This is a genomic window from Paenibacillus sp. UNC496MF (genome assembly GCF_900113915.1).
In the GTDB taxonomy this organism is placed as follows: domain Bacteria; phylum Bacillota; class Bacilli; order Paenibacillales; family Paenibacillaceae; genus Paenibacillus_Z; species Paenibacillus_Z artemisiicola.
The window spans coordinates 372,603-430,273 of record NZ_FORE01000004.1; the positions used below are offsets into that span (position 1 = coordinate 372,603).

Below are 57,671 nucleotides of genomic sequence, written 5' to 3' on the forward strand. Positions count from 1 at the left end.
CAAACGCCGGGCGACGGCGGTCAGACGCCGGTTAACGGCGGTCAGACGCCGGATAACGGCGACCAGACGCCGTCCGACGGCACAACGACTCCGCCGGCAGGCGACGTCAAGACGAAAAACGTGAACCCCGGCGGCGCGAATTCCGGCACGGACGGCGGCTCGGGCGGCAACGGCACGGACGTTCCGCTCCTGACGACGCACTGAACCGGGCGGCGTTCCGGTTAATACGAACACAACGAATGCGATTGCGGAGGTTAAGACGAAGATGACGATGAAGAATCGGACGGCGCTTACGGTCGTCCTGTCCGCGATGCTGCTCGTAGCGGCCGCGTGCGGCAATAAACCCGACGATACGGCAACCAATAACCAAACCAATCCAGGCACGCAGACCGAAACGACGGCCGGCGGCGGATCGAACGGCGGCAACGGGAACGGCGGCGGCAATGCCGGCGCGCCGAACGCCGCGACCGGCCAACCGAAGCAGTGGTCCGAGAAGCCGAAGATGGCGATCGACGCGGCCAAATCGTACAGCGCCACCTTCAGCACGAACAAAGGCGATTTCACGATCGAGCTGTACGCCAAGGACGCGCCGGAGACGGTCAACAACTTCGTGTTCCTGTCCAAAGAGAAATTTTACGACGGCGTGAAGTTTCACCGGATCATCCAAAGCTTCATGATCCAAAGCGGCGACCCGACCGGTACCGGCGCCGGCGGCCCGGGCTACACGATTCCGGACGAGCTGAACAAGGGCTACAAGTACGAGGAAGGCGTCATCGCGATGGCGAACACCGGCCAGCCGGATTCCGGCGGAAGCCAGTTCTTCATCTGCACCGGCGCGGACGCGGCGAACTTGAACAGCATGCCGAACTATACCATCTTCGGCAAAGTGTCGTCGGGGATGGACGTCGTGAAGGCGATCGCGGCGACGCCGGTGACCGCGAATCCGGCGACGGGCGAGGAGAGCGCTCCGACCGAGGACGTCACGATCCAGTCGATTTCGATTTCGGAGAAATAAGCTTGGCCAGGGGGAGAACGGCAGCGCGCCGTTCTCCCTTTTCGTTGGGCGGACGAGCCGGGGCTTGGTTTATTTTCCGGGGTTGCTGGAGATGGACGTTAAGTTGTGGTAATCTTTTTTTAAAGATACCGAGGTTATGATGGCCTGCGTTCCGTTTATCTTTCTGGGGATGTGACTTGCATCTAGCTGCAGCCGTTTCATTTCGACGAGGGACATCGTCCTGCCGCTTGGTTTACGTTCCGCGCAGCGAATGAAGCGAGATCCTAACGGAAAGGTCGTTCCGTATGAAGCGAAAATTTTCTGACCGGGCCAATTGGCGCCGCATCCTGCGCAGAAGCTATACGTGCCTGAACATGGACGGGGATGAGTTCAAGGGCCTGGTAACCTTTTACCGGATCCATGAATTGCGCGAGCCGTTGTGGAAAGAATACAACGGACGTAAATTATGCCTTGCCGACCGCGGATATTTGTGGATGCAGCACTTCCCCCGCGGCGAACACTTTGTCGTCACGACGATGTTCGACGATAAGAACCGCGTCGTTCAATGGTATATCGATATTTGCAAGACGCAGGGGCTGACCGATCAGCAGGTGCCCTGGTTCGACGATCTGTACCTGGACGTCGTCGTGCTGCCGAGCGGGGAGGTCTTCCTGCTGGACGAAGACGAGCTCGAGGAAGCCGTGTCGCAAGGGGCGGTCACGAACAAGGACGCCGCGCTCGCCCGCAAGACGGCCGGACGGCTGCTGTCGACGATTCGGAACGGACGGTTCCGGTATTTCACGCTTAGCCTGAAGCACCGCAAGACGCTGGCGCAGAGCGGGGAGCTCAGCGAGTCGTGAAAGCGGCCGCCGTCAAGCGCCCGGCCAAGCGCGGCTCCCGCAGAAAATTCCGTCCGTTCGTCCTCTTTCTGCGGATCTGCGCTTGGGTCGCGGCGATCGGCGCCTTCTGGTGCGCCTATCTGCTCTGGGTCATCTCCGGGTACGAGCTGCCGAAGCCGGTCCCGAAAGCGGACGCCGCGATCGTCCTCGGCGCGTCGCTCTGGTCCGATCAGCCAAGCCCCGGCTTGCAGGAGCGGCTCGATTACGCCTTCGAGTTGTACAAGCAGGGGCTGTTCGGCCATTTCATTCTGTCCGGCGGCCTCGACCATAACGGCTCCACGCTGACCGAAGCGGAGGGCATGCGGAATTATTTGACGGCCAAGGGCGTCCCGGCCGCCGCCATGGTGCTCGAGAACGATGCCCGGAGCACGTACGAGAACCTGTTGTTCAGCAAGCCGCTCGCCGCGAAGCGGGGATGGAAGCGGCTGCTGGTCGTCACCCACGATTTCCATGCGCCGCGATCCAAGGAAATCGCGGAGTACTTGGACTATCCGTCGTCGAACACGACGGTGCTCGGCCGAAAATCGAAGGTGCTGAGCGTCGCGTACAATTACTCCCGCGAGGTGCTGGCGTTCACCAAATGGAAGGTCGACGAGCAGCTGATGCGGCTCGGCCTTCGGCTGCCGGATTCCTTCTGAAGCAGGCTCCCGGGCTCGGCTGAAATCTGTTAATATGCCTGCCATCGCTAGAATACAATGGATTAGATGCCAACGATCCAGTGAAGGATAGGTGATGGAGCAGACATGGACGATCGAGTCGTAACTTCCGGCGGCGGCGGCAACGGGCGGCCCGCCCGCCAAATCAATGTAGTCCTTCGCGGCAGCGAGCCGTTTGCAACTACGGGCAGCTCGCCTCCGCAGCTGGAGAGCGAACAGGCGCCGGCGGCAAGGCCGCTGACGCCCGGCGATCCGTTCCTCGACATTCAACGCGAGCTCGATCCCATGGTCGGTCTGGAGAACGTTAAGACGCTGATATATGAGATCTACGCGCTGCTGCAGATCAGCCGGATGCGTTCCGACGCCGGCCTGTCGGGCGGCTCGCATGTGTACCATATGATTTTCACGGGCAATCCCGGCACGGGCAAGACGACCATCGCGCGCATCGTCGCGAAGCTGTTTCAGAAGATGGGCGTGCTGACCAAGGGCCATATGATCGAGGTGGAGCGGGCGGACCTCGTCGGCGAATACATCGGCCATACCGCGCAGAAAACGCGCGATCTCGTGCGCAAGGCGCTCGGGGGCGTCCTCTTTGTGGACGAAGCGTACAGCCTGGCGCGCGGCGGCGAGAAGGACTTCGGCAAGGAAGCGATCGATACGCTCGTGAAGGCGATGGAGGATTACCGCAACCAATTCGTGCTGATTCTGGCCGGCTATCCGCTGGAAATCGAGCATTTCCTGATGACGAATCCCGGGCTGCCGTCGCGCTTCCCCATCCAGATCGAGTTCCCCGATTATTCGATCGACCAGCTGATCCAGATCGCCGAGCTGATGGCCAGGAACCGCGATTATGCGCTGATGCCGCAGTCGGTCTTCAAGCTGCGCCAGCATCTGATGCAGGAGAAGGCGATGTCCATGTTCGCCTTCAGCAACGCGCGTTACGTGCGAAATATTATCGAGAAGGCGTTTCGGCATCAAGCCGTCCGTTTAATGACGCAATATCCGTCCGGCTCGCCGGGCAAGCAGGAGCTCATGTCCGTGCGGCCCGAGGATCTGAAGTGGGAGAAATGACAGACAACGAACGAATAAGGAGCGATAGACGACACCGATGCGGCCAACGACATACGATACGGATACGGACGCGAGGGAGCGGGCGGTTCTCGTCAGCCTCGTCACGCCGGACATCAAGCGGGGCTCCGGCGATCCGGAGCTTTCGCTGCGCGAGCTGGTCAGCCTCGCCGAGACGGCGGGCGTCGAAGTGCTGACGTCCCTGACGCAGAACAAAGAGAAGGTCGACACGAAGTGGTTCATCGGCAAAGGCAAGGTCGAGGAGCTGCGCGCGGCCGCGGAAGAGCTCGGCGCCACGACGGCGATCTTCGATCAAGAGCTCTCCGGCGCCCAGGTGCGCAACCTGGAGGAAGCGCTGGATTTGAAGATCATCGATCGGACGCAGCTTATCCTCGACATCTTCGCCCAGCGCGCCAAGACGCGGGAGGGCATCATTCAGGTCGAGCTGGCGCAGCTGAGCTATCTGCTCCCGCGGCTGTCGGGCCACGGCAAGAACCTTTCCCGGCTCGGCGGGGGCATCGGGACGCGCGGTCCCGGGGAATCAAAGCTCGAGACCGACCGCCGGCACATTCGCGGCCGGATCACGGATCTGAAGCATACGCTCGAGGAGGTCGTCCGGCACCGCAATCTGCACCGCGAACGCAGGCGCAAATCCGGCGTCCAGCAGGTCGCGCTCGTCGGCTACACGAACGCCGGGAAGTCGACGCTGCTGCGGGAGCTGACGCAGGCGGACGTCTACGTGGAGAACCAACTGTTCGCGACGCTCGATCCGACGTCGCGCAGCTGGAAGCTGCCGAGCGGCAAGGAAGTCGTGCTGACGGACACCGTCGGGTTCATCCAGAACCTGCCCCACGACCTGATCGCGGCGTTCCGCGCGACGCTGGAAGAGGTGCTCGAAGCGGACCTTGTCCTGCATGTCGTCGATAGCGCCTCGGATATGCGCGAGGAGCAGATGGAGGTCGTGCAGCGCATCTTGGGCGAGCTCGGCGCCGCCGGCAAGCCGCAGGTGACGGTGTACAACAAGATCGACCTTGTCGGCGCGAACGGTCCGCAGCTCGTGCCGGCGAACGGACCGGATACGCTCGCGGTCAGCGCCTTCAATCCGGACGATCTGGAGCGGCTGCGCCAAACGGTGCAGGACAAGCTGACGGGAGATACCCGGACGTTCGCGCTGCCCGCGGACCGGGGCGATCTGATCGCTTTGGCCTATCGGTCGGGCGAGGTGCTCGAACAGACCGTCGACGGCGAGACGATGCTGATGAGGATACAATTGAACAAGTTGGATTACGAGCTGCACGGGCATAAGCTCGACGGTTACGTGCGGCAACCATAAGCATGCGTGCATGAGGAGAGACTGGAATCGTGAGACAGCAAGGAAACCATTGGCAGGCGTTGACGATGTGGGCGGAGGCTGCGGAGCAGCAGGCCGCCCCTGTTTTTCGTTCGCTCGACGGCATCGCCGAACGCAATCAGTGGAAGGTCATCGATGCGTTCCAGAAGCATCGGGTGAGCGACTTTCATTTTAACGGCTCGACCGGCTACGGGTACAACGACCGCGGCCGGGAAGTGCTCGACCTGGTCTACGCGGACGTGATGGGCGCCGAGGCGGCGCTCGTCCGGCCGCACTTCGTGTCCGGCACGCACACGATCAGCTGCGCGCTGTTCGGGCTGCTTCGTCCGGGGGACGAGCTGCTCTATATCACCGGCCGGCCGTACGATACGCTCCACAAAGTGATCGGCAAGCCCGGCGACGGCAAAGGCTCGCTGCAGGACTTCGGCATCGGATACGGGGAAGTCGCGCCGCTGCCCGACGGTTCGATCGATTGGGACGCCGTCGCGGCCCGCGTCACGGAGCGCACGCGCGTCATCGGCATCCAGCGCTCGCGAGGCTACGATTGGCGCGCGTCGTATACGGTCGCGCAGATCGGCGAGATGGTCGCGCGCGCGAAAGCGCTGAAACCCGACGTCTACGTGTTCGTAGACAACTGCTACGGGGAGTTCACGGAGGAGCTCGAACCGACGCAGGTCGGCGTCGACCTTATGGCCGGCTCGCTGATCAAGAATCCGGGCGGCGGTCTCGCACCGACCGGCGGATACGTGGCCGGCAGCAGGGAAGCGGTCGAGCTGACGGCCTACCGGCTGACGGCGCCGGGCATTGGCGGCGAAGTGGGCGCGACGCTCGGCACGCTGCGCGCGATGTTCCAGGGCTTGTTCCTCGCGCCGCATCTGGTGGGACAAGCGCTCAAGGGCAGCGTGTTCGGAGCGGCGATGTTCGAACTGCTCGGTTTCGAGAGCAATCCGCGCTACGACGCGCCGCGCACCGATCTGATCCAGGCGATCCGCTTCAAGGAGGCGGACCAGCTGATCGCGTTCGTCCAAGGCGTGCAGCGCGCGTCGGCGGTCGACGCCCATGTCGTGCCGGAGCCGTGGGACATGCCCGGCTACGAGCATCCCGTCATCATGGCGGCGGGCACGTTCATGCAGGGCGGCAGCTTGGAGCTGTCGGCGGACGCGCCGATCCGCGAACCGTACATCGCCTATATGCAAGGCGGGCTCACATACGCCCATGTCAAATACGGGGTTCTGAATGCGTTATCGCTGCTTGCCGAACGAGAGTTGATTGTAATTAAACCTCACACTAAACCTCACACAACTTGACACGTTTTTGGCATGGCGGTACAATGAGAGCATATATCAGATACTGGAAGGTTGATGCGACATGGGTGACGAAATTCGCAGGAATATGGCGCTCTTTCCGATCGGCATCGTGATGAAGCTGACCGACTTGACCGCCAGGCAGATCCGGTACTACGAGCAGCACGAGCTGATCGTGCCCGCCCGTACCTCCGGCAATCAGCGTTTGTTCTCGTTCAATGACGTTGAACGGCTGCTGGAAATCAAATCGCTGATCGAAAAAGGAGTCAATATCGCCGGCATCAAGCAAGTCATGAATCCGGTCTCCAAGGAGTCGGAGGACGCCACGGTCGTCAGCGAGCTGTCGGAAGTGAAACGGCGCGAGCTGTCCGACGCGCAGCTTCACCGTATGCTGAAGCAGCAGCTGCTGGAGAAGAGACCCGGGAAGGCGTCTTTGATCCAAGGCCAGCTGTCCCGTTTCTACAACAAAAAGTAACGCCGCGCGACGCCGCAAGATTCGCAACACCACTATGACAGAGGAGCTGATCCCGTGAGCTACACGAAAGATGACATCCGACGCATCGCCCAGGAACAAAACGTACGTTTTATCCGCCTTCAGTTCACCGACTTGCTCGGCACGATCAAGAACGTCGAAATTCCGGTGAGCCAGCTGGAAAAGGCTTTGGATAACAAAATGATGTTCGACGGCTCGTCCATCGAAGGCTATGTGCGCATCGAGGAATCCGACATGTACCTGTACCCGGACCTGGACACGTGGGTGGTCTTCCCGTGGGTCGCCGAGGACCGCATCGCCCGTCTGATCTGCGACGTGTACATGCCTGACGGCACGCCGTTCGCCGGCGATCCGCGCGGCATTTTGAAGCGCGTGCTGAAAGAAGCGGAAGAGCTCGGCTTCACGTCCATGAACGTCGGTCCGGAACCGGAATTCTTCCTGTTCAAGACGGACGCGAACGGCAATCCGACGACCGAACTGAACGACCAAGGCGGCTACTTCGACCTGGCGCCGATGGACCTCGGCGAGAACTGCCGCCGCGAGATCGTGCTGACGCTCGAAGAGATGGGCTTCGAGATCGAAGCGTCCCACCATGAAGTGGCGCCGGGCCAGCACGAGATCGACTTCAAATATGCGGACGCGATCAAGGCGGCCGACCAAATCCAAACGTTCAAGCTCGTCGTCAAGACGATCGCCCGCCAGCACGGCCTGCACGCCTCGTTCATGCCGAAACCGCTGTTCGGCGTCAACGGCTCCGGCATGCACTGTCACCAGTCGCTGTTCCGCGGCAACGAGAACGCGTTCTACGAAGAGAGCGACAAGCTCGGCCTGAGCCAGACGGCGCGCCATTACATGGCCGGCGTACTGCGCCACGCCCGCGCGTTCGCGGCGATCACGAATCCGACGGTCAACTCGTACAAGCGTCTCGTGCCGGGCTACGAAGCCCCATGCTACGTGGCCTGGTCCGCGAGCAACCGCAGCCCGATGATCCGCATCCCGGCTTCCCGCGGCATCAGCACGCGCATCGAAGTGCGCAACCCGGACCCGGCGGCCAATCCGTATCTCGCGCTCGCCGTCATGCTGAAAGCCGGCCTCGACGGCATCCGCAACAAGTTGCCGCTGCCCGCTCCGACGGACCGCAACATCTACGTCATGACCGACGAAGAACGGATCGACGAAGGCATTCCGAGCTTGCCGGACGACCTGAAGGAAGCGTTGACGGAGCTGCTCCGCAGCGAAGTCATCATCGACGCGCTGGGCGACCACGCGCTGGCGCACTTCTACGAGCTGAAAGAAATCGAGTGGGACATGTACCGCACGCAAGTCCACGAGTGGGAAAGAGACCAGTACCTGTCGCTGTATTAAGCTTCTCTCGAAGCAGCTGCGAACCCCTTGGCGCCTATGGCGCCGAGGGGTTTTTTGTCGTTCGGGGCATGACGGAGAAGGGGGAGGAAGCATTAGGCGATCGGTGCACGACGACTCGGCAGCAGGAAGGTCCGAACGCGGCCGATCCGCACTTGTACGTTCGCGGCCGCATAGTATGCCTTATCCGAGTACGACGAAAGGGTGTGGCACCGATGGCCGGGAATACGAAGACGAACGGCGGGGCGTTTAAGCTGAGCGGCTCGACGCTCTCCCGCGTGGCCGCCGTCATGGTTCCCTTCTATACGAAAATCGCGACGAGCCGCCTCTTCGCGCTGCGATGGTCGAAGGCGGTGAGGCAGGGCGATCTCGACACGCTGCTTCGGTTGTTTAAGTCGGTGACGACGTTCACGAAACGGGACGGGTTCTCGACGAACGCGATCGGGTATTTCGTCGATTTCGGGTTTCCGGATCCGATCGTCCAGTATACCAACGGCACGACGATCCCGCCGGGTTCGACGCAATTCACGTTCTCGACGCCGATCCACCAAGCGATCGCGCGTGCCGTGCTGCCGTTCTACCGGGCGCTTGCCCGCTCGAAGGCTTATGCGTCCGCCGTCGCGGCGGCGATCAACGGCAATCGGCCGGCGACGGTTCGCTGCCTCGTTCGACGGAAGGTGACGACCGCGGCGCTTAAGTCGGTCCGGATCCGCTTCTCCGGCGTTCAGTTGAACTTCAAATACCGCAGCAGCAAATTCACGTATCGCAACCTATTGTTCCGGGAAATCGGAGGTTAGATGACAGCCGCCGCGAATCCCGAAGCAGAAGCAACGCAAAAAAAAGGGGCAGCCACCGGCGCTTGTGAAAGCGGGGGCTGCCCCTTGCTCGTACGAATTAATGGATGTCGCGGAAGAGTCCGATGACCTTGCCGAGGATGCTGACGTTGCGGAGCCGAATCGGTTCCATCGTGGCGTTCTCGGGCTGCAGGCGAATGTGATCCTTTTCTTTGTAGAAGGTTTTGACCGTCGCTTCGTCTTCTTCCGTCATGGCGACGACGATATCGCCGTTGTTCGCGTTCTGCTGCTGGCGGACGATGACGTAGTCGCCGTCGTGAATGCCCGCCTCGATCATGCTCTCGCCGATAACGTTCAGAATGAATACGGTATCGTCGCCGACTTTGTCGGCCGGCAGCGGGAAGTAATCCTCGATGTTCTCCGTCGCGGTGATCGGCACGCCGGCGGTGACTTTACCGACGACCGGCACTTTGGCGATCGCGAGCGGAAACGGAATTTCGTTGCCCTCGCCGTCCAGAATCTCGATCGCGCGAGGCTTCGTAGGGTCGCGCCGGATCAGGCCTTTCTTCTCCAGCCGGTCCAAGTGGCCGTGAACGGTCGAGCTGGAAGCAAGTCCGACCGCTTCGCCGATCTCGCGCACGGAAGGGGGATAGCCTTTCTCCCGGACTTCCGTCTTGATGAATTCTAGGATCGCCTGCTGGCGGGTTGAAAGTTTCGACACCGGAATCACTCCATAAGGTTCATTTGTGTAAAATTATAGCACAGAACCGGAGTTCGTACAAACATAAGTTCGAGAAACACAAGTTCGCATCGGACTGCGAACAAATGTTCTAAAAACCATTGACGCCAAACGGATGTTCGTGTTAAGCTGAGTGCATAAGAACAGAACAAACGTTTGGGGTGCTGATGATCATGCAAACAATCTCGACATACTCGACTGCTTATACCGATAAGAAACCCGCCGTTCGCAAAGCGAACGCGTCCCGTAAGGATCGCGCTATCGAACGGCTGCTGCTTCGTCTTGCCGCCGCCTCGCTGTTTTTCGTCTTGCTGTTCGTCGGACTCACGATCGTGAAGGGTCATGCGGACAGCGACCTCCCCGCCGTACCTTCCGCGGGCGAACAAACCATCGTCGTCGGAGCCGGCGATACGCTGTGGGACATCGCGAGCAGCGTGCGCAAGGAAGGCGAAGATATTCGCCGGACGGTCTACGATTTGCAGAAGCGGAACAACTTAAGCTCCTCTTCCTTGCGGGCGGGCCAGACGCTCATTGTGCCTGCGGACGGCCGGGAGTAACGCCTAGCCTAACCAGACGAAGAAGACCGAACGCATGCGTTCGGTCTTTTCTCTTGTCCGAAGCTTGTCCGGCTCTGCGCGCAAGGCCGCCTTGCCTTGACAATGGCCGTTAGAAAATGTCAAAGTAAAGGATGGGATATTGGCCGAAGGACGAGAGGAGTAGACCTACATGGAGAAAATCATCGCTCGCATCAACGAGCTTTCCCGGAAAAATAAAACGGTGGGATTGACGGCGGAGGAGCTTGCGGAACGCGACGAGCTGCGCCGCATCTACCTCGACAACTTCAAACGCAATTTCCGCAACCAGCTGGACACGATCAAGTGGGCGGAAGACGAAGAAAACGGCGACGGTTCCATCAAGCATTAAACGATTCATTCGAGGAGGGGAAACCGAATGCGATATCGGCTTTTGGGCCGCAGCGGTCTTGCGGTGTCGGAACTCTGTCTGGGCACGATGACGTTCGGCAACACGACGAGCGAAGCGGATTCCGTCGCGATGGTCCATGATTTCCTGGACAGGGGCGGCAATTTTCTGGATACCGCCAACGTGTACGTGCAGGGCAAGTCGGAGGAGATCGTCGGCAAAGCGATCAAGGGCCGGCGCTCGGAAACGGTGCTGGCGACGAAGGTCAGGTTCATGACCGGCGCGCATCCGAACAGCGGAGGCGTCTCGCGCAAGCATATCATGGACGCGGCGGAAGCGAGCCTGAAGCGGCTGGATACCGATTACATCGACCTTTACCAGGTGCATGTCTGGGATCACGCGACGCCGATCGAAGAGACCCTCCGCGCGCTCGACGACCTGATCACGGCGGGGAAAGTCCGGTACATCGGCTGCTCGAATTTCTTCGCTTGGCAGCTGATGAAATCGCTGGCCGTCAGCGACCGCGAGCGTTACGCCCGTTTCGTGTCGATTCAGCCGCAGTACAGCCTCGTGAGCCGCGAGATGGACCGCGAGATGATGTCTCTCTGCCTGGAGGAGAACGTCGGCGTCATTCCGTGGGCGCCGCTCGGCGGCGGGTTCCTGACGGGGCGCTACACCCGCGAGGAACCGGCCAGCGGACGCCTGACGTCCAAGCAGGGCGAGAGTTCGTGGGCGCTGCGCGCGTCCGACAAAAACTTCGCCGTGCTCGAGGCGGTCCGGTCCGCCGCGAAGGAATTGGACAAGACGCCGGCTCAGGTCGCGCTGGCCTGGCTGCTTCGGCGCGAAGGCATCACGTCGCCGATCTTCGGGGCGAGCACGCTCGCGCAGTACGAAGAGAATATGGGCGCGGCCGGGTGGACGATGCCGGACGGGATTTGGAACGCCCTCGACGAAGCGAGCGCGCTTCCGAGCGAGTATCCGAACCGGTTCATCGCCAAATTCGCCCGTCCGTTCTGATCGCGCGCTTACATAAGAAGGGGCAAGCGAACGAGAGAAAGGTTTGCATCATTTTGAGGGGGTTCATTCGTGTCCAGATCGTGGCAGCGTAAAGTGCAAAAAAACCAGGAACTCATCAACAAACAGCGCAAAAAGCGCGGAGAAGCCCCGTTAATGTCCGCCAAGTCCGGCGGCGCGGCCGGGGTGGAGACCTTCAAGGGGCGCAGCTATTTAATGCCGGCGTTCCTGCTGCTCTTCATTCTGTTCTACGTGATCGTGACGGTCACGTCCGACGCGTTCAAGCAGGGCGATACGATGTTTTGGGTGACGATCGCGTGTTACGTGCTGCTCGCGGGCTTGTTCGTCCTGCGCCGGCCGTACTTGGCGATCGGCCGCGACTTCGTCCGTTCCCGCCGGTTCGCGGGGGACCGCAACATCTACGTCAGCAACATCAAGGGAATCAACGCGCAGAAGGGTTACGTCGTCATCGAGCAGCACAAGGGCGGCAATTGGGTGTTCTCCCGCGTCATGAACCGCTATCCGACGGAGCAAATGGCGGCGCGCCTGAAAGCCTTCGCGGAACAGAACGGAATTCCGTATACCGAAAAATAACGAGAGTGGAGTGCGACTGGAACCATGGCCAAACAAGCAGTTTTGTTCGATTTGGACGATACGCTCCTATGGGACGACCGCAGCGTGCAGGAAGCGTTCGACGCGACCTGCGAGGCGGCGGCCGCCCTTACGGGCGTCGACGCCAAAGCATTGGAGGAGGCCGTTCGCCGCGAGGCGCGCGCGCTCTATGAATCGTATGAGACGTTTCCGTTTACGAAAATGATCGGCATCAATCCGTTCGAAGGGTTGTGGGCGAATTTCCTGGAAGGCGAACAGGAAGAGTTCCGCAAGCTTCGGGCGCTTGCGCCCGGGTACCGCAAGGACGCGTGGACCCGCGGCCTGAAGGCGCTCGGCGTGAACGACGAAGCGCTCGGCGCGGAGCTGGCGGAACAGTTCCCGGCGGAGCGGCGCAAGCGGCCGTACGTGTACGACGAGACGTTCGCCGTGCTGGACGAGCTGAAGGGGAAGTACAAGCTGCTGCTGCTGACGAACGGTTCTCCGGACTTGCAGCGCGAGAAGCTCGCCGGCGTGCCCGACATCGTTTCGTACTTCGACCATATCGTCATTTCGGGCGAATTCGGCAGGGGCAAGCCGTCCGCGGACATTTTCCGGCATGCGCTGGAGCGCCTCGGCATCGAGCCGGAGCACGGCATCATGGTCGGCGACAAGCTGACGACCGACATTCTCGGCGCGAACACGATCGGCATGACCTCGGTGTGGGTCAACCGCCACGGCGCGACGCGCACGGACGACATCATCCCTACGCACGAAATCAAGCATCTCGCGGAACTGCTGCCGCTGCTGGTCTAGCGGTTCGGGGCTATCCGGCCGTACTTAGCCGGACGCTTGTTCCAACAAGAAGAGTCCGACAGAAAGCAACCAATGGAAAGCAACCAATGGAAAGCAACCAACGGAATGAAACCGACGGGATGATAGAGCGGCCAATAAAAAGAGACCTGTCCGCGGACAGGTCTCTTTTGCATTGCTGTTTTGTCCTAACGCTCGTGCCCGGGATCCTTGGCGCTTACGCGAACGCCGAGTCTTCGACGTTGTGCGCGATCCAGCCGTCTTTCTCGATGAACAGGCGGACGGCGATGATTTGGCGGTTGTCCATCAGCGTGAAGAAGTGGTTCTTGTTCTCCGGCACGGAGATGACGTCGCCGGCTTCGAGCTCGACGTCGAAGTAGCCCGTTTCCTCGTCGCCCTTAATGATGAAGATGCCGCGTCCGGACACGATGCCGCGGATTTCGTCTTCGGTGTGCGTATGAATCTGCTCGAACTTCTTCAGCAGCTCTTCGATGTTCGGAGTGGCGTCGGACAGGGAGATAACGTCCCAGATCTGATACCCGCGGCGGGCGGCAAGGTCGCGGATCTCGCCGTCGAACGTCGACAGAATCGTCGCTTTCTCTTCGTCGCTGAGGACGAATTTGTCCTGCAGCTCGGCCGGGAGCTTGGAAGCGTCCCAATGCTCGTACAACACTTCCTGTTTGTCCAAAAACGCCCGGACGTTCGCTTCGCCGGTAATGCGTTCGTTCGTGCTGCGAATACGGATTTCAGCCATGCGTATCCCTGCTTCCTTCAATAAGATCGTTATTCCGATACGAATAAGTATAGAGCATATTCCGGGACCTGTCGACCGGCGCGCGGAAGCTTTCGAACGCGGGTGAACATGCCTTTTCACCGGGGACGAATTCTGGTAGAGTATAGGGAAATGATTTTTGAGCTGGACCTTGACCAAGTTGAACCATGGTTCGGCGGCGAGCGGCAGCTTCGGAAGGGAAGTGCACCAATGACGAAACCGACAATCAAAGAAGAGCTAGGGAAGCGCATTCTCATCTTGGACGGCGCCATGGGGACCATGATTCAGCAGCGCGACCTCGGTCCCGCCGACTTCGGCGGCGACGAGCTGGAGGGCTGCAACGAGATGCTCGTGCTGACCCGTCCGGACGTCATCCGCGACATTCACGAGGAATATTTGGCCGCGGGCGCGGATATTCTCGAGACGAACACGTTCGGCGCGACGAGCGTCGTGCTCGCGGAATACGACATTCCGGAGAAGGCGAGGGAAATCAATCTGGCGGCGGCGAAGCTGGCGCGCGAAGCGGCGGATAAGCATTCCACGCCGGACAAGCCGCGGTTCGTGGCGGGCGCGCTCGGGCCGACGACGAAGACGCTCTCCGTCACCGGCGGCGTGACGTTCGACGAGCTCGTCGACAGCTACTACGAGCAGGCGATCGCGCTCATCGAAGGCGGCGTGGACGCGATGCTGCTGGAGACGTCGCAAGATACGCTCAACGTCAAAGCCGGCACGATCGGCATCCAGCGCGCCTACGAAGCGGCCGGCAAGACGCTGCCGCTCATGATCTCGGGCACCATCGAGCCGATGGGCACGACGCTCGCCGGGCAGAACATCGAGTCGTTCTACATCTCGCTCGAGCACATGAACCCGGTCTCGATCGGGCTCAACTGCGCCACCGGCCCGGAATTCATGCGCGACCATATCCGCTCGCTCGCGGGCATCGCGCGCACCGCGGTCAGCTGCTACCCGAACGCGGGCTTGCCGGACGAGAACGGCAACTATCACGAGTCGCCGGCTTCGCTCGCGAAGAAGATCGCCGATTTCGCCGAGAACGGCTGGCTGAACATCGCCGGCGGCTGCTGCGGCACGACCCCGGCGCATATCAAGGCGCTGGCCGAGACGCTCGCGAACTACGCGCCGCGCAGGGAGTACGGCGACCATCCGCCGGCCGTATCCGGAATCGAGACGGTGTTCATCGAGGAAGACAACCGCCCGATCATGATCGGGGAACGGACGAACATTTCCGGCTCGCGGAAATTCAAACGCCTCATTAAAGAAGAGAAATTCGACGAGGCGTCGGAAATCGCCCGCTCGCAGGTCAAGGGCGGCGCGCACGTCATCGATATCAACCTGCAGGACACGGACATCGACGAGTCTTACGCCGTCAAGCGGTTCCTGCCGGAAGTCGTCAAAAAAATCAAGGTCCCGCTCATGCTCGATTCGACGTACGATCACATCATCGAGCTCGGACTCAAATATTCGCAGGGCAAAGCGATCATCAACTCCATCAACCTGGAGGACGGCGAGTCGAAGTTCGAGAAGATCCTGCCGCTCATCCACCGTTACGGGGCGGCGGTCGTCTGCATTCTGATCGACGAGCGCGGCCAGGCGGTCTCGCGCGAAGCGAAGATGGAAGTGGCGACGCGCGCGTACGAGCTGTTGACGGAGAAGTACGGCATGCAGCCGGAGGACATCATTTTCGACCCGAACATGTTCCCGGTCGGCTCGGGCGATCCGCAGTACATCGGCTCCGCCGTGGAGACGATCGAGGGGATCAAGATGATCAAGGCGAAGTACCCGCGCGCGAAGACGATTCTCGGCCTCAGCAATATTTCGTTCGGCTTGCCGGACGCCGGCCGCGAAGTGCTGAACTCGGTCTATCTCTACCATACGACGAAAGCCGGCCTCGACTACGCGATCGTGAACACGGAGAAGCTGGAACGGTACGCATCCATTCCGGAAGAAGAGCGGCGCTTGGCGGAGGACCTGATCTACAACACGAACGACGAGACGCTCGCCGCGTTCGTCGCCGCGTTCCGCGAGAAGAAGGTCGAGAAGAAGGAGAAGGTGTCCACGCTGACGCTGGAGGAACGGCTCGGCGCGTACGTCGTGGAAGGCACGAAGGAAGGGCTTTATCCGGATCTAGACGAAGCGCTTGGCAAGTACCCGCCGCTCGACATCATCAACGGTCCGCTCATGAAGGGGATGGAAGAGGTCGGCCGGCTGTTCAACAACAACGAGCTGATCGTCGCGGAGGTGCTCCAGAGCGCCGAAGTCATGAAGGCATCCGTCACGTACCTCGAACCGCATATGGAGAAGTCGGAGTCCGCGGTCAAAGGCAAGATCATGCTCGCGACCGTCAAGGGCGACGTGCATGACATCGGCAAGAACCTGGTCGAGATCATCCTCTCGAACAACGGCTACAAGATCATCAATCTCGGCATCAAAGTACCGCCCGAGCAGCTCATCGAAGCGTACCGCAGCGAGCCGGTCGACGCGATCGGCCTCTCCGGCCTGCTCGTCAAATCGGCGCAGCAGATGGTCGTGACGGCGCAGGATTTGCGCAACGCCGGCATCGACGCGCCGATCCTGGTCGGCGGCGCCGCGCTGACGCGGAAGTTCACGAAGACGCGGATCGGCCCGGAATACGACGGTCTCGTCCTGTACGCGAAGGACGCGATGGACGGCCTCGATATCGCCAACAAGCTGATGGATCCGGCGCATCGCCTCGCGTACGAGGAAGAAATGGCGGCGTTCAAGGCGTCCGGCGCTTTGGACGAGGCGGAGAAGAAGCCGCTGCCGGAGCTGACCCGCGCCGTCCGCTCCAACATCTCGCCGGACGCGCCGGTGTACATCCCGCCGGATACGGACCGCCACGTCCTGCGGAACGTGCCGATTCCGCACATCGTCCCGTACGTCAACATGCAGATGCTGCTCGGCCATCACTTGGGGCTGAAGGGCAGCGTCGACGCGCTGCTGAAGGAAGGCAACGAGAAGGCGGTCAGCCTGAAGGCGACGGTGGACGGCCTGCTGGACGAAGCGGCAAAGGGCCAGCTGCAGGCGCACGGCATGTACCGGTTCTTCCCCGCGCAGTCCTCGGGCAACGACATCATCATCTACGACCCGCGGCAGCCGGGCGTCGAGATCAAGCGGTTCACGTTCCCGCGGCAGCACGTAGAGCCGTACTTGTGCCTCGCGGATTTCTTGAAGTCCGTGGAGAGCGGCGTCATGGATTACGTCGGCTTCCTCGTCGTGACGGCGGGCGAAGGCGTGCGGGAGAAGGCAAGCGAGCTGAAGGACAACGGCGACTACCTGCGTTCCCACGCCCTGCAGGCGGTAGCGCTCGAGGTCGCCGAGGCGCTCGCCGAACGCGTGCACCATATGATGCGCGATACGTGGGGCTTCCCGGATCCGCCGGAGATGACCATGAAGCAGCGCCACGGGGCGCGGTATCAGGGCATCCGGGTCTCGTTCGGGTACCCGGCGTGTCCGAACCTGGAAGACCAGGGACCGCTCTTCGAGCTCATGCAGCCGGAGGACATCGGGGTCCAATTGACGGAGGGCTTCATGATGGAGCCGGAAGCATCGGTTTCCGCCATGGTGTTCGCGCATCCGGAAGCGCAGTATTTCAACGTCGAGAAAGCATAGCCGACATCGGCCTACCCTCCGGAGCAAGGTATGAACCTTGCCCTTCGGAGGGTATTGTTATAAGGATCGGGATTGCAGACGAATTGGAGGGAACCGCTTGCAGCTAACGTTTCTAGGCACTAGCGCCGGCAGGCCGACAAGAACGCGCAACGTGACGTCGATCGCGCTGTCGCTCCCCGAGCCGCAGTGCGGCTTTTGGCTGTTCGACGCGGGCGAGGGCACGCAGCACCGGATGCTCGGCAGCCGGTTCAAGCTGAACAAATTGGAACGCATTTTCATGACGCATCTTCACGGCGACCATCTGTACGGCCTGCCCGGCCTGCTGAGCAGCCGAAGCTATTTCGAAGGGGCCGCGAAGCTGGATATCTTCGGTCCGCCGGGGCTGAAGCGTTACCTGGATACCGTCTTCGAGCTGACGGGCGTGCATCTCGGCTACGAGCTGAACGTCGTCGAAATCGCCGAAGGCATCGTGCTGGAGGACGAGCGTCATATCGTCGAAGCGGCGGAGCTGCAGCATCGGCTGCCGTGCTTCGGCTATCGGATCACGGAGCGCCCGCAGCACGGGCCGCTCAACCTGAAGCGGCTGGCCGAGCTCGGCGTGCCGGCGGGGCCGCTGTACGGCAAGCTGAAGCGGGGCGAGGACGTCACGCTGGAATGCGGGAGGACCATCGCCGCGGCCGACGTCGTCGGCAAGCCGCAGCCCGGCCGCGTCGTGACGATTCTCGGCGACACGCGCCCGTGCGACAACGCGGTGCGGCTCGCGCGCGGGGCCGACCTGCTCGTGCACGAGGCGACGTTCGCCGTCGGTCTGGAGGAAAAGGCGGCGGCCTACGGCCATTCGACGTTCGGCCAGGCGGCCGAGACCGCCCGCGCGGCCGGCGCCAAGCGGCTCGTCGTGACGCATTTCAGCTCGCGCTACGACGACGAAGCCGTCGCGGAGCTGGCGAACGGCGTCAAGCCGATCTTCCCGGACATCGAGCCGGCCGTCGAGATGGCCGACATCGTCATCCCGCGGCCCCCGCTTACAAATTCGTAACGAACCGCAAACGCTCCCTTGACAGTCCGCTGGTAGGATGTTGGCGAAGACCTACGACACCCGCAGACGAAGGGATGATGAAGCATGGATACCGGTAGTCACCTGTTGTTCGGCGTCACGCTTGCCGGCTTGGCCATGGCGGATCCGGCCGTGGCGGCCCATCCGGAGCTGCAGCACGCCGTGCTCGCGGCGACGCTTCTGGGCAGCCATGCCCCCGACTTCGATTCCGTGATGCGGCTGCGCGGCCCTTCCGCGTACATCCGGCATCACCGCGGCCTGACGCATTCGCTGCCGGCCCCGCTGGCATGGGCGCCGCTTCTCGGCTTTCCGATCGCCTGGCTGTTCGGCGCCGGCGAATGGAGCTGGACCGTCGTCCTCTGGACGCTGTTCGCCGTTTGCTTCCACATCGTCTTGGATTTGTTCAACGCCTACGGCGTGCAATGCTTAAGGCCGATCACGCGCAAATGGCTGCATCTCGACGCGCTGCCGCTGTTCGACCCGTATTTGTTCGCGGGGCACGCGGCCGCGGCGCTGCTGTGGCTGTCCGGCTATCCGCACGCCGTGCTCGCATTCATGCTCGTCTATGCGCTGACCGCCGTTTATTTGGCTTGGCGCCTTGCCGTCAACCGCGTCGTCCTGCGCAGGCTGGCCGCGCACTACGGCATGGACGAGGCGGACGTCACGATGCTGCCGACGCTGCTCGGCGCGTCTTGGCAGTACGTGGCCGACTTGGGCGACGAATACGCGACCGGCTACTTCAAGGGCGGCCGGGTGGACGAGGCGGCGCAGCTGCCGAAGGCGAAGCCGGAGAGCCTCGCGGAACCGGCGAAGGCGACGATGGCCGCGGCCGGCGTGCGGGCGTTCCATCACTTCTCCGAGCGCGCCCACGTGAAGGTGCAGGAAGTCGTCGACGGGTATCTCGTGACGTGGAGCGACGTTCGTTTCTGGCATCAGCGCGGCATGCCGTTCAGCGCGGCGGTGACGCTCGACCGGAACCTGAACGTGCTGAACGAGCAGATCGGATGGAACAAGAAATCGTGGCAGCCGCCGTTCGTGTAACGCGCATGCCTTCATTCATGCGATAGACATAGGAAAGTCCGCGGCAAGGCGGCCGGCAGCATGCGGCGCCCGCTCCCGCGGGCTTTTTTGCGTTTGGTCCAGTAGCGAGGACGCGACCGGACGCCCGGGCAAGCGAGGTCGCCGGACGTTTCCCCGGAAATCGCGCCCGGCTGCACTTCCTGCTGGCCAAGCGAACAGATATTCGCTAAAATAAAGCGTATAAAGAGGTGAGCCGCACATGTTCAAACGAAAATCGCTGCCCGATCTGATCGAGCAGCTTCGCCATAATGAAAACGTCATCCACTGGCATGAAATCGAACCCCGGGAGGCCCGGCTGCGGCCGGTTCCGGACCGCGTCGACGCGCGCATCCGCGACGCGCTGGCTAGGCGCGGCATCGAGGCGCTGTACACGCACCAGCATTCCGCCTTCGAGGCCGTGAACAAGGGCGAGAACATCGTCGCGGTCACGCCGACCGCTTCCGGGAAGACGATGTGCTACAACCTGCCGGTGCTGCAGGCGATCGCCGCGGACGCGTCGAGCCGCGCGCTGTACATTTTCCCGACCAAGGCGCTGGCCCAGGACCAGAAGAGCGAACTGAACGAAATCATCGCCGAGATGGGCATCGACATCAAGAGCTATACCTACGACGGCGACACGGCGCCGACGATCCGGCAGGCCGTGCGCAAAGCCGGCCACATCGTCATCACGAATCCCGACATGCTGCATTCGGCGATCCTGCCGCACCATACGAAGTGGGTCAGCTTGTTCGAGAATTTGAAATTCGTCGTCATCGACGAGCTGCATACTTATCGGGGCGTCTTCGGCAGCCACGTCGCCAACGTCATCCGGAGGCTGAAGCGCATCTGCGCGTTTTACGGGAGCGATCCCGTCTTCATCTGCACGTCGGCGACGATCGCGAACCCGAAGGAGCTCGCGGAACAGCTCACGGGCAATCCGATGCGGCTGATCGACGACAACGGCGCGCCCGGCGGACGGAAGCATTTCGTCTTCTACAACCCGCCGATCGTGAACAAGCCGCTCAACATCCGCAAAAGCGCGACCGTCGAAGTCAATCACCTCGCCCGCGAGTTTCTAAGGAACAAAATCCAGACGATCGTGTTCGCCCGCAGCCGGGTGCGCGTCGAGCTCATCTTGAGCCACCTGCAGGAGCTGGTCAAAAACGAGCTGGCCGCGAAGTCGATCCGCGGCTACCGCGGCGGTTACCTGCCGCAGCAGCGCCGGGAGATCGAGCGCGGCTTGCGGGACGGCGAGATTCTGGGCGTCGTCAGCACGAACGCCCTGGAGCTCGGCGTCGACATCGGGCAGCTGCAGGTATGCGTCATGACCGGCTATCCCGGCAGCGTGGCAAGCACGTGGCAGCAGGCGGGCCGGGCCGGACGCCGCCACGGCGAGGCGCTCATCGTGATGGTCGCCGGTTCGACGCCGATCGACCAGTACATCGTGCAGAACCCGGACTACTTCTTCGGGCGGACGCCGGAGTATGCCCGGATCAACCCCGAGAATCTGATGATTCTGGTGGACCATCTGAAATGCGCCGCGTACGAGCTGCCGTTCAAGGGCACCGAGGAATTCGGACCGCTGGACGTGACGGACATCATGGAATATTTGACGGAGGAGCGGGTGCTGCACCATAAGGGCGACACCTATTATTGGGCGAATTTGGCGTTTCCGGCAAGCAACGTCAGCCTGCGCTCCGCTTCCCAGGAGAACGTGGTGATCGTCGACCAGTCCGTGACCGCGGACGTCAAAATCATCGGGGAGATGGACAAATTCAGCGCCATGACGCTGCTGCACGACGAAGCGATTTACTTGCACGAAGGGGTGCAGTACCAGGTCGAGAAGCTGGATTGGGACCATAACAAAGCGTACGTGCGGGAAGTGGACGTCGAGTATTATACGGACGCCAACCTGGCGGTGCAGACGAAGGTGCTGGAGATCGACCGGACGGCGCAGCGCGCGCTCGGCGCCATTCATTACGGCGACGTCAGCGTTACGGCGCTCCCGACGCTGTTCAAGAAAATCCGTTTGACCACCAACGAGAACATCGGCTGGGGACCGATTCATCTCCCGGAGCAGGAGCTGCATACGAGCGCGACCTGGATCGAGCTCAAGGACGTCGATACGCGGCTTGGCACGAAGACGCTGGAGCAGCTCCTGCTCGGCATCGCGAACGTCATGAACCACATCGTACCCGTGCTGGCCATGTGCGACCGCAGCGACGTGCACGTCATTTCGCAAATCAAAGCGGACCATACCGGCCTGCCGACGATTTTCATCTACGATCATTATCCCGGCGGCATCGGGCTCGCCGACGGCGTCTACAAGCGGTTCGACGAGGTGAAGGCGGCCGCGATCGACCTCATCCGCCGCTGCCCGTGCGAAGACGGCTGCCCGTCGTGCATCGGGTCGGAGATCGAAGGCATGGACGCGAAGCCTAAGAGCCTGCTGGTATTGGAGGGGCTGTAAATGACCGATAATCTTCGCGATCGTCCGGGACGGCAGAGGTCTTCCGTCCGCGGCCGATCGCATGTCATTTTGCGCATCAAGGCGGACATGGCGCCATGAGCGGGCTGCGCGACAAGCTGCTGCGAATGAAGAGCGCCCAAGCCGCGCAGGCGGAACGGCTGGCGGGCATGGCGGAGCAGCCGCCGGCGGACGCGGTCCGTGCGGAAGCGCCGGGCTTCGCGGCCGGAGCGCACGGACCTGAAGCTGCCGAAGGCAGGGAAGAAGGCGAAGCCGTGACGTTCGGCGAAGGCGTCGGGGGCGCCGCGGGCGCTGCAGCCGACGAAGCCGCGGCGGCCATCGGAAGCATCGGCGACGCCGTCAGCGGGGAAAGCGGTCCGGCCGCGCAGGAGGAACTTCATCCGGCGTGGAGCGGGATGGGCGTTCGGCTCGTCAGCTCGACCGAAGGCGAATTCCTCGTGCGCGAGACCCGCTATCCGCTCTCGCACCGGCACGGGGCGCACCGGCTGGACGAATGGCACGGCGTCCAGGAGGCGATGTCCGCGTTCGGGGCCGGCGACGATTCCGGGTATCGGAACGCGCTGTTTCTCGACCTGGAGACGACGGGGCTCGGCGTCGGCGCGGGCAATGTCCCGTTCATGGTCGGCTTGGCGTACGTGCAGGACGACCGGTTCGTCGTCGAGCAGATGCTGATCCGCCATCCCGCGGAGGAACGGGCGATGATCGGCTATTTGAGCGCCATGCTGCCGACGTTCACGCATCTCGTGACGTATAACGGCCGGACCTTCGACTGGCCGGTGCTGCACAACCGGTTCATCCTGCACGGCCACCGCGCGTTCAAGTGGGAGCCCGTCCACATCGATCTGCTCCACCCGTCCCGCTCCGTCTGGCGCAACACGCTCGCTTCGTGCAAGCTGAGCCGCGTCGAAGAGGATCGGCTGGGCATCAGCCGGGAGGACGACGTGCCCGGCTCGCTGGCGCCGGCGATTTATTTTCAATATTTGGCGGACGGCGATCCGGAGCCGCTTCGGGGCGTCTTCGCGCATAACGAGACCGACATGCTGTCGCTTGCCGCGCTGGCGATCCGCTTCGGCCATTTTCTCGCCGGCGGGGTCGGCACGCGCGTCGCGATGCCGGAGGAAGCCGAGGAGCTGCTCCGCACCGGTTTATGGCTGGAACGGATGGGCAAGACGGAGCTGGCCGAGCCGCTATACGTCCGGTTCGCGGAGCATCCGCGGCCGTCCTACCGGGGCCTGTGCCTGCTCGCGGAGCGCGACAAGAAATGTGGCAATTGGTCACGCGCTGTGTTATTGTGGCAGAAGGCTGTCCGTACGTCCGGGGACGCGGTGTTGCCGGACTACGAGGCGCATATCGAGCTTGCGATGTATTACGAGCACAAAACGAAAGAATTGGAACGCGCGCTGCAGCTGGCGGAGCAAGCGTTCGAGCTGGCGGCCGGACGCCGCGCGGGCCTGCGCGCGCGCGGCAAGCGGCCGGGCGAGCTGGACCTGATCCGCAAGCGGATCGACCGCCTGCGCCTGAAACGATCGAAGGGGTGAACGACATATGGGACAGGGCGCCGGCCGCCTTCGCGGTTTGTTGATTGACCTGGACGGCACGCTGTACCGCGGTGGCCGGATGATTCCCGGCGCGGACGACTTCGTCCGGACGTTGAAGGAAGAGGCCGTCCGCTATTTGTTCGTCACGAACAATTCATCCGCGACGCCCGCCGTCGTCGCGGAGCGGCTGAACGGCATGGGCATTCCTGCGGAGCCGGAGGACGTCTGCACGTCCGCGCAAGCCGCCGCCGCCTATATCGCGGAACGGCAGCCCGGCGCGCGGGTGCACGCGATCGGCGAGGCCGGCTTGATCGCCGCGCTGGAGGAAGCGGGCCTGCGCCCGGTCGAGGACGAACCGGAGCTGGTCGTCCAAGGGATCGACCGGGCGTTTACATATGAGAAAGCCGCCGCCGCCGTCCGGCATATTCGCGGCGGCGCGCCGTATATTTTGACCAATCCCGATCTGCTGCTGCCTTCGGATCACGGGCTCGTTCCGGGCGCCGGTTCGATCGGCGCCATGCTGCGGGCGGCTTCGGGCGTCGAGCCGGTCGTCATCGGCAAGCCGTCTCCGATCGGGATGCGTTACGCGCTGGACCGGTTGGGCTTGGAGCCGAACGAAACCTGGGTCATCGGCGATAATCCGGCGACCGACATCGCCGCGGGAAAATCCGTCGGATGTTCGTCCGTCCTGGTATTAACCGGGCTGGCTGCGGCCGACAATTATAAAGAGCTGCTCGCGTCGGCCGACTGCGAGGCGAACGAGATCATCGACGATTTGCACCGTTTGCGGGAGTGGCTGCATCGCCGGCTGACAAGGCAGAGAGAGAGCCGATAGGAAGGAAGTTGTAGGCATGCCGGAATATCCGGAAATGGAACATTATCGCAGGCTGCTGGCGGAACGCATCGCCGGCCAGCCCATTACGAAGGTCGACGTGACGCGGCCGAAATCCATCAACGTGCCGGTCGAGACGTTCGAGCGCGAGCTCCTCGGCCGGACCGTGTGGTTCGTGGAGCGGCGGGGCAAAATGCTGCTCTTCCACCTCGACAACGGCAAGCGGCTGCTGCTGCATCTGATGCTGGGCGGCCTGATCCGGTACGAATCGCATACGCTGCTGACGCCGGAAGGGCTGCCGCCCGAACGGCCGGACCGCTCGGTGCAGGTGACGCTCGGTTTTCCCGCGGGGGACTTGTGCTTCATCGGCCTGAGGCTGGGCTATCTTCATCTCCTGACCGTGAAGGAGACGCTCGCGCGCCTGGCGGACCTGGGACCCGAGCCGTTCGATCCGCGGTTGACCCCGGACGCCTTCAAGGCGCGGTTCAAAGGGAAACGGGGCTCGTTCAAGACGGCCTTCGTCGATCAGCACGTCATCGCCGGCATCGGCAACTGCTACGCGGACGAAATCGCGTTCGAGGCGCAAGTGCGCCCGGACGCCAAGCTGGCCGACATCGAGCCGGCGAGCTGGGAGCGCCTCTACGGCGCCATGCACGCGGTGTTGAACGACGCGGTCGCCAAGGGCGGGTACATGGAGCTGCCGTTGACGGAGGGCGATACGGTGACGGGCGGCTATAACGATCACTGCCGCGTCTACGACCGGGGCGGGGAAGCCTGCCCGCGCTGCGGAAGCGAGATCGTGCAGACGGAGCTCAATTCGCGCAAGCTGTTCTTCTGCCCGTCCTGTCAGAAGGAACGGTAATCCCGGATGCGCGCCGGTTTTCACGTATCGACCAAAGGGGGCTACCGCGAGGCCGCGAGAAGAGCGGCGGCGTTCGGCGCGGAAGCCTATCAATATTTTCCGAAGAATCCGCGGAGCCTGGCGGTCAAGAGCTTCGACCGCGCGGAGGCGCTGCGCTGCGCCGAATTCTGCGCGGAACGGGGCATCGTCTCGATCGCGCATTCGCCGTACCCGACCAACGTCGCCTCGGAGGACGCCGATCATCGCGCGCAGACCGTGCTCTCGCTGCTGAACGATCTCGAGATCGCCGAGGCGTGCGGCTCGCTCGGCGTCGTCGTGCATTTCGGCGTCTACAAGGGGCCGGACCCGCTGGAAGGGTACCGCAACGCGGTCGTGACGCTGAGCGCCGTCTCGCAGCAGTGGAGCGGCAAGGCCAAGCTGCTGATCGAGAATCAGGCGGGCGATCATACCTTCATGGGCACGACGATGGAGGAGCTCGCCCAGATTCGCGGGTTGTGCAAGGACAACCGGAACATCGGGTTTTGCCTCGACACTTGCCATTTGTTCGCGAGCGGGACGTGGGACGGAAGCCCGGACGCCGATTGGCTGCGGAAGGCGCAAGCGCTCGGCGTCATCGAGCATCTCGCGGCCATCCACTTGAACGACTCCGTCTATCCGAGCGGCGAGAAGCGGGACCGCCACGCGGTCATCGGCGAGGGCCATATCGGGGAGCCAGGCTTGGCATGGCTGCTGCGTCATCCGCTGCTCGCGGACACGCCGTTCGTGTTGGAGACGCCTTCGGGGAAGGACGGCACGCATCGGGAGCAATTGGCGCTAATCCGGCGAATGGGAGGCGCGTGAGCCGCATGATCAACGTCTATTTGGACGATTACCGGCCGTGCCCGAAGGGGTTCGTGCTCGCGAAGTCGGCGGCGGAGTGCATCCTGCTGCTGGAGCACGAGGAAGTGGACGTGCTGTCGCTCGATTACGAGCTGGGGTGGGGCCAGCCGAACGGCCTCGCCGTGGTGCAGTACATCGTGGACAGCGGGCCTTATCCGCGGAGCTGTTATTTTCATACGTCGAGCGCCGCGGGCCGGATCGGCATGATCCATTTGCTGACACGGCACGCGCCGCCGGACGTGGCCATCCACCACGGACCGATGAAACAAGCGTAATTTGGGGGAGGGGACCAAAGCTTGATCACGCTGCAAAACATCACGTTCCGCCGCGGGGAACGGCAAATTCTGAACGGCGTCAATCTGCGGATGAACAAAGGGGAGCATTGGGTCGTTCTCGGGCGCAACGGCTGCGGCAAGACGACGCTGCTCGAAATGATGAACGGCTACGAGTTTCCGACGTCCGGCACGATCGACGTGCTCGGCAACCGTTACGGCGAGTGCGACGTGCGCGAGGTACGCAAGGAGATCGGCTACATCAGCCAGTCCATCATGGAGAAGCTGACGCTGCGGGACCCGGTATGGGAAGTCGTCGCGACCGGCGAATACGCGTTCCTGCGCTTCTATCAGGAGATCGACGAAGCCGTCCGGCAAAAAGCGCTGTCCCTGCTGGAGCAGGTAGGGATGGCGCATACCGCCGAGCAGTCGCTCGGTTCGCTGTCGCAGGGAGAGCGGAAAAAGGTGCTGCTCGCCCGGGCGCTCATGCAGGAGCCGAAGCTCCTGATCATGGACGAGCCGTGCGCGGGCCTCGACCTGTACGAGCGCGAGAAGCTGCTGATCGACCTCGGTCAGCTCAGCCGGCGCGAACTGATGGTCGTCTACGTGACCCATCACATGGAGGAAATCATCCCGCTGTTCACGCATGTCGCGCTCGTGCAGAACGGGGAGATCGTCGCGGCCGGACCGAAGAAGGACGTGCTGAGCGCCGAATGGCTCTCGGCCGCCTACGACTGGCCGGTCGAGGTGAATTGGGCAAATGACCGCCCGTGGATTCGGGCATTACCGGGAGGAAAGACGCAGTGACGGAATGGATAGGAACCGCGAACCATGGCTTCGCCTCGCTGGCGATGGAAGAGCTTCGCAGAATGATTCAAGGCCTTAAATTTACGCAGCTCATCGCCGGCGAGACGTTTCGGATGGAGGTTCCGCTGAGCCGCGAAGCGATGGTCGACCTGCTCCGGACGAACGAGCCGATCTTTTTGCGGCATATCCAGGCGATCGACCGCATCCTGCCGATTCAAGGCAACGCGGACGATCTGCAGGCGCTGTCGGAGCTCGTCCGGCACGCCCGCGCGCGCTGCGCGTCCGGCTCGACCGCGATTCATCTGCGCAAAGTCGACGGATCGCGCTATCGGTACTCCGCCGCCGACACGAAGACGGTGCTGGAAGCGGTGATCATGGAACTGGGCGGGGAGACGACGATGCAGGCGCCGGAGCAGATCCTGTCCGTCTTCGCCGGGACGGACGAGCTGTACGTCGGCTGGGGAACGCCGGCCGAGCAGCTGTCCGATTGGCCGGGCGGCGCCGTCCGGTTCCAGCGCGAGGAAGGGCAGATCTCGCGCGCGAAATTCAAGCTGCTGGAGGCCGAGCGCGCGTTCGACCTTCATTTCGAGACGTTCCGGGACGCGCTCGACATCGGCGCCGCGCCGGGCGGGTGGACGCAGCTGCTCCTGGAGCGCGGGCTGCGCGTCACGGCGATCGACCCGGCGGAGCTTCATCCGAAGCTGGACGGGTATCCGCGGCTGACGGCGCTTAAGAAGAACGCCTCGGACGTGACGTTCGCGCAAGGCTCCTTCGATCTGCTCGTCTGCGACATGAGCTGGAGCCCGATGCAGATGGCCAAGCTGGTGCTCGAGAAAACCGACGCGCTCCGGGAAGGCGCGGTGGCGGTCATCACGATCAAGCTGATGCACAAGAAGCCGCTGCAGACGATCCGGGACGTGATCGCGAAGCTGGAGACGGCGTTCGAGCTGCGCAAGGCGAAGCAGTTGTTCCACAATCGCGACGAAATGACGATCTATATGGCGAAACGCTGACGCGTTCATAACCTCGCTTTACGAATATAAGGAAACCGCAGGAAAGCATCCTGATCGCACGGACCGTCGGTCCGTTCGTTCGGGTTGCTTTTTTGACGTTGAACGGAGGCAGCTTCAGGATGAACAACGAACGGGAAGAAGCTTTTGCGAGCGGTACGCTGATCGGCGGGCGTTACCGCATCCACGGTTTGATCGGCAAAGGCGGGATGGGCGAGGTGTACACGGTGGAGGATACGCGGCTCCACGGCAAAATTCGCGCTTTGAAGGCGAACCGGTCGAGCGCCGGAACGGGCTTCCGCGGCGCGGAGGAAGCGGCGCTGCTCATGCGGTTGAACCATCCGCATCTGCCGCTGATCGTGGACTATTTTCCGCCGGAAGAGCATGACGGCTGCGAGCTGATGGTCATGGATTACATCGACGGGATGACGCTGCAGGCGTATGTGGAACGACAGGGCGGCGTCGTGCCCGCGGCCAACGTCGTCGGGATCGGCCTTCAGCTGGCCGAGGCGCTCCACTATCTGCACGGCCAGCGGCCCGCGATCATCCACCGCGATTTGAAGCCGACGAACGTGATGATGGACCGCGGCGGGTTCGTGCGGCTGATCGACTTCGGCATCGCCCGCGAATTCAAGCCGGGGCAGGCGAAGGACACGGTCACGCTGGGCACGCCGGGCTTCGCGGCGCCGGAGCAGGAAGGCGACCGCCAGAGCGACGCGCGGACGGACGTGTACGGCCTCGGCGCGCTGCTCTATTATTTGCTTGCGGGCGGGATCAAGCTGGGCCGCGGGCCGGCGGGCGGAGGCGCGCCGATCATGGGCGGTCTGCTTGGCGGGCCGCAAGCCTTGGTCGCCGTCATCGCCCGGATGACCGATCCCGTGCCCGCGCTGCGCTATCCGTCCATGGAAGAAGCCCGGCAGGCGCTCGCGGCTTGCCTGAACGTGAACGAACGCGCAGCAGGCGCAGCGGATCGGCAGCCGCTTGCGGCGCATGGCAGGCAAGCGGCTTCGCGCCGGCTGTCGGTGGTCGTCGCTTCCTTGTCGCCCGGGGCCGGCGCGACGTTCACGGCGATCACGCTCGGGCATTTGCTCGATCGCCCGGCGTATCCGCCTGCGGCGGCCGTGGAACATCCCGCGTTGGAGCCGGAATGGCATGCCCTGCTGCCCGATGCAGGCAAGGGTCGGGCCGGCGGACGGTTGGCTGACAGCCCCGACCGGAGGTATGCGGCGACGGCCTCGCCTTCCGGAAGGACGACCTGGTACCGCTTGGAGCCCGCGGTCCACGCGGCAGCCGGGCAGGACGCGGAGCTGCAGCTCAAGCACCGGCTGATGCTGCAGGCGATCGAAGCGCCGATCGTGCTGACCGACGTGTCCAGCCGGTGGCTGTCGCCGGAGATGGCGGAACAGCTGGCGTCGTGCGATATGCTGCTGTTCGTGGCCGATCCGTTCCCGGCCAAATGGACGGTCGAGCGGCTGGCCGCCGCGAAACGGATCTGCTGCGAGCGGGAGCTGGCGGGCCGCAGAACGTACTGGATCGCCAACAAGGACGGCAAGTTCGGCGCCCGCGGCGACTGGCTCGAGGCGATGCCGGCGAAGCCCGGCTGCTCCATACCGCTGCTGCCCGCGGAAGCCTGGGCGGATCAGATTTGGTCGGGAAAATGGGCCACCGCGCACCGGAAGTGGCAGCCCTTGCTGGAACGGTCGCTGCAGCCCGTGCTGCAGGCGATTTCCGCGTCGGTATAAGCCCCGCGGGGCGCTTCATGTGATACAATGAGGGACGTGCGGTTGCGAGGGAAGCGCAGAAAGGACGCGCCTTAATACGCGGTCTTGACTTGGCGCGGGCGTGCCGAAGACGCTTGCAATGGCGGACATGCTTCATTATGATTATGGGAAGGGTTCGCCGGGAACCCGGATACAGATTAGAGCAAAGTAGGTGCAAAGGCGTATGAACGAACGCATTCTCGTCATCGAAGACGAGGACGGCATCGCGCGGATTCTTCAACTCGAGCTGGAACACGAGGGCTATATCGTCGGCCGCGCGGCGGACGGCAGAAGCGGACTGGAGCAGACGACGAACGGCGAATGGGACATGCTGCTGCTGGACGTGATGCTGCCGGAGCTGAACGGCATCGAGGTGCTGCGGCGCATCCGGCAGGCGGGCAATCCGATTCCGATCATTCTCTTGACGGCCCGCGATACGATTCCGGATAAAGTGAGCGGATTCGAGCACGGGGCCAATGATTATATAACGAAGCCATTCGCCATGGAGGAGCTGCTCGCGCGGGTGCGCAACCTGCTGCGGATCTTCCAGCAGCAGCCGAAGGAGCCGGAGAGCCCCGACGTGCTGAAGGCCGCGGATTTGTCGATCGAGCTGCGCACGCGCAAGGTGTTCCGCAAGGATCTGCCGATCGAGCTCACGCCGCGCGAGTTCGAGCTGCTCGTCTATTTGGCGGAGCATCGGAACGAAGAGAAATCCCGCGAGGACATTTTATCCGAAGTGTGGGGCTACGATTTTATCGGGGAAACGAATTTGGTGGACGTCTACATCCGGTATTTGCGGCAGAAGGTCGATAAAGGCTATCGCCATAAACTGATTCATACGGTCCGCGGCGTCGGATACATGCTGAAGGAGCCGGATGCATGACGCTTCGCCGCCGATTTACGTTTTTTACTATTTTTTGGCTTATTTTCATTTTAATCTTGTTTAATATCTTCGTCTACTTGTTCGTCATCAAAATCACGATCCGCAGCGAGGACCAGCTGCTCACGAACAAAGTGAACATTCTGCTCGAGGATCCCCGGATCAACGACCCGACCCAGCTGTCGAACGCCGATTTGCTGCGGGATTACTACAACGTCAGCGAACTGATGCGCGTCGTGGACGTCAACGGGAAAGTGGTCAACACGCAGGGCTCCGACCCGGAGCTGCTCGCGCTGAAGCCCGATTTCACCACGCGGCACGATACGGGCATGTTCTTCATCGACGGGCGGCGCGTGCTCTACATGAAGGTGCCGCTCTTCCATAACAACGAAATCATCGGCACGCTGGAGCTGTACCGCAAGCTGACGCTGCTCGACAGCTACTTGAAAGTACTCGTCATCGCGCTGACGATCACGAGCATCGGGGCGATTCTATTCGCCATCTTCGGGACGTATTGGTTCACGTCCCGCCTCACGTCGCCGATTCAGCACATGGTGCAGACGATGCGGGAAATCGACCGGAGCGGCAAGCTGCGCAAAATCGAGCTCGCCGAGCGCGACCAATCCGCGGAGCTGCTGCAGCTCGCCCGGGCGTTCAACCAGATGGTCGATCGGCTCGAGCGGACGTTCGATCGCCAGAAGCAGTTCGTCGCCGACGCGTCGCACGAGCTGAAGACGCCGATCACGGTCATCACCAGCTATGCCGGCATGCTGAAGCGCTGGGGCCGGGACGACGCGAGCATTCGCGACGAAGCGATCGAAGCGATCAGCAAGGAATCGACGCGGCTGCAGAATCTGACGAAGTCCATGCTGCAGCTCGCGCAGGCGGAGCAGGAGGATTGGCTCCAGCGGGAGACGTTCAATCTGGTGCAGCTGGCCGACGAGACGGCGGACATGCTGCATATGACGTTCCAGCGGATGATCCGCGTCCACACGACGGGCAAGCAGGATATCCGGATGAACGCCGACAAGGAGAAAATCCGCCAGCTGCTGGTCATTTTGCTCGATAACGCCATCAAATACAGCAAGGAACCGATCGACATCAACATCGCGCTGCACAAGAACGTCGTCCGGTTCTCGGTCTCGGACAAAGGCATCGGCATTCCGGAGGAAGAGATGCCGTACTTGTTCGAGCGGTTTTACCGGGTGGACGGCGCCAGAAGCCGTTCGACCGGGGGCGTCGGCCTCGGCTTGTCCATCGCCAAACGGATCGTCGACCTCCACGAAGGCCAAATCGACGTGTTCAGCAAGCCCGACCAGGGCACGACGATCTCGATCGCGATCCCGCAAAAAAAATAGCGTCAGGTAAAAGGGAGAGGGTACCATGAGCGGCATCCGCGTCTGCGCCGTGCAGTATAAGCTGGCCGACATCGACGGCTTCGATCAATTCGCGTTCCAAGTCCGGCATTACGTCCGGAACGCCTCCGAATACGGGGTGCAGGTGATCTTGTTCCCGGAATTTTTCACGACGCAGCTGCTCTCCATCGGGGACGGGACGGGCGCCGCGCTGCCGATCGGCCGGCTGCCGGAATTCACGGACGCCTACATCGCGCTGTTCCGGTCGCTGGCGGCGGAATACGGCGTCCATATCATCGGCGGCACGCACGTCGTCGCGGCGGAAGGCGGCAAGCTGAACAACGCCGCGCATCTGTTCTATCCGGACGGCCGCGTGGAGAAGCAGGCGAAGCTGCACATGACGCCGACGGAGCGGGAAGAATGGAACATGTCGCCCGGCGAAGGGCTCGAGGTGTTCGACACGCCGTTCGGCACGATCGCGATGCTGACGTGCTACGACATCGAGTTTCCGGAGATCGTCCGGATGGCGAGAGCCAAGGGAGCGGATATCATATTCTGCCCGTCCTGCACCGACGACCGCCACGGCTTCTACCGCGTGCGCTACTGCTGCCACGCGCGCGCCGTCGAGAATCAAGTATACATCGTCACGACCGGCACGGTCGGCTCGCTCCGGAAGGTCGACTTCATGCGGGCGAACTTCGGGCAGGCGGCGGTCATCTCGCCGAACGACATTCCGTTCCCGCCGGCCGGCATTCTGACGGAAGGCGTCATTAACGACGACATGCTCGTCGTCGCGGACGTCGACGTCCGCCTCCTGCACGACGTTCGGGCTGCCGGCTCCGTCACGACGTGGCGCGACAGGCGCACCGATCTGTACGGCGACTGGTCCTGATCCCCCGGTCCGTTCGCGCGAAGGAGGAGCAACCGCGATGCGCAAGCAAATGATCGTCTTCTTGAACGGCAATCCGATCGAAATCGTCATTCGCAATTATACGTTTTCCGATTTTTCGGGCATGATCGAGATTCAGAAGCTGTGTTTCCCGCCGCCGTACCCGGCCGAGCTGTGGTGGAACGAGGCGCAGCTCCGCGAGCACGTGACGCGATTCCCCGAAGGCGCGTTATGCGCGGAGCACGACGGCAAGCTGATCGGTTCGATGACGGGGCTTGTCGTGAACGGCGACGCGCTCCGCGGCGATCATCGCTGGGAGACCGTCACCGACCGCGGCTATATCCGCACGCACGATCCCGGCGGCGACACGCTCTACATCGCGGACATCTGCGTCGTTCCGGAGATGCGCAAGGCCGGCATCGGCAAATGGCTCATGCAGAGCATGTACGAGACGGTCGTCCATCTCGGACTCAAACGGCTGCTTGGCGGCGGAAGGATGCCGAGCTATCACCGGCACGCGGACGAGGTGGCGCCGGACGACTACTTGGCGGGCATCGTCGCGGGCCGGTACCGGGATCCCGTCATCACCTTCCTGCTTCGCTGCGGCCGGATGCCGATCGGAACCGTCGCCGGCTATCTGGACGACGAAGAATCGCGCGATTACGCCGCGCTCATGGAGTGGCGCAACCCCTTTTTACCCGGAGAGGGCGTCCATTAACAGACCGAAGGAGCGAAACCATGGACTACATACGCATTCAATCCATTGACCACCCGTTGTTCGCCAAGATGCACGACCTGATGAAGACGGTATTCCCGCCGGAGGAAGTGCTGGCGTTCGAGAAGTGGCGCGCGCCGCTGGAAGACGAGACGATCCACGTCTACGTCGCCGTGCACGAAGGCGAAGTCGTCGGCACGACCGAGTACCGCTATTATCCGGACCTGCGGGTCGCGATGACGGACTTCACGATCGTCGGCCGTCCGGGACTCGGCATCGGCCGTTTCCTGCTTCGCAACCGCGAGCGGGACTTGCAGCGGCTGGCGGCGGAGAGCGGAACCGTCTCGCTCGGCATGTTCGCGGAGATCTACGATCCGACGCAGGCAAGCTACGAATTCGGAGGCATCTATCCGATGAATCCGTACGTGCGCCGGGAAGTGCTCTCGCATATCGGCTACATGCGCCTGGATTTCCCGTACGTCCACCCGTCCTGGGAAGAGGACGGTTCGGCGGTCGGCGGCCTCAATCTGAGCTTCCTGCCCGCCGACGAGAACCGGACGGAGCTCGATGCCTCGCTCGTGACGGCGTTTCTGACCCGGTACTACTCGGCGCTGCCGAACAAGCCGGAGGAATGGTACGCGATGATGGAACGGTTGAAGACGCAGGACAAGCTGCGCCTGCTGCCGTTATAATCTCGCGCCTTTGCCGCGCCCGCGTCGCACGCAGTACCGGAGCGGCTCGCGGGTCATTCTCGGCAAGGTGATGCAAAAGGAGTATCGCAGCATGAAAATCACGTTTTGGGGAACGGGCGACGCCATGGGCGTTCCGCGCGTCTACTGCGCTTGTCCGGTTTGCGAGGAAGCGAGGAGCGGCGGTACCAACCGCCGTTTTCGCTCGCTCGTCCGGCTGGAGGACGAAGGGACCGGCACGCTGCTGATCGACTGCGGTCCGGATTGGCGCCGCGGCATGGAAGCCGCGGGGCTTCGGCAGCTCGACGCCGTCTTGATCACCCACGCCCATTTCGACCATATCGCCGGGCTGCCGGAATACGCGGACATGTGCCGGTGGCTCGGGCGCCGAGGAACGGCGTACGCGATGCCGGACACGATCGAGGAGATTCTCGTTCGTTTTCCGTGGCTGTCCAGGCAAATCGCGTTCGTGCCGATCGGCGGCGAGCTGACGTTCGGCGGTTGGAAGGCGTTCTGCTGGAAGGTCAAGCACGGCAAGAACGGCTATGCGTATGCCTACCGCTTCGATCATGCCGCGACGGGACGCAGCTTCGCGTACTGCTCCGACGCCATCGCGCTGTCGGACGAAGAGCTGGAGCCGCTCCGCGGGCTCGACGTGCTGATTCTCGGCACGAGCTTCTACGAGGAACCGTACGCGTTCGAGACCCGTTCCGTCTACGACGTCCGCGAGGCGCTGGCGCTGCTCGAACGGTTGAAGCCCGGACGCACGCTGTTCACGCACATGTCGCACGACATCGACGTCGGCCGCGATTACGGCCTGCCGGCCGGTACGGCGTTCGCGCGGACCGGACAGACGATTACGGTGTAGGCCTAGCCGATCCGGAATAGGCGGAACCCTGCTTGACTTTTGCGGCGTCCAACCGTTATGATGAAAATAACTTTAACCAGCAAGGGGAAATTTTGATGCGTGTCGGTGTTCTTAACTTCTAATTGGATATGACCTGGGGCCGACGGCCGCCAGGGACGAAAGCGCGAATTTTTAGAGCATGATCGAACGACGCCTTGACCGCTTAGCGGCAGGTCTGTCTCGTCATTCCCACTTCCGCGTTCTCGTCGCCAATGAGTTAAGAACATGACCCATTTCCCGCCTGCTGCAGGACGGTAATTGAGCGTGCTCTTCGAGCACGCTTTTTTCATGCCGGCGTTCCATTTCTCGCGAGAAATGGAACGCCGCCTGAAGAACCGTCGATCCCACAGGGGACGGAATGCGTTTATGCGCTTTCCGTCCCTTTTTCTATTTTCATCTGAACTTCAAATCGGAAAAGAGGATGGGTGTACAATGAATCACACGACGATGACGGCTTTGGAATTCCATAAAATCAAAGCGAAGCTGGCCGAATATACGGTCTCGGATGCGGGAAGGGCGCTCGTCGACCGGCTGGAGCCGAGCCGGCACTTCAAGCAAGCGGCGGCCTGGCTGAAGGAAACGGAAGAGGCGGCCTCGCTGCTCGCGACCGGCGCGAGCGTACCGCTGTCCGCGATGGAGGGCATCGGGCCGTTCTTGGCGCTGCTCGGCAAAGGCAAAATCTACACGGAGCACGAGCTCGGCCAGCTCGCGCTCTGGCTGACGTCCGTGGCGCAAATGAAGCGCTACATGGACGGGAAGCGGATGACGGCGCCGACGATCAGCGGGTACGCCGATTCCATGCAGGACTGCCCGGAGCTCGTCCGGGAGCTGGACCGCTGCATCCGGCACGGACGGCTGACCGACCAGGCGAGCCCCGAGCTGGGCGACATCCGGCGTCATATCGCCGTTGCCGAAGACCGGATCGAGCGCAGGCTCAATCAACTGCTCGGCAAGTATAAGAGCGCGCTGCAGGAGCAGCTCGTCAGCAGGCGAAACGGCCGTTTCGTCATTCCCGTCAAGCGCGAGCTTCGGCGTCAAGTGCCGGGTACGGTATGGGACGAATCGGCGAGCGGCCAGACGCTGTTCGTGGAACCGGCCGACGTGGCGGACTTGCAGGGCGAGCTGCAGCTGTGGCAGAGCGAGGAGGAGCGCGAGCGGACGCACATTTTATCGGGGCTGTCGGACCTGGCGGAAGCGCATGCCGCGGCGTTCCGGTGGAACATGGAGGCGATGGCGTCGTTCGATTTTATCTTCGCGCGCGGCAAGCTTGCCCGGACGTACGACGGCATCGCGCCGGCGCTCGTCGACCGGCCGCTCGTCCGCTTGGTCGGCGCGCGGCATCCGCTGCTCGGCGAGAAGGCGGTGCCCCTGACGGTCGAGATCGGCGCAGCATGGCGGCAGCTGATCATTACGGGGCCGAATACGGGCGGAAAGACGGTCGCGCTCAAGACGATCGGCCTGTTCGCCCTGATGGGCCAGGCGGGGCTGCTGCTTCCGGCGGAGCGGGGCACGGAGATGGGACTGTTCGAGCATGTCCTGGCCGACGTCGGCGACGGGCAGAGCATCGAGCAGTCGCTCAGCACGTTCTCCGCGCATATGGACGCGTTAAGCGGCATGCTGCGCGCGGCGAACGGCCGATCGCTTCTGCTGCTCGACGAACTGGCGGCCGGCACGGATCCGGGAGAAGGCATCGCGCTGTCCATCGCGGTGCTGGAGGAGCTGCTGCAGCGGGGAGCGCTGGTGGCGGCGACGACGCATTTCAACGAGATCAAACGATTCGCCTCGCTCGTGCCGGGCTGCACGAACGCGCGGATGACGTTCGATCCCGAGTCGCTGAGGCCGCTCTACCGGCTGGAGATCGGCGAAGCCGGAGACAGCTTCGCCTTCGCGATCGCCCGGCGGTTCGGCCTGCCGGAAGCCGTGGTGAAACGAGCGGAGCAGCGGGCGAAGACCGCGGTCCGGACCGGCGGAGACGCGGACGCGGACCCAGCCGTTCCTTACGTCGCTTTGGCGGATTCGCCGTCGCGAAGCCAAGGTTCGGCGAAGAGGCCGGAGCGTTCGAAGCAGCCTGGCAACGTCGCCGGCGCCGCCTCGGACGAAGCGCCGAATGCGCCGGAGGAAGAACCGAAGGCGAAGCGGCCGTTAGAGGTCGGCGACTGCGTCTGGATCTATCCGCTCCGCCGAACGGGCATCGTCTACCGGACGGCGGACGAACGCGGCGACGTCGTCGTGCAGGTGCAGAAGACGAAGATGACGTTCAACCGGAAACGGCTGTCGCTGTACATCGCGAATACCGAGCTGTATCCCGGAGGCGCCTACGACCTTGACATCGTGTTCGAATCCAAGGAGAACCGGAAGAAGCGGAACCTCATGCGGCGCAAATACGTGCCCGGCTTGACGATCGAATCGCCGTCGGAGGATAAAGAAAAGTAGCGGAGAGGGCGGCGCCGAAGAAAGCGCCGTCCTCTCTCCATGCAGCGGGGGGGACGGACTCAATCCCGGCTCTCGATCGCGAGCAGCAGTCCTTGCTTGATCGCGATCGTGCCCGCGTCGCCGGTCAGCTTGTTGCTGATGCCGATCGATTGGCCGATCTCGATCGTCGCGTCCGCAAGGGGATAGAGGAAGCCGGTCAGCGTGATGCCGGTCACCGTTTCCGTAAGCGGCAGCAGCGAGACGTACGGGTAGCCTTCGTCCGCGATCCGCAGCGACCCCGACACGAGCCGGATGCGGTTGTGCTCGTCCTCGAGGCAGGCCGGGACGCCTTCGCGCGCCGCGAAACGAAGCAGGTGCACGTTCGCGAGCGTATGGTCGAAGCGGGTGCCGATGCCGCCCACGAGGACGATCTCCTTCGGGCGCTTGGCGACGGCCAGCCGCCAGGCGAGCTCCGTATCCGTATAGTCCTTGTCCACGGGATCGTATTCCCGCGTCTCGGCGCTGGCTGCGCGGACGAGCGCGAGCTCCTCCGGAGTGACGGAATCGAAATCGCCGAGCGCGATGTCCGGCCGGATGCCGCGCCGCGCGAGGAACAGCGCGCCGGCGTCCGCGCCGATGACGAAATCGTCCGGTCCGATCAGCGGAAGCGCCCAGCCTCCGAGCCGGCCTCCCGTCACGATCACAATGCGTCTGTCGTTCATAGCGCGAAGAAACCGCCTTTCAAGAAAAGGTTCGGATCAGATGTACGGATCCGTCATGCAGGTGCAGCTGGTCAGTTTCGTATTCGAATCCGTGCGCGGATTCCTATTCGGATCCGCATTCAGATCTGTAATCCGGATCGATGTTGGGGCTCGGATCCGTCCCGAAGCCGATTCATAAATAGCCGCGATGGCTGCTTAGCCAAGTATACGTTCGTCCGCCGTCGTTTGCCAACCGTCCGCCTTCCGATACTTGCGTGCAATTACCGCTTGAAGATTCCATTCGCCGCGGCTAAAATGAGAAAGGATTATCGAAGAATAGGTCGGAACCGGCGGAGGCATCATGAGATGAATGCAGCGATGAATATGGACATCTTCACGGTCTTCAGCATTATCGGCACGATCGCGTTCGCGGTGAGCGGCGCGATCGTGGCGATGGAAGAAGAATACGATATTCTGGGCGTCTACGTGCTCGGCCTCGTGACCGCGTTCGGCGGCGGCGTGATCCGCAATCTCTTGATCGGCGTTCCGATCACGACGATCTGGACGCAGGGCATGCTGCTCAAAACCGCGGTGATCGCGATGACCGTCGCGTTCGTCCTTCCCTTGAAATGGATTCGGACCTGGAAGAAGAGCGAAGCGTTCTTCGACGCGATCGGGCTGTCCGCCTTCGCGATCCAAGGCGCGCTATACGCGACGGGCAAATACCCGCTCAGCGCGGTCATCGTGGCCGCGATGCTGACGGGGATCGGCGGCGGCATGATCCGCGACGTGCTGGCCGGGCGGAAGCCGCTCGTGCTTCGCGACGAGATTTACGCGGTCTGGGCGATGAGCGCGGGCGCCGCGATCGGACTCGGCTGGTTCCGTTCGCCGGTGGAGCTGCTGATTCTGTTCGCGATCGTCATCCTGTTCCGAATGCTCTCGGTGCATTACGGATGGCGGCTGCCGCGGCGGTCGCTGAAATACGCGTTGTCGCAATCGGTATTCGCGGAAGAGGAACGGACTGCGGCGAAGAACGAGCATAAGGAAGGGGTAGGGCTTTGATTCGGGTTTTGTTTGTATGTCTCGGCAACATCTGCCGGTCGCCGATGGCGGAGGCGGTGTTCCGGAACCTGGTGAAGACCAGGGAATTGGGGGACCGGATCGAGGTCGATTCCGCCGGCACGGGGGACTGGCATCTGTGCAAGCCGCCGCATGAAGGCACGCGCGCCCTGCTCGACCGGCACGGGATTTCGTACGAGGGCATCCGGGCCAGGCAGGTGCTGCTGGACGATTTCAACCGGTTCGACTACATCGTCTGCATGGACGCCAACAACGAACGCGACGTGCGGGCCGTCTTCGGAAGCAAGGCGGACGGCAACGCGAAGGTGTTCCGGTTCATGGATCTGCTGCCGGAGAAAGAAAGCAAGGACGTGCCGGACCCGTATTACACCGGCAATTTCGACGAGGTGTACGAGCTGGTCGCGGAAGGCTGCGAGCGGCTGCTGGACCGCATCCGCCGCGCGCATCCCGACAAGGCGTAACCGGGGCGACGCGCGGACCGCAGCGGCTTATATGAACCAAAAAAACCGTAAGCTCCCGGCCGGGACGCTTACGGTTTTTTGGTGTTTCAATCGCCAAACGGGCAGGGAGGTCCTCAGCTTTCCGAACGCAGGAACGTGCGCAGCGCGTCCGGGAGGAATCGCTGCCAGAAGCCCCAGACGTGGTCGCCGTCGTGCTCGCCGTAGACCGTCGACGCGCCTTTGCTTTCGAGAATGCGCCGCATGTCGCGGTTAAGCGCGACGAAATCGAAGACGCCGAGATCGGATTTGAACGCCGTCTCCTGCAGGCCGACGATCATGAACAGCGAGAGCGCGCTCAGATCGCCCGCGGCTTCGACGATTTTGCGCGCCTCGGGATAAAAGGCGCCGGACAAGGCAATAATTTGATGGAACAAATTGGGATACGCGAGCGCGAGCAGCACGCTGACGGACCCGCCGAGCGAGTCCCCGGCGAGAATCCGCGACTCCGATTCGCTTCGGATCGGATATTTATCTTCTATAAAGGGGATCAGCTCTTCGCCGAAAAAGGAGAAGTAAGCCCGGTGGCGAGCGCCTTCCGGCGCGTATTCGGCCGTGCGATGGGCGAGATCCACGTCGACGCCGACGATGATGAACGGCTCCGTGCCTTCGTCGAGAATCATCTGGTTGGCGATCGTCGCGATCCGTCCGAAATTGAAAAACTGCTCGCCGTCTTGGCAGTAGACGACGGGATAGCTGAGCAGCTCGTTGTAGCCCGGGGGCAAATAGACGCGAAGATTGCGGGAGCCTTCCGGCAAAAAGCGGCTGGCGACGACTTCTTTCACGATCGTTCGTTTTAAATAGCGTTCGTCCGTCATGGGGAGAAACTCCTTTCGATTGTAGCTCGATGCAGCCCGAATGCAGCTCGTGTCTAGCTCGTTTGCAGCGCGATTTTTGTTGCATGGTTTGGCGGCCGTTAGGGTAAACAAAAGGGAGGCGTACCACGCTTGGCCACGGGTTTTCCAAGCCGTTGTATTATGCTGTACTACCAAAGTTTAATAGCTGTTACATATACAATTTGACAGGATAATAGATATTTTGTTGCCGACTACAGCGGAATTTAGTGCTTTATGCTTTGACCATATCGGTTAAACAGGTTTATAATCATTCTATAACAGAGCTTCGCGTTTTTTCAAATATTTAACTGAGGTGAACAATATGAGCAAGTTGCCTTACGAAGTTCATTCGGAACCGGTTACGCCGCTTTCCGTCTTGTCTCCCGAGGGAGAAGTCGTAAACGAGGCTTATATGCCGAAACTTAGCGACGAGCAATTGAAAGAAATCATGTACCGCATGGTATTTACCCGCACATGGGATGAGCGCGCCGTCAACCTCGGCCGCCAAGGCCGTCTCGGCTTCTACGCGCCGGTATCCGGCCAAGAAGCGTCCATGGTGGGCAGCGAATACGCCCTGAACAAAGACGACTTCGTCTGCCCGGGCTACCGCGACATGCCGCAGATCGTATGGCACGGACTTCCGTTGTACCAGGCGTTCTTGTATTCCCGCGGCCACCAGCACGGCGGCCAAGTGCCGGAAGGCGTACACGTTCTCATGCCGCAAATCATCATCGGCGCGCAAATTTTGCACGCGACGGGCGTCGCGATGGCATTCAAGAAAAAAGGCGAGAAGCGCGTCGCCATTACGTACACGGGCGACGGCGGTTCCTCCGAGGGCGATTTCTACGAAGGCTTGAACTTCGCGGGCGCTTTCAAGCTTCCGGTCATTTACGTGGTTCAAAACAACGGCTACGCGATCACGACGCCGTTCGCCAAGCAAACGGCGGCGCAATCCATCGCGCATAAAGCGCTGGCTGCCGGCGTTCGCGGCGTGCAGGTCGACGGCATGGACGTCCTGGCCGTCATCAAAGCGGTATCCGAAGCGGCGGAACGCGGCCGCAACGGCGAAGGCGCGACGCTGATCGAGATGCTCACGTACCGGTTCCGCCCCCACTCCATGGCGGACGACACGTCGAAATACCGCACGAAGGACGAAGAAGGCGAATGGAGCCTGAAGGATCCGATCACGCGCTTCGCCAAATTCCTCGAGAAGAAAGGCCTGTGGACGGAAGAAGACACGGCCCGCGTGAAAGAGGAAGCGAAAGCGGCCGTCAACGAGAACATCAAAAAAGCCGAAGCGACGGAAAAAATGACGGTTTCGGGCCTGATCGACTCCATGTTCGAAACGACGCCGGCTTACCTGGAAGCGCAAAAAGCCGATTTTCAATAATGGGATGAATAGAGAAGCAAGCTAAGGAGGAACTCGCGACAATGGCTCAAATGAATATGAAAGAAGCGATCCGCGACGCGATGCGCGTGGAGCTCAAGAACGATCCGAACGTAATCGTCTTCGGTGAAGATGTCGGCAAAGTCGGCGGCGTCTTCCGGGCAACGGAAGGGCTGCAAGGGGAATTCGGCGAAGAACGCGTATTCGACACGCCGCTGGCGGAATCCGCGATCGCCGGCATGGCGGTCGGCATGGGGATCCAAGGCTTCCGGCCGGTAGCCGAAATCCAGTTCGTCGGCTTCATCTACGAAGCCCTTGACCAAATGTTCGTCCAAGCGGCGCGCATGCGCTACCGCTCCGGCGGCCGTTACAACTCGCCGATCGTGTTCCGCACGCCGTTCGGCGGCGGCGTCAAAGCGGCCGAGCTGCACACGGATTCGCTGGAAGGCCTCGCGATCCAAACGCCGGGCATCAAGGTCATCGTGCCTTCGAACCCGTACGACGCGAAAGGCCTGCTCATCTCGGCGATCCGCGACAACGATCCGGTGTTCTTCATGGAGCACTTGAACCTGTATCACGCGTTCCGCGCGGACGTGCCGGAAGAGGCGTACACGGTCGAGATCGGCAAAGCGAACGTCGTCCGCGAAGGCGCCGACGTCACCATCATCGCTTACGGCTTGATGGTGCACACGGCGCAGAAAGCGGCCGACGAACTCGAGAAGAACGGCGTGAAAGCCGAGGTCATCGACCTGCGCACGCTGCTGCCGCTCGACATCGAGACGATCGTCAAGTCGATCCAAAAAACGAACCGCGCCATCGTCGTGCAGGAAGCGCAGAAGACGTCCGGCGCCGCTGCCGAAATCATCGCGCAAATCAACGAACACGCCATCCTTCACCTGGAAGCGCCCGTGCTCCGCGTTGCGGGTCCGGATACCGTATATCCGTTCGCGCAAATCGAAGACGCTTGGCTTCCGAACGTTGACCGCATCGTGAAGGCCGCGAACCAAGTTCTGAACTTTTAAGCACCGCTAGACGACAATTGGGCAGGTTGTGAGACCTGAAAGGAGGTCACGGGACGTGGCAAAGTTTGAATATCGTTTCCCGGAGCTGGGCGAAGGCTTGCATGAAGGCGAAATCGTCAAAATGCACATCAAGCCCGGCGATACGGTGACGGATGAAGATATCATCATGGAAGTGCAAAACGACAAGGCGATCGTCGAGGTTCCTTGTCCTGTGAACGGCAAAGTGCTCGAAGTTCTCGTGAAGGACGGACAAGTTTGCCACGTTGGCGATATCGTCGCCGTCATCGATGCCGAAGGCGAAGTGCCTGAGCAGGCGGCGCCGGCGGGCGGCGGCCAAAGCGAACCGGCTCCTGCAGCGGAAGCGCCGAAGGCGGAAGCCCCGGCCGCGCCGAAGGCGGAAGCTCCTGCCGCGCCGGCAGCTCCGGCGGCTTCGAAACCGGCCGGCGGCCTCGTGCTGGCGACTCCGAGCGTGCGCAAGTTCGCCCGCGAGCAAGGCGTCGACATCGCGAACGTAGCCGGTTCCGGCAAGAACGGCCGCATCACCCGCGAAGACGTCTCGTCGTTCGCGTCGGGCGGCGGCACGGCGGCAAGCGCTCCGGCTGCCCAAGAAGCGGCGGCGGCTCCGGCCGAGTCCAAAGCGGCTCCGGCAGCGGCCGTGTCCGTCGGCGACCGCGCCGAAGAGCGCGTGCCGTTCAAAGGCATCCGCAAGGCAATCGCGAACGCGATGGTCAAATCCGTGTATACCGCTCCGCACGTCACGATCATGGACGAAGTGGACGTGACGGCGCTCGTCGAGCTCCGCACGAAAGCGAAGCCGCTCGCCGAGAAGAAAGGCGTGAAGCTGACCTACCTGCCGTTCATCGTGAAGGCGCTGGTCGCGGCATGCCGCCAGTTCCCGATCATGAACGCGATGCTCGACGAAGAGAAGCAGGAGATCGTCTACAAGAAGTACTACAACATCGGCATCGCGACCGATACCGACAACGGTCTCGTCGTACCGGTCATCCCGGACGCGGACCGCAAGAACGTCTGGATGGTCGCCGACGCGATTCGCGACCTCGCGGTCAAAGCGCGCGACGGCAAGCTGAGCGTGCAAGAGATGCGCGGCAGCACGATCAGCATCACGAACATCGGTTCCGCGGGCGGCATGTTCTTCACGCCGGTCATCAACTTCCCTGAAGTGGCGATCCTGGGCACGGGACGCATTTCCGAGAAGCCGGTCGTCAAGAACGGCGAAATCGTCGCCGGTTCCGTCATGGCCTTGTCCCTCAGCTTCGACCACCGTCTGATTGACGGCGCGACAGCTCAAAACTTCATGAATTACATCAAACAGCTGCTTGCTGATCCGCAATTACTAGTAATGGAGGTTTAAAAACCATGGTCGTAGGTGACGCTTCACTCGATATCGATTTGCTCGTCGTAGGCGCGGGACCGGGGGGCTACGTCGCGGCGATCCGCGCGGCCCAGCTCGGTCAGAACGTGCTGGTCGTCGATAAACAATACGTAGGCGGCGTGTGCTTGAACGTCGGATGCATTCCGTCCAAAGCGCTGATCTCCGCTTCCCATCAATACGAATCCATCAGCCACGCGTCCGATTTCGGCATCACGGCTTCCGACGTGAAGGTCGAATGGAGCAAGGTGCAGGAGTTCAAGAACGGCGTCGTCAAGAAATTGACGGGCGGCGTCGCTTCGCTCCTCAAGGCGAACAAGATCCAATATTTCGCCGGCGAAGTCATGTTCATCAACGAAAACGAAGCGCGCGTCTTCAACGATCAAGAAGCGCCGCGCTACCGCTTCAAAAACTGCATCATCGCGACGGGTTCCCGTCCGATCGAGCTGAAAGCATTCCCGTACGGCGGCCGCATCGTGTCCTCGACCGAAGCGCTGTCGCTGCCGGAAATCCCGAAGAGCCTCGTCGTCATCGGCGGCGGCTACATCGGCATCGAGCTCGGCCAAATGTATTCGAAGTTCGGTACGCAAGTGACGATCATCGAAGGCTCCGACACCATCCTGCCGGGCTTCGATTCCGACATGTCCTCGCTCGTGGCGAAGAAGCTGAAAGGCGCGAAAGCGGAAATCGTGACCGGCGCCCAAGCGAAGAGCGCGGAGCAAACGGACAAGGACGTTACCGTTACGTACACGGTTAACGGCGAAGACAAGCAAGTGAAGGCGGACTACCTGCTCGTGACCGTCGGCCGCCGCCCGAACACGGACGGCGAGCTCGGCCTCGACCTGATCAACCTGAAGATGACCGACCGCGGCCTCGTCGAAGTCGACGACCAATGCCGGACGAGCATTCCGCATATTTACGCGATCGGCGACATCATTCCGGGTCCCGCGCTCGCGCACAAAGCGATGTACGAAGGCCGCGTAGCGGCTGAAGCCATCGCCGGGCAGCCGAGCAAGATCGACTACAAGTGCATCCCGCTCGTCGTGTTCTCCGATCCGGAGTGCTCGAGCGTCGGCTACAGCGAGAAGGAAGCGAAGGAAAAAGGCTACAACGTCAAAGTGGGCAAATTCCCGTTCAACATCAACGGCCGCGCCTTGTCGCTCGGCGTGAACGAGGGCTTCGTCAAAATCATCGCGGACGCGGACAACGGTCTCGTGCTCGGCGCGCAAATCGCCGGCATCGAAGCGTCCAACATGATCGCGGAGCTGGGCCTGGCCATCGAGATGGGCGCAACGCTTGAAGACATCGCCCTGACGATCCACGCGCATCCGACGCTTGGCGAGATCGTGCTCGACGCCGTCGAAGTGGCGCTCGGCCATCCGATCCACGCGATCGCGAAGAAGTAAGCATCGCCTTGCGCGATATTCACATACAATAGCGTGACAAGCGCGTAGAGGTCCCGCCGCAGTCGTTCTGCAGGCGGGCCTCTTTTTACATAATGACGCAGCCGAACGCCGCTTCGGCCGACTCCGCGGATAGGAAGGGATAGGCAAAATGACCACGAACGCCAAATCGACGCGGGAATCGCGTTCGACGATGATGCAGCTCATTTTTCCGCTGGACGCGAATTACCACGGCACGATGTTCGGCGGCAAAGTCATGGAGTACATGGACAAAATCGCGGCCATCGCCGCCATGCGCCATGCGCGCGGGCCGGTGGTGACCGCTTCCACGGACAGCCTCGACTTCGTCGCGCCGATCCGCGTCGGCGACATGATCGATGTGGAGGCGTTCGTCGCGTGGACGCATCGGAGCTCGATGGAAGTATACGTCAAGGTCGAGACCGAGAACGTCTATACGGGCGAGCGGAAGACGGCGGTCACCGCGTTCTTCACGTTCGTCGCGCTCGACGACGCCGGGAAGCCGAAGCCGGTGCCGGCCATCGTTCCGGAAACGGACGAGGAGGCCGAGCTGCACCGCACGGCTCCGGATCGCTATGAACTTCGCATGCAGCGAAAGCGGGACAGATCCGACATAAAGTGATAAAATAGTAGAAATACCATTGCGGCCGCGGCCGCAATGAGCGGGAGTGGAACGACGTTGAGCACGAGCGAACGGCAATACCTGGACCTGCTTCGGCATGTCCTGAAGCACGGCGCGAAGAAGGAGGACCGGACCGGAACGGGAACGTTATCGGTATTCGGCTACCAGATGCGCTTCGATTTGCAGGCGGGCTTTCCCCTTCTGACGACCAAGCGCGTGCCGCTGCGGCTGATCGCGAGCGAGCTGCTCTGGTTCATGAAGGGCGATACGAACATCCGCTATCTGCTGCAGCACAACAATCATATCTGGAACGAATGGGCGTTCAAAAAATGGGTGGAAAGCGACGCTTACGCCGGCCCGGACATGACGAACTTCGGCCTGCGCTCGCAGACCGATGAAGCGTTCGCGCAGCAGTACCGGGAACAGGAGGCGCTCTTCGTCGAGCGGATCTTGAACGACGACGCGTTCGCAGCCGAATTCGGCGACCTGGGGAACGTCTACGGCAAGCAGTGGCGCAGCTGGCAGACGTCGCAGGGCGAGACGATCGACCAGCTGAAGAACGTGATCGCGGAGATCAAGCGCAATCCCGATTCGCGGCGCCTTATCGTCACGGCGTGGTCGCCGGAAGACGCGACGCCGCAGCGTTCCGCGCTGCCGCCATGCCACACGCTGTTCCAGTTCTACGTGGCGGACGGCAAGCTGTCCTGCCAGCTGTACCAGCGCAGCGGCGACATTTTCCTCGGCATTCCGTTCAATATCGCCAGCTATGCGCTGCTGACGCATATGATCGCGCAGGAATGCGGCCTCGCGGTCGGGGAGTTCGTGCATACGATCGGCGATGCCCATATTTATTCGAACCACCTGACGCAGATCGACGTGCAGCTGGCCCGCGAGCCGCGGCCGCTTCCGGCGCTGAAGCTGAATCCGGACGTGGCGTCCGTCTTCGATTTCGAGGTCGGGGACATTACGGTCGACGGCTACGATCCGCATCCTTCCATTAAAGCGCCCGTGGCCGTATAGCCATACCAGAGAAAAAGGGGGGATCAGCCATGACGATTACGATGATCGCCGCGATGGCCCACGACCGCATCATCGGCGCGGATAACGCGATGCCGTGGCATCTGCCGGCCGAGATGGGCCATTTCCGGCGCTCGACGACCGGCAAAACCGTCGTGATGGGCAGGAAGACGTTCGAATCGTTCGGCGGACCGCTCAAGAACCGGCGCAACGCGGTCCTGACGCGCAGCGAGTCGTACCGTCCCGAAGGCGCGGAGACGGTCCATTCCGTCGCAGAGGCGCTCGCGCGCTACGCGGGGGAAGACGAGCTGATAATCATCGGGGGCGCGGAAATTTACGCGCAATTTCTGCCGCACGCGGATAAAATGTTCTTGACGGAAGTCGACGCGACCGTCGCAGGGGATACGCGGTTCCCCGAATTCGACGCGTCGGAATGGCAGGTCGCGAGCCGCGAATTTCATGCCAAAGACGAGAAAAACGCGTATGATTTCACCATCGTCACCTATGTAAGGACGAAGCCCGAACGCTGAACGGTACCGTAGGAAACGTCGAACATTATGTACGAAAGTGCAAATGATTGTACGGAAAATCCATTACATGCCGTAGGCCTTATTGCTACGATATTCTAAATAGTTTTGGGAAAGTTTGATATTGAATCATGGCGGATTTCCCGATATAGTTTTGAGAGAGAAGACGAACATTCGGTAATGGGAAAATGGATGGAGGAAAGCGATCATGTCGACACCTACTGGATTTATGGACTACAAGCGCGAATTGCCGGCCGACCGCGACCCGCTGGAGCGGATCAAGGATTGGAATGAATTTCATAAGCATTTCAGCGAAGATCAATTGCGGACGCAAGGCGCGCGCTGCATGGATTGCGGCACGCCGTATTGCCATACGGGCATCGAGCTTCCCGGCGGCACGTCCGGCTGCCCGGTCAACAACCTGATTCCGGAATGGAATAATCTCATCTACCGCGGCTTGTGGCGAGAGGCGCTCGACCGTCTGCACAAGACGAACAATTTCCCTGAATTTACCGGTCGCGTCTGCCCGGCTCCGTGCGAAGGCTCCTGTACCGTCGGCCTGATCGGCGACGCCGTCACGATCAAGACGATCGAATCGGCGATCATCGACAAAGGCTTCGAAGAAGGCTGGGTCGTTCCGCAGCCGCCGCACATGCGCACGGGCAAGAAAGTCGCCGTCGTCGGCTCGGGCCCCGCTGGCTTGGCTACGGCCGCGCAACTGAACAAAGCCGGCCACACGGTCACGGTGTACGAGCGTGCCGACCGCATCGGCGGACTGCTCACGTACGGCATCCCGACCATGAAGCTCGACAAGAAAGTCGTGCAGCGCCGCGTCGACCTGCTTGAAGCCGAAGGCATCAACTTCGTGACGAATGCCGAAGTCGGCGTGAACGTGCCGGCGGAGCAGCTTATGAACGAATTCGACGCGGTCGTGCTCTGCGGCGGCGCGACGAAGGCGCGCGACGTGGAGATCGAGGGACGCGACTTGAAAGGCGTCCATCTCGCGATGGACTACCTGAACGGCACGATCAAGAGCTACCTGGATTCCAACCTGGAAGACGGCAACTATATCGACGCGGCCGGCAAGGACGTCATCGTCATCGGCGGCGGCGACACGGGCACCGACTGCGTGGCTACGGCGCTTCGCCACGGCTGCAGCTCCGTTACCCAGTTCGGCACGCACGCGAAAGCGCCGCTGACGCGCGACAACGAGAAGAACCCGTGGCCGCAATTCCCGAACGTCTATACGCTCGATTACGCGCAAGAGGAAGCTCGCGCGCTGTACGGCGAAGATCCGCGCGCCTTCTCCGTCTTGACGAAGAAATTCGTCGGCGACGAGAACGGCAACGTGAAAGAGCTGCACACGGTGCAAATCGAACGTACGGTCGACGAGACCGGACGTAAAATCTACAAAGAAATTCCGGGCACCGAGAAAGTATGGAAAGCGGATATCGTCCTCATCGCCGTCGGCTTCGAAGGACCGGAAAACACGCTGATCCAGAAGCTCGGCGTGGAGCAGGACCGCCGTTCCAACGTCAAAGCGGCGTACGGCAAATACAACACGAACGTCGAGAAAGTATTCGCCGCCGGCGACATGCGCCGCGGACAAAGCCTGGTCGTATGGGCGATCAACGAAGGCCGCGAAGCGGCGCGCGAAGTCGACCGTTATTTGATGGGCACGACGATGCTCCCTTAAGCCCATTCTTCACAAGCCTATCCACCCAAAGCGCCTACGGGCGCTTTTATTTCGTTCATGCCGTTCGAGAGGAGCAGACCTATGATTCAGTACGGTTCCGATACCGTTACGCACCTGAAATTCCGCTCGTTCGCGCCGCGTCTGGAACGCCGCGATGCCCAATGGATCGACATCGAGCTGGCGGTCGACGTCGACCCCGCCACGCCGGTCCCGTCCGAGCTCGCGGAGCTGACGGCGCTCGTCATCTGCACGCACGGCGGCGTCATCGCCCAGATCGTCCCTTTGGATGAAGGGACGGACTGCGAGTTTCAATTTACGGCGGACGAGAAGGATCAAATTCGCGCGTATATCGAAAGCGAAGCGATGCAGCATGCGATCGCAAATCTAGCGCGCGGCGAAGTCTAGCTGTGGTACTATATTCCTGAGAGCCATGGTGATCAGGAGGCGATGTCATGTACGGCCAAGCCGCAGGCGTGCTCACGAACGCCGATATTCGCAAGCTCCGCCATTATGTCCAGCACAAGCACGGCGATCTTCCGAACGAACGCCGGGCCGAAATCGTCGCGGACGCCATGCAGCGCATCGTGCTGCGCCAGCTGCCGGACTTTCCGGAGGACGCGAAGCACACGGTCATGCGGGCGCTGATTCGCGACGTCGTGGCCGGCAAAGCGCTGCCGGTCAATGAAGGCTTGATTTACGAGGCGTGCATGCAGCTCGATACGGAGCTGCCCGAGCTGCTGCGGCCGCTGCATGCTTGGTGCGAGAAGCGCGCGGGCTTCGCGATCGATCCGGCGCGGTTTCGGGATGCGCTGGCCGAAAGCCGAGTCATCGCGGCGTCGCCGGAGCTCGGGCTGTCGGCATGGGACGCGGTCGTCGGCGCGGCCGGCCTGCGCGACAGCGGCCGATTCGTCCCGCGCGGCGCGTTCGCGGCGGAAGCGCTGCCGGCACGGCTGCCCGAGCCGGTGCGGCTGCCTGCGCGAAAGGCGGCAAAGCTGCCTTCGGGCGCCTATTTGGCCATGTCGCTCGCGCTGTGCGCGGCCATGCTCGGCTACGGCTGGTGGTCGCTTCGTCCGGTGCCGGCCGAAATCGAGCAGCCGCGGACGATCGTGCGGATCTCGGCGCCGACGCCGCCGATCGTCAAGCAGAAGAACGCGCTGCCCGCGGAGCTGCGGTACGCCGAAATCAACCGGGAACGGCTCGTGCGGTATTTGCGGGGCAAATCGTCGCTGCTGGCGGACGAGCCGTATTTGAGCGCGATCCTGCATGCCGCGAAGGAGCACGACATTCATCCGCTGCTCTTGTTCGCCATTACCGGGCAGGAGCAGGCCTTCGTGCCGAAGACGGCCAAGAACGCCGCCAAGATCGCGAACAATCCGTTCAACGTCTTCTATAGCTGGAAAGCGTTCAATACGACGATCGCCGAATCGGCCCGCATCGCGGGCAATACGATCAACCGGCTCAGCTTCGACCGGCCGGAGCGCGTCGACGCGGTCACGTGGATCAACCGCGAATACGCGGAGGATCCCAATTGGTCGAAAGGCGTGAACAGCCTGTTCAACGCGATGCTGACGCAAATCACGGCGGACTCGAAACGCTGAAGAAGAGGGATAGTCCTGAAAACATTAATCATAGCCGAAAAACCCGACATGGGCCGTACCATCGCCGCCGTCGTGGAACCGCGGGCGCAGAACAAGCGCACGTATTTGGAAGGCGAGCGGTATATCATCACCTGGGCGATCGGTCATCTGGTCGGCTTGGCCGAACCGGATCAATACGACCCGAAATATAAACGGTGGAATGAGGCGGATCTTCCGATCATCCCCGATCGCTTCAAGCTATGGCCGAACGCGCGGACAAAGGATCAGCTGAAGACGATCGGCGAGCTGTCGAAGCGGTGCGGCCGGCTGGTCAACGCCTGCGACGCCGGGCGCGAAGGCCAGCTGATCTTCCATCTCATCCGGCAATACCTGAAGCTTCCGCAGCCGACGGACCGGCTGTGGATTTCCGACTTGACGCCGGAGACGATACGCCGCGGCTTCGACGGCCTGCGCAGCGACACGGACTTCGACGATTTGACGCGCGCCGCGCGCGCCAGGAGCGAAGCGGATTGGCTCGTGGGCATGAACGCCTCCCGCGCGTTCACGATCCGCCACAAGGCGCTGCTGTCCGTCGGACGCGTGCAGACGCCGGTGCTCGCGCTGTTGTACGACCGCCATAAGGAAATTACGGCGTTCAACAGCGAGACGTACTTTATCGTGCAGGCAGCCTTCACCCAGGATGACTTCGGCTACAAGGGCATCTGGCAGGGCGACCGGATTACGAAGCGCGAGGAGGCGGAGAAGCTCGCGGATAAGGTGAAGGGCAAGCCCGGCGCCATCGTCAGTTACACCGTCAACGAGTCGAAGGAATACCCGTACCGTCTCTATGACTTGACGCTGCTGCAGCGCGAGGCGAACGGCCGCTACGGTTATCCGGCGAAAAAGACGCTGGATATCGCGCAGTCGCTTTACGAGAAGCACAAGGTCATCACATACCCGCGGACGAGCTCCAACTACGTGACGGAAGAGAACATTCCCGTCATGGGCAGCGTGCTTAACATGCTGAAGGGGACCGCGTACGCGGATCTCGCGAACGGCGCCGACCGGAACCGCGTGCATAAAGGTAACCGGGCGGTATGCAACCCGCCCAAGGTCGAGGACCATCATGCGATCCTGCCGACGCCGAAGAAGCCGGGGACGTTAAGCACGGAAGAGCAGAACATCTACGACATGATCGTGCGCCGCTTCCTGTCGCATTATTATCCGCCGGCCGTCTACAACAATCACGAAGTCATCACGGAGATCGAAGGCGAGACCTTCCGCACGCGGGCCAAGGAACAGCTGGAGCTCGGATGGCGCGTCGTGCTGGAGCAGACGGAAGCGAACGCGGCCAAAGGGAAGGGCAAAGGCAAGAAGAAGGACGACGACGCGTCGGCGGCGGTCGAAGGCGACGAAGATCTGGTCGAGACCGATCGCCCGTTCTCGGTCGATGCCGACCGGCCCGTCCGCTGCGACGACGCGGCGGCCGTCGAGAAGGAGACGAAGCCGCCGAAGCCCTATACGGAAGGCACCCTGCTGAAGGCGATGGAAAGCGCGGGCAAAGCGATCGAGGACGAAGAGCTTCGCGATGCGATGAAGCAGACCGGGCTCGGTACGCCGGCTACCCGCGCCGCCACGATCGAACGGCTGAAGCAGGTCGGATACATCACGTCCGCGGGCAAGCGGCTCGACATTACGACGAAGGGCTGTACCGCGATCGAGCTCATTCGCGGCGCGGGCGTCGAGCTGCTGGCCTCGCCGGAAATGACCGGCCGCTGGGAGCAGCGGCTGCATCAAATCTCCAAAGGCGAAGCGTCGGACGAGCAGTTCATCGCCAAGGTGAAGCAATTCGCGGAGATGATCGTGGGGAAGGTGAAGCAGCAGCAGCAGGCGCCCGCGAGTCTGTTCGACGAACCGGACGGCGGCGGCAAGCGCGGGGCGAAAGGGAAGGGCCGCGGAGCCGCGGCATCGGCGCGGAAAGCGGGCGGGACGGCGCCGCGCGCCGGTACCCGGTCGCGAGGAGCGGCGGCTGCCGATTCGGCGCCGGTCGCTTCCCGCGCCCGCGCGTCCGCCCGCAAGGGCACGAGCGATAGCGGACGCATGCTCGCCGCCCCGGTCGAAGCGGCCCCGGCTTCGCGCGCCAAGGCGCCGGCCGCAGCGTCCCGCCCGAAGACGGAGGGGCGCGCGGCTAAGCCGGCTCCGGCGAACAGCGAAGGCTCAGCCGGCTCGCGCGGCACGATCGCGCCATGCCCGAGACCGGGCTGCGGCGGTCAGCTCATCGAGGGCAAGCGCGGGTATGGCTGCCTGCGCTTCCGGGAAGGCTGCAGCTTCGTCATCTGGAAGGAACAGCAGGGGAAGCACGTGACGCCGGCTATGGCCAAAGCGCTGGCGGAGAACGGCGTCACGCGGAAGTCGACGTTCAAGCTCGCGAACGGCACGGCCGTCTCGGGAAAATGGACCTTGACCGACCCGGCCAAAGGCACGATCGCCTTTCAACCGGCAACCTAAAAAACAGGCTTGTCTTAAGCAAGAGCAGCGCGTGCTCCGGCTTAAGGCAAGCCTGTTTGCGTCTTACGCGTTCAGTGCGGACGTCCGTCAACGTAGTTCTTGATGCTGCCCGGAATTTGGTGGAGGTGACTCAGCGTGAAGAATGCGCCTTTCGGCTCCACGTCGATGCCGACGATATTATAAATCCACTCGGAATCGGTCTTCATATGGATGGCGTTAATGCCGGTCGTCAGCGCCGGGATAACGTCGGTACGAATGGAATTCCCGATCATCCAAGTGGCGTTCCGGTCGAACTGCCCTTCCCGGAGGATGCCCTCCATCGCTTCCGTGTTCTTCTTGGCGCGAACGTATATGCGTGGACCGAAATAGCGTTCCAGCTGCATTTGTTCGATTTTCTTCCGCTGGATGAGCAGCTCGCCGCCGGTATACAGGTGCAGCTCATGCCCTTGGGCGGATAGCTCGTACAACGTTTCTTCCATATTCGGATACGGCTCCGCTTGGAAGTCGTACACGCTGTGTCCGAGCTTCCAAAGGAAATCTTCCTCGGACGCGGATTTCGCGCGACCCAGCAAATCGGAGAAATGCCGGTACGTGTCAATGAAGGAACGCGGGAAGTGATCGCTCTTGAATCCTTCGAGCTGCACGCCGGCGATATCGACTTCCGTCTGTTTGTCGTGGATCTCCTGCTTCGTGACGCCATAGCCTCGGAACCAGTCGGTCATGCAATCGGTGAACTGGTCAATGACGAAGAAGAAGTATTTGTTGCAGTAAATAAGCGTATCATCGAGATCGAATAGAATGGTTTGTTTCATCTTAAGCACGGCTCCTTCCCCGGATGATTTCGCTGTAGATTCAATCTACCGCATCTTGGGATTCGCCGTCAAATCGAATAGCGCTGGGATGATTTACAAACCCTAAGGTCCGGAGGTGAGTGGGAAATGGTGCTGAACAAGAACGGCAAGCGGAACCGGAACGACGAGTCCGGCTTGAAGGAGTATTACGTCAGCCTGAAGCCGGAAAAAGCAGCCAATAGGCCGGCGAGCCTGAACGGCATTAACAAGCAGCTGCCGTAACCGAACGACGCGGCATAGCCGTCTTGATGAGGAAAGTCCCTAACGGAGGATAAAGGTCTCTATATGATGGAGGGCATGATGGAGGGCATGATGGCGATGACGTACGGCATGACGGAAGGTACGACGTACGGCATGACTAACGGCGTCCATCGGGAGGCCGGCCGTCATATAGAGACTCCGATAAACCGAATTGCCGCGCCTGCGCGATCACGCGTATTTTTTCATCTTGGCGGTCAAGTCCTGCTTGATGAACGCCAGTCTCTTCTTAACGTAGAAGTCGTAGCTGGCGCCTTTCAGATCGCGGGGGCTGATCACCTCATCCGCACTGTTGTCGATAATGGTCAACGCGCCGTTGGAATAGAACTTGAACGTCAAATCCCGGAACGGACGGTGGTTCTCGATAAAACGATAGTTTTCACAGTTTGTCATGATGGTCAGCCTCCTTACGGTATCTGAGGGATTAGAACATTTGTTCCTGTTTTGATTATAGCAAACATCTGTTCGTATGGAAACTATTATTTTTTTCCCTTACACTAGATTCATATGTAAGCCTTTTATCGCGAACGATTAACGAGATTAAGCAGCCCCGCGAGGGATAAGGAGCGCCAGTCATGATCAGAGTATCGCAATTATCGAAACAAATTCCGGGCGGGCCCCAGGTTCTCTCCGGCATCAGCCTGACTATAGAACCGGGCGAGTTCATCGCCGTGAAAGGCGCGAGCGGGAGCGGCAAATCCATGCTTCTGAAATGCCTCGCGCTGAAAGAAAAATGGACGAGCGGCAGCTATACCGTCGACGGCGTCGATATTTTCGCCAAAGGGCTGCAGGGCCGCTTGAAGGTGCACCGCGAAATCGCGTACCTGGAAGAGAAGCCGACGCTGTACGGCAACCGGACGGCGCTCAAGAACGTGACGATCGGGGCGGTCGGACAGACGCCGTTCTGGCGGCGGTTCACCGGCATGGTCCGCAGCGACGATTACATGGGCGCCATGGACATGATCGAGAAGATGGGCTTGATCGACAAGGCGCACCAGAAGGGCGACAAGCTGAGCGGCGGGGAGCGGCAGCGCATCGCCATGGCGCGGGCGCTGGTGCACGGCGCCAAGACGCTGCTCGTGGACGAGCCGGTATCCGGCCTCGATCCGCACGCGGCCGAGCAGGTGCTGTCCGACTTGAAGCGCATGTGCCGGATTCAGCAAATCTCCGTCGTCGCGGTCATGCACCAGGGCGATTGGGCGGAGCGGTTCGCGGACCGGATCGTCGGCCTGAACAACGGCGAGATCGTGCTCGACATCAAGGGCAGGCGCATGACGGAACGGGAGAAGAGCCTGCTGTGAGCGCCGCGGATCCTAACGGGCGCGCGTTCGAGATCCGGCCGATGCGCGCGGAAGATCTCGATGCGGCCCATGTGCTGGAACTGGCCTGTTATCCGGCCGAGGCGGCGGCGACGCGCGAGGCGTTCGCCTTCCGGCAGCGGCATTTCCCGGGCTATTTCCGTTCGGCCTGGCGAAACGGCGAGCTGGTCGGCCTGGCGTGCGGCGTCCGTACCGACGACGACAGCAGCGCGTCGGACGGCGTCAAGCGCGCGCACGGTTCGCCGGGCGCCGAAGGCCGGTACTTGTGCGTGCTGTCCGTCGCGGTGGCGGAGGCGCACCGCGGCCGGGGAATCGCGAAGGCGCTCATGGAAGCGCTTATCGGCCAAGCCGCGGCCGACCGGCTCGAAGGCATCGTGCTCATGTGCGAGGCGCATCTGATCGGCTTTTACGAAGGACTCGGTTTCCGGCACGAAGGCAGGTCTGCTTCGGCGCACGGCGGCCTGGAGTGGCACGAAATGAAGCTGCATTCCTCCGCGCGGCCGGGCGAATGAAGCAAGTGGCAACGGCAGGAAGAAACCGGCATAGAATGGAACATCATCCTATATAGGCAGGTGTTCCGACATGGCGTTTCAATTCCAGCAGCCGGCCATCGTGCAGTCCTCGCGGGTCGCGTTTCCGAAGGCGGAGCTTTACGTGCCCGTCGTGAGCGGGCTCCGGCAGCCGGCCGCGCAGACCGCGATCAACAACAAGATCCGCCAGTCCGAGCGGCAGCTGGTCCAAGACCAAGGCTCGCTTTCCGATCCGCGGGCGGAGATGATCGGCTATTTCGAAATCAAGACGAACGAAAAAAACGTGCTCAGCCTCTCGCTTTTCAATTACGCCTACACCGGCGGGGCGCACGGCCTGACGCTTCAGGAATCGCTTTCCTTCGACGCGGCGACGGGCAAAGCGTTCACGCTCGCCGAGCTGTTCAAGCCGGGAAGCGATTACGTGAAGCGGCTGTCCGACTTGGTCCGGGCCCAAATCGCGGAGCGGCAGATCGAGACGTTCGAGCCGTTCAAGTCGATTCGGCCGGATCAGCCTTTTTACATCGCGGACCGCGCCTTGGTCATCTATTTCGCGCTTTACGAAATCACGCCTTACGCTTTCGGATTTCCCTATTTTCCGATTTCGGTGT

Annotated in this window: 56 protein-coding genes and 1 pseudogene (1 of these 57 only partly in view); 51 read left to right on the top strand and 6 right to left on the bottom strand. The window is 61.9% G+C overall.

Features of this window, described 5'->3' with window-relative positions; translation table 11 throughout:
• From BMZ79_RS34100 to BMZ79_RS01695, 10 genes and pseudogenes are all read left to right on the top strand, one after another.
• Positions 1-204 (top strand): annotated as a pseudogene (locus BMZ79_RS34100) (hypothetical protein); the annotation flags it as partial.
• A gap of 61 nt (positions 205-265) precedes the next feature.
• The gene (locus tag BMZ79_RS01655; RefSeq protein ID WP_256252505.1) at positions 266-1,015 is read left to right on the top strand and encodes a peptidylprolyl isomerase; all 750 of its coding nucleotides are present in this window, start codon (positions 266-268) and stop codon (positions 1,013-1,015) included.
• 284 nt (positions 1,016-1,299) lie between these two features.
• Positions 1,300-1,854 (top strand): ribonuclease FAU-1 family protein, encoded by a 555-nt coding sequence (locus BMZ79_RS01660; protein ID WP_090636001.1) that lies wholly within the window; start codon positions 1,300-1,302, stop codon positions 1,852-1,854.
• Entirely contained in the window at positions 1,851-2,531 is a 681-nt protein-coding gene (locus BMZ79_RS01665) for a YdcF family protein (protein WP_177221953.1), read from the top strand. Before BMZ79_RS01660 ends, BMZ79_RS01665 begins: the two co-directional genes overlap by 4 nt.
• Positions 2,532-2,636: 105 nt before the next feature.
• On the top strand, positions 2,637-3,620 hold the full coding sequence (locus BMZ79_RS01670) for an AAA family ATPase (RefSeq protein WP_090636003.1): 984 nt from the start codon (positions 2,637-2,639) through the stop codon (positions 3,618-3,620).
• 37 nt (positions 3,621-3,657) lie between these two features.
• Positions 3,658-4,950 carry a GTPase HflX gene (hflX, locus tag BMZ79_RS01675; RefSeq protein ID WP_090636004.1) on the top strand — a complete coding sequence of 431 codons (1,293 nt, stop codon included), beginning with the start codon at positions 3,658-3,660 and terminating at the stop codon, positions 4,948-4,950.
• A gap of 65 nt (positions 4,951-5,015) precedes the next feature.
• Complete coding sequence (locus BMZ79_RS01680) at positions 5,016-6,275, top strand: methionine gamma-lyase family protein (RefSeq protein ID WP_090637062.1); 1,260 nt, start codon at positions 5,016-5,018, stop codon at positions 6,273-6,275.
• A 61-nt stretch (positions 6,276-6,336) separates the two neighbouring features.
• On the top strand, positions 6,337-6,747 hold the full coding sequence (locus BMZ79_RS01685; RefSeq protein ID WP_090636006.1) for a MerR family transcriptional regulator: 411 nt from the start codon (positions 6,337-6,339) through the stop codon (positions 6,745-6,747).
• A gap of 54 nt (positions 6,748-6,801) precedes the next feature.
• Entirely contained in the window at positions 6,802-8,130 is a 1,329-nt protein-coding gene (gene glnA, locus BMZ79_RS01690) for a type I glutamate--ammonia ligase (RefSeq protein ID WP_090636008.1), read from the top strand.
• Between the two features lie 212 nt (positions 8,131-8,342).
• Positions 8,343-8,924, top strand: coding sequence for a hypothetical protein (locus BMZ79_RS01695; protein ID WP_090636009.1), 582 nt, complete (start codon positions 8,343-8,345; stop codon positions 8,922-8,924).
• A 97-nt stretch (positions 8,925-9,021) separates the two neighbouring features.
• On the opposite strand, the gene lexA is transcribed toward BMZ79_RS01695, so the two are convergent.
• Positions 9,022-9,642 (bottom strand): transcriptional repressor LexA, encoded by a 621-nt coding sequence (lexA, locus tag BMZ79_RS01700; RefSeq protein ID WP_090636011.1) that lies wholly within the window; start codon positions 9,640-9,642, stop codon positions 9,022-9,024.
• Positions 9,643-9,833: 191 nt separating this feature from the next.
• Between lexA and BMZ79_RS01705 the strand changes: the two genes are divergently transcribed.
• The 5 genes from BMZ79_RS01705 (at position 9,834) to BMZ79_RS01725 (ending at position 12,999) form a co-directional block, all read left to right on the top strand.
• Positions 9,834-10,217: a LysM peptidoglycan-binding domain-containing protein gene (locus BMZ79_RS01705; RefSeq protein WP_177221955.1), complete on the top strand. Its 384-nt coding sequence runs from the start codon at positions 9,834-9,836 to the stop codon at positions 10,215-10,217.
• 169 nt (positions 10,218-10,386) lie between these two features.
• The gene (locus tag BMZ79_RS01710) at positions 10,387-10,584 is read left to right on the top strand and encodes a DUF896 domain-containing protein (protein WP_090636015.1); all 198 of its coding nucleotides are present in this window, start codon (positions 10,387-10,389) and stop codon (positions 10,582-10,584) included.
• A gap of 27 nt (positions 10,585-10,611) precedes the next feature.
• Positions 10,612-11,598 carry an aldo/keto reductase gene (locus BMZ79_RS01715; protein ID WP_090636016.1) on the top strand — a complete coding sequence of 329 codons (987 nt, stop codon included), beginning with the start codon at positions 10,612-10,614 and terminating at the stop codon, positions 11,596-11,598.
• A 69-nt stretch (positions 11,599-11,667) separates the two neighbouring features.
• On the top strand, positions 11,668-12,189 hold the full coding sequence (locus tag BMZ79_RS01720; RefSeq protein WP_090636018.1) for a hypothetical protein: 522 nt from the start codon (positions 11,668-11,670) through the stop codon (positions 12,187-12,189).
• Positions 12,190-12,213: 24 nt separating this feature from the next.
• Positions 12,214-12,999 (top strand): HAD family hydrolase, encoded by a 786-nt coding sequence (locus BMZ79_RS01725; protein ID WP_090636020.1) that lies wholly within the window; start codon positions 12,214-12,216, stop codon positions 12,997-12,999.
• A 214-nt stretch (positions 13,000-13,213) separates the two neighbouring features.
• Here the strand turns inward: BMZ79_RS01725 and BMZ79_RS01730 are convergent, their stop codons facing one another.
• Positions 13,214-13,750 carry a 1,2-dihydroxy-3-keto-5-methylthiopentene dioxygenase gene (locus BMZ79_RS01730; protein ID WP_090636021.1) on the bottom strand — a complete coding sequence of 179 codons (537 nt, stop codon included), beginning with the start codon at positions 13,748-13,750 and terminating at the stop codon, positions 13,214-13,216.
• Positions 13,751-13,978: 228 nt separating this feature from the next.
• Between BMZ79_RS01730 and metH the strand changes: the two genes are divergently transcribed.
• The 19 genes from metH (at position 13,979) to BMZ79_RS01825 (ending at position 37,845) form a co-directional block, all read left to right on the top strand.
• Complete coding sequence (gene metH, locus BMZ79_RS01735) at positions 13,979-17,416, top strand: methionine synthase (protein ID WP_090636023.1); 3,438 nt, start codon at positions 13,979-13,981, stop codon at positions 17,414-17,416.
• Positions 17,417-17,513: 97 nt separating this feature from the next.
• A complete protein-coding gene (gene rnz, locus BMZ79_RS01740) occupies positions 17,514-18,452 on the top strand; it encodes a ribonuclease Z (RefSeq protein WP_090636024.1) in 939 nt (312 codons plus the stop codon).
• 84 nt (positions 18,453-18,536) lie between these two features.
• Positions 18,537-19,511, top strand: coding sequence for a metal-dependent hydrolase (locus BMZ79_RS01745; protein WP_090636026.1), 975 nt, complete (start codon positions 18,537-18,539; stop codon positions 19,509-19,511).
• A 238-nt stretch (positions 19,512-19,749) separates the two neighbouring features.
• Complete coding sequence (locus BMZ79_RS01750; protein ID WP_090636027.1) at positions 19,750-21,999, top strand: DEAD/DEAH box helicase; 2,250 nt, start codon at positions 19,750-19,752, stop codon at positions 21,997-21,999.
• 95 nt (positions 22,000-22,094) lie between these two features.
• Complete coding sequence (locus BMZ79_RS01755; RefSeq protein WP_256252506.1) at positions 22,095-23,555, top strand: ribonuclease H-like domain-containing protein; 1,461 nt, start codon at positions 22,095-22,097, stop codon at positions 23,553-23,555.
• Between the two features lie 7 nt (positions 23,556-23,562).
• Positions 23,563-24,390: a TIGR01457 family HAD-type hydrolase gene (locus BMZ79_RS01760; protein ID WP_090636029.1), complete on the top strand. Its 828-nt coding sequence runs from the start codon at positions 23,563-23,565 to the stop codon at positions 24,388-24,390.
• Positions 24,391-24,406: 16 nt separating this feature from the next.
• Positions 24,407-25,249 carry an Fpg/Nei family DNA glycosylase gene (locus tag BMZ79_RS01765; RefSeq protein WP_090636031.1) on the top strand — a complete coding sequence of 281 codons (843 nt, stop codon included), beginning with the start codon at positions 24,407-24,409 and terminating at the stop codon, positions 25,247-25,249.
• A 6-nt stretch (positions 25,250-25,255) separates the two neighbouring features.
• Entirely contained in the window at positions 25,256-26,089 is an 834-nt protein-coding gene (locus BMZ79_RS01770; protein ID WP_090636033.1) for a deoxyribonuclease IV, read from the top strand.
• Positions 26,090-26,094: 5 nt separating this feature from the next.
• Complete coding sequence (locus BMZ79_RS01775) at positions 26,095-26,403, top strand: cyclic-phosphate processing receiver domain-containing protein (RefSeq protein ID WP_090636034.1); 309 nt, start codon at positions 26,095-26,097, stop codon at positions 26,401-26,403.
• 21 nt (positions 26,404-26,424) lie between these two features.
• Positions 26,425-27,207: an ABC transporter ATP-binding protein gene (locus BMZ79_RS01780; RefSeq protein ID WP_090636036.1), complete on the top strand. Its 783-nt coding sequence runs from the start codon at positions 26,425-26,427 to the stop codon at positions 27,205-27,207.
• On the top strand, positions 27,204-28,220 hold the full coding sequence (locus BMZ79_RS01785) for an SAM-dependent methyltransferase (RefSeq protein ID WP_177221956.1): 1,017 nt from the start codon (positions 27,204-27,206) through the stop codon (positions 28,218-28,220). The genes BMZ79_RS01780 and BMZ79_RS01785 overlap by 4 nt, the downstream gene beginning before the upstream one ends.
• A gap of 119 nt (positions 28,221-28,339) precedes the next feature.
• Positions 28,340-29,959: a serine/threonine protein kinase gene (locus BMZ79_RS01790; RefSeq protein WP_090636038.1), complete on the top strand. Its 1,620-nt coding sequence runs from the start codon at positions 28,340-28,342 to the stop codon at positions 29,957-29,959.
• Positions 29,960-30,161: 202 nt separating this feature from the next.
• Positions 30,162-30,860, top strand: coding sequence for a response regulator transcription factor (locus tag BMZ79_RS01795; protein WP_090636040.1), 699 nt, complete (start codon positions 30,162-30,164; stop codon positions 30,858-30,860).
• A 56-nt stretch (positions 30,861-30,916) separates the two neighbouring features.
• Positions 30,917-32,215: a HAMP domain-containing sensor histidine kinase gene (locus tag BMZ79_RS01800; RefSeq protein WP_256252507.1), complete on the top strand. Its 1,299-nt coding sequence runs from the start codon at positions 30,917-30,919 to the stop codon at positions 32,213-32,215.
• Between the two features lie 25 nt (positions 32,216-32,240).
• Positions 32,241-33,104 carry a carbon-nitrogen hydrolase family protein gene (locus BMZ79_RS01805; RefSeq protein ID WP_090636043.1) on the top strand — a complete coding sequence of 288 codons (864 nt, stop codon included), beginning with the start codon at positions 32,241-32,243 and terminating at the stop codon, positions 33,102-33,104.
• A 37-nt stretch (positions 33,105-33,141) separates the two neighbouring features.
• The gene (locus tag BMZ79_RS01810; protein WP_090636044.1) at positions 33,142-33,819 is read left to right on the top strand and encodes a GNAT family N-acetyltransferase; all 678 of its coding nucleotides are present in this window, start codon (positions 33,142-33,144) and stop codon (positions 33,817-33,819) included.
• A 20-nt stretch (positions 33,820-33,839) separates the two neighbouring features.
• On the top strand, positions 33,840-34,508 hold the full coding sequence (locus tag BMZ79_RS01815; RefSeq protein WP_090636046.1) for a GNAT family N-acetyltransferase: 669 nt from the start codon (positions 33,840-33,842) through the stop codon (positions 34,506-34,508).
• Positions 34,509-34,599: 91 nt separating this feature from the next.
• A complete protein-coding gene (locus BMZ79_RS01820) occupies positions 34,600-35,373 on the top strand; it encodes an MBL fold metallo-hydrolase (RefSeq protein WP_256252508.1) in 774 nt (257 codons plus the stop codon).
• Between the two features lie 471 nt (positions 35,374-35,844).
• Positions 35,845-37,845: an endonuclease MutS2 gene (locus BMZ79_RS01825; protein ID WP_090636047.1), complete on the top strand. Its 2,001-nt coding sequence runs from the start codon at positions 35,845-35,847 to the stop codon at positions 37,843-37,845.
• 59 nt (positions 37,846-37,904) lie between these two features.
• Here BMZ79_RS01825 and BMZ79_RS01830 read toward each other — a convergent pair whose 3' ends face one another.
• Entirely contained in the window at positions 37,905-38,546 is a 642-nt protein-coding gene (locus BMZ79_RS01830) for a thiamine diphosphokinase (RefSeq protein ID WP_090636049.1), read from the bottom strand.
• A 357-nt stretch (positions 38,547-38,903) separates the two neighbouring features.
• Here BMZ79_RS01830 and BMZ79_RS01835 point away from each other — a divergent pair, with 357 nt between their 5' ends.
• Together BMZ79_RS01835 and BMZ79_RS01840 are read left to right on the top strand one after the other, a co-directional pair.
• Positions 38,904-39,587, top strand: coding sequence for a trimeric intracellular cation channel family protein (locus BMZ79_RS01835; protein WP_240546285.1), 684 nt, complete (start codon positions 38,904-38,906; stop codon positions 39,585-39,587).
• Positions 39,584-40,066, top strand: coding sequence for a low molecular weight protein-tyrosine-phosphatase (locus BMZ79_RS01840; RefSeq protein ID WP_090636050.1), 483 nt, complete (start codon positions 39,584-39,586; stop codon positions 40,064-40,066). Before BMZ79_RS01835 ends, BMZ79_RS01840 begins: the two co-directional genes overlap by 4 nt.
• Positions 40,067-40,179: 113 nt before the next feature.
• Here BMZ79_RS01840 and BMZ79_RS01845 read toward each other — a convergent pair whose 3' ends face one another.
• Positions 40,180-40,920 carry an alpha/beta hydrolase gene (locus BMZ79_RS01845; RefSeq protein ID WP_090636052.1) on the bottom strand — a complete coding sequence of 247 codons (741 nt, stop codon included), beginning with the start codon at positions 40,918-40,920 and terminating at the stop codon, positions 40,180-40,182.
• 340 nt (positions 40,921-41,260) lie between these two features.
• On the opposite strand from BMZ79_RS01845, the gene pdhA reads away from it, so the two are divergent.
• The 11 genes from pdhA to BMZ79_RS01900 all read left to right on the top strand — a co-directional run bounded on the left by pdhA (position 41,261) and on the right by BMZ79_RS01900 (position 54,105).
• Complete coding sequence (gene pdhA, locus BMZ79_RS01850; protein WP_090636053.1) at positions 41,261-42,328, top strand: pyruvate dehydrogenase (acetyl-transferring) E1 component subunit alpha; 1,068 nt, start codon at positions 41,261-41,263, stop codon at positions 42,326-42,328.
• A gap of 41 nt (positions 42,329-42,369) precedes the next feature.
• Positions 42,370-43,347: an alpha-ketoacid dehydrogenase subunit beta gene (locus BMZ79_RS01855; protein ID WP_090636055.1), complete on the top strand. Its 978-nt coding sequence runs from the start codon at positions 42,370-42,372 to the stop codon at positions 43,345-43,347.
• A gap of 55 nt (positions 43,348-43,402) precedes the next feature.
• Entirely contained in the window at positions 43,403-44,719 is a 1,317-nt protein-coding gene (locus tag BMZ79_RS01860; protein WP_090636056.1) for a dihydrolipoamide acetyltransferase family protein, read from the top strand.
• 5 nt (positions 44,720-44,724) lie between these two features.
• Positions 44,725-46,143, top strand: a complete 1,419-nt coding sequence (gene lpdA / locus BMZ79_RS01865; RefSeq protein ID WP_090636058.1) for a dihydrolipoyl dehydrogenase — start codon at positions 44,725-44,727, stop codon at positions 46,141-46,143.
• Between the two features lie 148 nt (positions 46,144-46,291).
• Entirely contained in the window at positions 46,292-46,780 is a 489-nt protein-coding gene (locus BMZ79_RS01870) for an acyl-CoA thioesterase (RefSeq protein ID WP_090636059.1), read from the top strand.
• Between the two features lie 36 nt (positions 46,781-46,816).
• Complete coding sequence (locus tag BMZ79_RS01875) at positions 46,817-47,800, top strand: thymidylate synthase (protein ID WP_371263615.1); 984 nt, start codon at positions 46,817-46,819, stop codon at positions 47,798-47,800.
• Positions 47,801-47,829: 29 nt separating this feature from the next.
• Entirely contained in the window at positions 47,830-48,327 is a 498-nt protein-coding gene (folA, locus tag BMZ79_RS01880; RefSeq protein ID WP_090636062.1) for a type 3 dihydrofolate reductase, read from the top strand.
• Positions 48,328-48,532: 205 nt separating this feature from the next.
• Positions 48,533-50,020, top strand: coding sequence for a glutamate synthase subunit beta (locus tag BMZ79_RS01885; RefSeq protein ID WP_090636064.1), 1,488 nt, complete (start codon positions 48,533-48,535; stop codon positions 50,018-50,020).
• Positions 50,021-50,101: 81 nt separating this feature from the next.
• Positions 50,102-50,425: a hypothetical protein gene (locus BMZ79_RS01890; RefSeq protein ID WP_090636065.1), complete on the top strand. Its 324-nt coding sequence runs from the start codon at positions 50,102-50,104 to the stop codon at positions 50,423-50,425.
• A gap of 47 nt (positions 50,426-50,472) precedes the next feature.
• Positions 50,473-51,618, top strand: coding sequence for a glucosaminidase domain-containing protein (locus BMZ79_RS01895; RefSeq protein WP_090636067.1), 1,146 nt, complete (start codon positions 50,473-50,475; stop codon positions 51,616-51,618).
• Positions 51,619-51,633: 15 nt separating this feature from the next.
• Positions 51,634-54,105, top strand: a complete 2,472-nt coding sequence (locus BMZ79_RS01900; protein ID WP_090636069.1) for a DNA topoisomerase 3 — start codon at positions 51,634-51,636, stop codon at positions 54,103-54,105.
• Between the two features lie 71 nt (positions 54,106-54,176).
• On the opposite strand, the gene BMZ79_RS01905 is transcribed toward BMZ79_RS01900, so the two are convergent.
• Positions 54,177-54,917, bottom strand: a complete 741-nt coding sequence (locus tag BMZ79_RS01905; protein WP_090636070.1) for an HAD family hydrolase — start codon at positions 54,915-54,917, stop codon at positions 54,177-54,179.
• A 126-nt stretch (positions 54,918-55,043) separates the two neighbouring features.
• Between BMZ79_RS01905 and BMZ79_RS34960 the strand changes: the two genes are divergently transcribed.
• A complete protein-coding gene (locus BMZ79_RS34960; RefSeq protein WP_256252509.1) occupies positions 55,044-55,178 on the top strand; it encodes a hypothetical protein in 135 nt (44 codons plus the stop codon).
• Between the two features lie 207 nt (positions 55,179-55,385).
• On the opposite strand, the gene BMZ79_RS01910 is transcribed toward BMZ79_RS34960, so the two are convergent.
• Positions 55,386-55,607 carry a hypothetical protein gene (locus BMZ79_RS01910; protein WP_090636072.1) on the bottom strand — a complete coding sequence of 74 codons (222 nt, stop codon included), beginning with the start codon at positions 55,605-55,607 and terminating at the stop codon, positions 55,386-55,388.
• A gap of 182 nt (positions 55,608-55,789) precedes the next feature.
• On the opposite strand from BMZ79_RS01910, the gene BMZ79_RS01915 reads away from it, so the two are divergent.
• The 3 genes from BMZ79_RS01915 to BMZ79_RS01925 form a co-directional block, all read left to right on the top strand.
• On the top strand, positions 55,790-56,515 hold the full coding sequence (locus BMZ79_RS01915; RefSeq protein WP_090636074.1) for a phosphonate ABC transporter ATP-binding protein: 726 nt from the start codon (positions 55,790-55,792) through the stop codon (positions 56,513-56,515).
• The gene (locus BMZ79_RS01920; protein ID WP_090636076.1) at positions 56,512-57,045 is read left to right on the top strand and encodes a GNAT family N-acetyltransferase; all 534 of its coding nucleotides are present in this window, start codon (positions 56,512-56,514) and stop codon (positions 57,043-57,045) included. Before BMZ79_RS01915 ends, BMZ79_RS01920 begins: the two co-directional genes overlap by 4 nt.
• Positions 57,046-57,115: 70 nt before the next feature.
• Positions 57,116-57,671 carry the 5' portion of a DUF3298 and DUF4163 domain-containing protein gene (locus BMZ79_RS01925; RefSeq protein ID WP_090636078.1) on the top strand. 62 nt of this gene lie beyond the right edge of the window, so 556 of the gene's 618 nt are visible here — the first part of the coding sequence; the start codon lies at positions 57,116-57,118; its stop codon lies off the right edge, out of view.

Bases quoted from the DNA above. Each gene is read 5' to 3' on its own strand.
- BMZ79_RS01855 (WP_090636055.1), top strand. From the start codon at position 42,370: ATGGCTCAAATGAATATGAAAGAAGCGATCCGCGACGCGATGCGCGTG.
- BMZ79_RS01825 (WP_090636047.1), top strand. From the start codon at position 35,845: ATGAATCACACGACGATGACGGCTTTGGAATTCCATAAAATCAAAGCG.
- BMZ79_RS01830 (WP_090636049.1), bottom strand. From the start codon at position 38,546: ATGAACGACAGACGCATTGTGATCGTGACGGGAGGCCGGCTCGGAGGC.
- BMZ79_RS01695 (WP_090636009.1), top strand. From the start codon at position 8,343: ATGGCCGGGAATACGAAGACGAACGGCGGGGCGTTTAAGCTGAGCGGC.
- BMZ79_RS01730 (WP_090636021.1), bottom strand. From the start codon at position 13,750: ATGGCTGAAATCCGTATTCGCAGCACGAACGAACGCATTACCGGCGAA.
- BMZ79_RS01835 (WP_240546285.1), top strand. From the start codon at position 38,904: ATGAATATGGACATCTTCACGGTCTTCAGCATTATCGGCACGATCGCG.
- BMZ79_RS01905 (WP_090636070.1), bottom strand. From the start codon at position 54,917: ATGAAACAAACCATTCTATTCGATCTCGATGATACGCTTATTTACTGC.
- BMZ79_RS01770 (WP_090636033.1), top strand. From the start codon at position 25,256: ATGCGCGCCGGTTTTCACGTATCGACCAAAGGGGGCTACCGCGAGGCC.
- BMZ79_RS01820 (WP_256252508.1), top strand. From the start codon at position 34,600: ATGAAAATCACGTTTTGGGGAACGGGCGACGCCATGGGCGTTCCGCGC.
- BMZ79_RS01895 (WP_090636067.1), top strand. From the start codon at position 50,473: ATGTACGGCCAAGCCGCAGGCGTGCTCACGAACGCCGATATTCGCAAG.
- BMZ79_RS01745 (WP_090636026.1), top strand. From the start codon at position 18,537: ATGGATACCGGTAGTCACCTGTTGTTCGGCGTCACGCTTGCCGGCTTG.
- metH (WP_090636023.1), top strand. From the start codon at position 13,979: ATGACGAAACCGACAATCAAAGAAGAGCTAGGGAAGCGCATTCTCATC.
- BMZ79_RS01890 (WP_090636065.1), top strand. From the start codon at position 50,102: ATGATTCAGTACGGTTCCGATACCGTTACGCACCTGAAATTCCGCTCG.
- pdhA (WP_090636053.1), top strand. From the start codon at position 41,261: ATGAGCAAGTTGCCTTACGAAGTTCATTCGGAACCGGTTACGCCGCTT.
- BMZ79_RS01815 (WP_090636046.1), top strand. From the start codon at position 33,840: ATGGACTACATACGCATTCAATCCATTGACCACCCGTTGTTCGCCAAG.
- BMZ79_RS34960 (WP_256252509.1), top strand. From the start codon at position 55,044: ATGGTGCTGAACAAGAACGGCAAGCGGAACCGGAACGACGAGTCCGGC.
- BMZ79_RS01870 (WP_090636059.1), top strand. From the start codon at position 46,292: ATGACCACGAACGCCAAATCGACGCGGGAATCGCGTTCGACGATGATG.
- BMZ79_RS01660 (WP_090636001.1), top strand. From the start codon at position 1,300: ATGAAGCGAAAATTTTCTGACCGGGCCAATTGGCGCCGCATCCTGCGC.
- BMZ79_RS01710 (WP_090636015.1), top strand. From the start codon at position 10,387: ATGGAGAAAATCATCGCTCGCATCAACGAGCTTTCCCGGAAAAATAAA.
- BMZ79_RS01910 (WP_090636072.1), bottom strand. From the start codon at position 55,607: ATGACAAACTGTGAAAACTATCGTTTTATCGAGAACCACCGTCCGTTC.
- BMZ79_RS01885 (WP_090636064.1), top strand. From the start codon at position 48,533: ATGTCGACACCTACTGGATTTATGGACTACAAGCGCGAATTGCCGGCC.
- BMZ79_RS01810 (WP_090636044.1), top strand. From the start codon at position 33,142: ATGCGCAAGCAAATGATCGTCTTCTTGAACGGCAATCCGATCGAAATC.
- BMZ79_RS01715 (WP_090636016.1), top strand. From the start codon at position 10,612: ATGCGATATCGGCTTTTGGGCCGCAGCGGTCTTGCGGTGTCGGAACTC.
- BMZ79_RS01845 (WP_090636052.1), bottom strand. From the start codon at position 40,920: ATGACGGACGAACGCTATTTAAAACGAACGATCGTGAAAGAAGTCGTC.
- BMZ79_RS01790 (WP_090636038.1), top strand. From the start codon at position 28,340: ATGAACAACGAACGGGAAGAAGCTTTTGCGAGCGGTACGCTGATCGGC.
- BMZ79_RS01655 (WP_256252505.1), top strand. From the start codon at position 266: ATGACGATGAAGAATCGGACGGCGCTTACGGTCGTCCTGTCCGCGATG.
- BMZ79_RS01765 (WP_090636031.1), top strand. From the start codon at position 24,407: ATGCCGGAATATCCGGAAATGGAACATTATCGCAGGCTGCTGGCGGAA.
- BMZ79_RS01795 (WP_090636040.1), top strand. From the start codon at position 30,162: ATGAACGAACGCATTCTCGTCATCGAAGACGAGGACGGCATCGCGCGG.
- BMZ79_RS01875 (WP_371263615.1), top strand. From the start codon at position 46,817: ATGAGCGGGAGTGGAACGACGTTGAGCACGAGCGAACGGCAATACCTG.
- BMZ79_RS01775 (WP_090636034.1), top strand. From the start codon at position 26,095: ATGATCAACGTCTATTTGGACGATTACCGGCCGTGCCCGAAGGGGTTC.
- BMZ79_RS01705 (WP_177221955.1), top strand. From the start codon at position 9,834: ATGCAAACAATCTCGACATACTCGACTGCTTATACCGATAAGAAACCC.
- BMZ79_RS01760 (WP_090636029.1), top strand. From the start codon at position 23,563: ATGGGACAGGGCGCCGGCCGCCTTCGCGGTTTGTTGATTGACCTGGAC.
- BMZ79_RS01725 (WP_090636020.1), top strand. From the start codon at position 12,214: ATGGCCAAACAAGCAGTTTTGTTCGATTTGGACGATACGCTCCTATGG.
- BMZ79_RS01670 (WP_090636003.1), top strand. From the start codon at position 2,637: ATGGACGATCGAGTCGTAACTTCCGGCGGCGGCGGCAACGGGCGGCCC.
- lpdA (WP_090636058.1), top strand. From the start codon at position 44,725: ATGGTCGTAGGTGACGCTTCACTCGATATCGATTTGCTCGTCGTAGGC.
- folA (WP_090636062.1), top strand. From the start codon at position 47,830: ATGACGATTACGATGATCGCCGCGATGGCCCACGACCGCATCATCGGC.
- BMZ79_RS01755 (WP_256252506.1), top strand. From the start codon at position 22,095: ATGAGCGGGCTGCGCGACAAGCTGCTGCGAATGAAGAGCGCCCAAGCC.
- BMZ79_RS01680 (WP_090637062.1), top strand. From the start codon at position 5,016: ATGTGGGCGGAGGCTGCGGAGCAGCAGGCCGCCCCTGTTTTTCGTTCG.
- BMZ79_RS01915 (WP_090636074.1), top strand. From the start codon at position 55,790: ATGATCAGAGTATCGCAATTATCGAAACAAATTCCGGGCGGGCCCCAG.
- BMZ79_RS01805 (WP_090636043.1), top strand. From the start codon at position 32,241: ATGAGCGGCATCCGCGTCTGCGCCGTGCAGTATAAGCTGGCCGACATC.
- BMZ79_RS01750 (WP_090636027.1), top strand. From the start codon at position 19,750: ATGTTCAAACGAAAATCGCTGCCCGATCTGATCGAGCAGCTTCGCCAT.
- BMZ79_RS01685 (WP_090636006.1), top strand. From the start codon at position 6,337: ATGGGTGACGAAATTCGCAGGAATATGGCGCTCTTTCCGATCGGCATC.
- hflX (WP_090636004.1), top strand. From the start codon at position 3,658: ATGCGGCCAACGACATACGATACGGATACGGACGCGAGGGAGCGGGCG.